Here is a 56493-nt window from a genome sequence, read left to right on the forward strand (position 1 = left end):
AGCACCAGGTGAAACACCCATTTTGAGCCCTTGAACGGCACCGGAAACGGGCCGAAATCGCGTTGTCCGCCGCATTGAATGTCAGGCATTCAGCAGCCCCAGTACTGGCAAGGCAACCGCCGTCGAGAAAGCCATTGCGGCGGTATTGCCGATCACCGGGTGGTACCCGGCCGGAAGCCGCGAGGAAATGGCCCGGGCGATCGGGGGCGCCAGGACAGCGCCCAATACGGCCCCGCCGATAATCCCCGTCCACGAACCTCCGGAGGCCAGAACGGCAGCGGGAGCCACGGACACTACGGATGCATACGTAGCGGCCCAGCCTTCGTCACGATACCAGCGCCGCCACAGGACGACGCCGACAGCTGAGGTCAGCGCCTGCGAGAACAGGATGTGGGGAAGCAGCGCCGAACCGTACGCAGGCAGTCCGGGGTTGATCACGAACGCCACAGATACCCCCAAAATCAGGCCCACAGCGGCCAGTTCATTGGCGAAGAAGTGCGTTTCCGTGAAGTCCTTGAGGACGCGGCGTGCAGCATTGACGGCGTCATTGAGGACTGATTGGTCAACGCCCGACGCCGGGTGGTTGCCTGCCGGTGCAGGCCTCGGTTTCCGTCCGACAAGCCAGGGCAGCTGCCGGGCAATCGAGAATGCGATAACGGAGCCAGTTGCCATTGCCAGGACGCTGCCGACGACCGGGGGCAAGCCCAGCGGGGCGGACAACGCGCCGATGAGGAACAACGCCAGGGGTGTCACGATGCCGGCTCCCAACACTGCCCCCGTGGCGCAGGTCCGCCACCCGGGACCATAAAGGAGGACCATGGCGGGCGCGACGCAAACGAAAGGCACGAACGTTGGCTGCCAGCCGCCGTCGAGCATCCATCCGAACGCGAGGTTGGACAGCAGCAGGCTCAGCGACGCCGACCCCAGCACCCAGGGCCACAGCCCGGTGTCATAGCTCAGGGAGCCGGCCCACCTCTTACCGGAACGGGCAAGCCGCCAAGCCAGCGCGGCGCCTGCGAGCAGGCCCAACGCTGCCATCTCCGACTTGTAGAACAGGGGTTCGGTCATGTCGCCGAGGAACCATCCCAGGCTGGACCACAGGGAGTCGTTGGCCGCAGCCGGCCCTGGCATTGGGAGGGTCCCGGATGAACGCTGCGCCAGAAGGTGGAGAGCCAAGGACAACAGGCCCACTGCTGCGGCCATGCCGAACGCCCCCAATGCCGTACCCGCTGCGCCGTAGCCAGGGATGTTTGCCGGAGCCTTAGCTGTTTCAGGGAGCTCGGCGGTGGCAGGCGTGTCGGCTGAAGAGTGCGTCATTGGGAACCCTTGGCGTGCGGAAGTGTGGTGACTTCGAGCAGCGTAGCGGAACTGTTGATGACGCCCGCAGTCGCCTTGCTATGGGGTATTTGTGACCGTAAAAAGCCCCCCCCGAAAGCAAGAAAAGGCCCTGGCTCCGCAGCGCAAACCGCGGAGCCAGGGCCTTCTGGGAAGCTAGGCCTTCTTGCGGGTCAGCAGTCCCCAGATGATGAGGACCAGCAGAGAACCGCCGATGGCGAGAAGCCACGTCGAGAGCGACCAGAACTCGTTGATGCCCACGTTGAAGAGCGCGCTGCCGATCCAACCGCCCAGGATGGCGCCGACGATGCCAAGCAGCAGCGTGGCGATCCAACCGCCCCCCTGCCGGCCGGGCTTAATGGCCTTGGCGATGGCTCCAGCAATCAAGCCCAGAATAATCCAACCGATGATGCCCATTTTTCGTTCTCTCTTTCCTAAGGAGGTCCCAGTTCGGCACAAGGACGCATGCCGCTGTTGACCTGATTGTTGGCTACCAGCTGAGTCGTCGGAACATTCCGACAACCTGGCTGGCAGACGGCCTGCCGGCAGGTTCGGGGTCGGTCATGGCATGAAGCACCATGGACCAGCGCCGCCGGACCGTGCCGGGAATTCGGGGTTCCCCGAGGGTCCTTGCAACCATGGACTCAAGGGGAGGGCCAGGAAATGCCTTCGTGCCGGTCAGGCACTCGAGGGCAACCAGGCCGAGCGAATAGATATCGCTGGCGGCCGTGGACGTTCCGCCACGGACCTCTTCCGGACTGAGGTAATGCGGGGTGCCGGAAGACGAGGAGGATGCGGAAGAAGCGCCGGCGATGGCAATTCCAAAGTCGGTCAACTGCGCGACGCCGGGTTCACCCGGATCGCTCGCGAAGTTGACCAGGATGTTGCCGGGCTTGACGTCATTGTGAACGATTCCCTTACGGTGGATGTAGGCGAGTGCCCGGGCTATCCCGCCCATCCACTCGGCTGTCTCACGCGGGGTTGCCGGCTGCTGGTGCAGGATGCTCCGCAGATCCTTTCCGGCCACCAGTTCCATCACCAGGAAGTTACGGCTCTCTCCGTACTCGTCCCCGGTAGCGCCGGAATCGAGGACCCGGACGATGTTCTTGTGCCGCAGCCGTCCGTGGATACCCACTTCCCTGTGGAAGGGGACATCGCTGACGGGATCCGGGTTCCTGAAGATCTTGATTGCCACGGCGTTGCCCGTGTGGAGGTCGAGCGCCTCTTTGACGTAGGCTTCCGAGCCGCCGCCCAAGGGATCGGTCAGTCGATACCGGCCGGCAATCACCACCTCCGGGTGCACAGCGCTTTCACTCGCGGCCCCGCGATCAGCGCGGACAGCCGCAACGTCGAGCGTTGTCATCCGAGGAGGGTTTCGATTTCGGCAGCAGGGACTCCTGCTACCTCTGCAAGGGCACGGGGGTTGACGCCGGCGTCAACGGCCTTCTTGAAGGCCAGTGCAAGGGTGTTCTGGGAGATGGCCAGCTCGTGCTGGAGGCTCTGCCTGCGAAGTGCCGCGATCCATACGGCGCTCACGGGATCCAGGGCGTCAATGTCCATCCGGAAACCGCATCCGCAGGCCCATTCCGGCCAGATGGGTTCCACGGAGACCCACTTCATGGCGTCGAAGGCGGGTCCGGCGGAGATGGCCATGTGGGAACCGCAGTGCACGGGCCCCATGGGAACTACTTGGTCCGTGAGAACTTCCACGGCGGTTTCAGCCACTGGTGCGGAGCTTGGTTCACGCAGCGAAACTGTCATCGTTCTTCCACACATTCACTAGTAAGTAGCTTGGCTATCTAGTTATATGTGTACTTATGAATAATGTCCAGTCCGGGCGCCCACTCAGGCCGGCTTCCCGTCATGCAGCAGCGATGCCGTCGATCGCCTTTCTCATACGCCGGAGGAACTCCACTACCACCGCAGCATCCTCGCCGCTCAAGGTTTCAGCGGCCTCCATCATCCGGGCATGCATTTCGCCCAACGTGCTGCGCACCTCCTGGTCCGAGCCGGGGGTGGGGCGCAAAATGAGGGCGCGCCGGTCGGTCGGATGGGGCTCCCTGACCACGTATCCCGACCTCACCAAACGATCGACAAGCGAAGTCATCGAAGCGGACGTTACGCCGAGCCGGACAGCCAGCTCCTTAGGCCCGACCTCGCGGCCGGCGCGCCGGGCTTCAAGAAGGTAGCGCAAAGCCAGCAGGTCGGTTTCACCCATTCCCATGGATGCGCGCGTCCGGCGCCTCATCTCCGCCTCTGCGGCCCGGTAGTCCCTGAGCGCATTCAGGACGTCCACAGCGCCCATCTGCTTGCGGCTCTCCAGCCCGTACCAATAGCCCTGACGTTCACTTATATCGGTCATCACCAGTCCTTTGGTAGACATGTATCTCGCTTGTCTAACCAATTAATACTAGACGATGTATTGGTTTATGGCTGGTCGAGTGACCAACGCAACTCGGTCAGGAGTCGGCGCGACGAATTCCTGCACGGCGCCAGAGGGCCGGAGCCACCACCACGGCCACACCGACGGCGGCACCAATGACGGTCTCGACAATCCGGTCGCGCAGCAACAGAGCGGGATCCACCGGAGCAGCCAGAAGCGTGGCGAACAACGCCAGCGGCGTAACGAACACCTGCGCCACGAGGTACTGGCGGGCGATGAACATTTCCGCACCAAACTGGCACACCGCAATCACCAGGACCATGGCCCACGGCGCGGGATTCAGCCACAGAATGCCGGCCAGCAGCACGAGCCCAAGCACTGTACCGGCAATTCTTTGGATGCCGCGGCTGACCCTGTGCCGGGTTGAGTGGCCCACCAGGGGAACCACCGCCGCAACCATCGCCCAATAGGTGTGACCGAAGCCGAGCCGCTCCCCCACCAGCGTGGCGATCGTTCCCGCCAAGCCGGCAGCCACCAGATAACCGCCGCCTTCCAACCAGATCGCCCGGCGCTCGGCAGGCGTATGCCGAATGGGTGGCGGACGTTTCCACGGAGTCCTGTGACTCTTGACTACGCGGGCCGACATGCCGATCGCAAGGCAAAGAACCGTGGTCCCTACAGCAACCAGGAGGGCTTCCCCAAGCGGGGGCTGGGCCGGGATCGAGGCAATGGCGGCAAAGGCGAAGATGTGAAAGAGGGAGCCGCCCGGCCGCAAGCGCCACGCAGCCACCACCACCGAACACACGCCAGCAACGACGGTCGTAGCGCCGGTCAGAAGCCATGAATACGCCGCACCTTCGATGCCCCATGCATGGGCAAAACGGGCAGTCAATGTGGCCAGGAAAATGATGAAAAGCATGAAACCGCCGGCCCGCAACTGGCTCCGGAACCGGACGCTATGGGGTTCGTTGCGCCCATAAATACCCGTAAAGGCACCAAACGAGGCAAACACCGCGAGGTCCAGACGGCCGATCAGCATCAGCGTGATCAGCGGGACGAACACACCTACTGCGCAGCGGAGGGCGGGATGGTGGTCCTTGTTTCCAGGACCCATCGTGAACATTTCCGCTACAGCCTTCAAGGGGCGGCTCGCCTTTCGTCGCAGGATCAAACGTACGACGGCGGCGCTGGCGTCCGCTCTCAAGGTTACGCCCGGGCTGCTGGGCTACTGCGGCTTGTGGGGCAGATAGTGCCCCACGTCACCTCAGAAGCTGGACGGTGTTCCCGGTACCTGACTGGTGCCGAGGAGGTTGCCCGCCAGGTCAGCCAAGCCTGCAGCTGGAGTGTAGGTCGCTGCGAACGGGTTGCGGTTGGCGTTGCTCGGAGTTCCCGTCACGGTTGATCCCAGGGTGATGGTCAGCGTCTTGTTCGTCGCATTCCACACCAGCTTGGAGTCGCCTGAGTACGTCAGGACCGTGTTGCCGTTGTTGTACGAGGCTCCAAGCGCCACGCTTCCAACCGCGGGAGCCGAACACCCGGGAGTATTGACGGTCAGCCTACTCGCCGTCGTAATGCCCACCGTGACCTGGCTGTCGCCACTGAGGGTTTGGTTACCGGTGCCGGTCCATGCGCTGCAGATGGTGCTGGCGTTCAGTACCTCAGAGAACGTGATGGTCACAGTATCGCCCTTGTCGATCTTGCCCGCTGTCCCGCCGGTGCCATTGCCAAGCTGAACGTTTGTCACAGTCGGGGGTGTCGCATCCTTGGACGACGTCGCCGTTCCGGCGACGCTGACGTTTCCGGCCGCGTCCGTGGCTTTGGCCGAGTAGTTGATGGTGCCGTCGGCAAAGGTCCTGACATCAACGGGCGAAGCCGTCCAGTTCCCTGAACCATTCACCGCCAACGTCTGCGATATCGGCTGGCCACCCGTACCTGAAACAGTAAGGGTGACCGACGAGTTCGCCTCGGCGGTGCCACTCACCGGAACCTTGTCCGCGAGGGCCGCATTGATCACGGCGACGGCGTTGATCACTGGGGCGTTGGGCGGCGTGGTGTCCGTGACAGGCGTTGTCCCGGCACTTCGGAGACTTTCGACGCCCTGCCACAGGGACAGCACAGGTGTCACCGTGTAGTACCAGGTCCCGGCCGGGACGTTGGACTCAGTGCAGGAAAGAGCAGAGATCGTACCCTGGCAGGTTCCGGTCGCAGCAACGCGCGTACCGCCGGTGGCCGAACTGTAGCGTCCGATGCTGTAGCCGGTCACTGACTTGCCTGCCGCCGTCGTACTGGCCGCCCAGTTGACCGTGACATTGGTGCCGGACACGCTGGTGGTCGGCTTGGCCCCTTGGGCCACGGAATCGGCCTTCACTGCCCCGGTGCCGCTGCTGACGGAGCCCCAGAATGCGCTGGCCGCAGGGCCGCCGAAGGAAACAAGGAGGATACCCAACGCAATGACCACGAGTCGGTTCCAACGTCCCATGGTGATGCGCGAAGGCTGACGGTCCTGGCTCACTTCCGTACCTCCAGCGTTACGGGGATGGCGAATTGGGCGCCTTGGCAGGCGGACATCGAGGTTGTGCTCATGCTGGCCGCACCCTGCAACGTCACCAGGACGGAGGTGTTCGCCGGGATGGTGATCGGCGGGTTCAGTGGCGCGGCGGGCGGCGTGAAACTTACCCCGGTAGTGGTGCAGCCGGCATGGGAAGCGTCGGCGACCGCAGCTCCATTGGCCGCGAATCCATAGATGGTGACAGCGTGGGGGTTGGGGTTCGACGTCCGGACCAGCACGTCCGCAACTCCGCCTGGGACCAGACTCGTTTGCAGGGTATCGCCCGTGACCAGCGCGTCCACCGTAACGTTCTGCATCGTGCCATTGGTAGAGGATCCGCTCCCGACGCCTGCAGCGGTCCAGTAAGCGTAGGCCGTTCCAACCCCACCAAGCACACACAGGGCAACAGTGGCTGCGGCGGTTCGTGCAAGGCGGCCTGGTGCGGCGATGCGGGGTGTCCGGACTGTGGTCTTCATGTCAGTTGCCTTGTCCCGTGCCGGAGTACGTGAGCTGGATGGTGGCGCCTTTGCAGCCATCCTGGAGTTTGGGAGTGTCGAGCATGGTGATCCGGGGCCAGCTTGGTTCCGGCACGCCGAGTGCCGAAAGCCCCCGATTGCCCGGTTCAACAGTCAACGGGTACGCGCCGGAGTACTGGGTGAGTTTGTAGTCAGCCGTGGTGCACGGAAGGTTGGCGGCTATTGCCGCTTGGGTGCGGACCACCTGGCTGATGGAGACAGAAAGATTGGTCACGGCGATGCTCTTTTTCTCCGGGTTGGAGATCTCCAGTTCGATGGACTGTGCGACACCCGGTGCGAGCAAGCCCTTCACTGTCCCCGTGACGCCGAAATTCCGCTTGACTTCCAGGACCTGCAATTGGCCGGCCGTGTTGGACACGACCGTTCCGCTGCTCGCCTTGACCGTGAAATCCGTCTTGGCGACCGGCGTCGTGGTGGCGGTGCCGACAGTCAGCGTCGTCTGGGCGGTGCTTCCGGAGGTGAGGTAAACCGACGCCGGCGCGAAACTGGCGGTGGCGCCGGCTGGCAGGCCGCTGACTGAAAACGCAACAGTCCCGACGAATCCACCCGTTGACGTGGCCGACACCGTGAATGTCGCAGCTTGTCCCTGGTCAACCGTTCGGCTCGACGGCGACAACGCCGCAGTGATCCCCGTCGGCGGTTTTGCAGCGCTTCCCTGGGCGCCTCCTTGGCCGTTGCTGGCAGCGAGAGCCGCAACCGGTGTGATGGCCACCAGCAAGGCCAGCAGCAACGCACGAAGGACTCCACCTCGGTGGAACGGTACGGTGCGCTCTGGGCGGTGGTCCATGGAAGCTCTTTTCGGACGTTGGCTTGGGTGCGGTGGAGAAGGTGCGTGGAAAAGAATGGTCCGGGGTCCGCCATCACAAGGCGGACCCCGGCGTCGAGGTTTTAGACGCTGCCGACGGTGACCGTCACGATGGCGGACTTGCAGGCATCCTGGTTGACGGTGGTGCTGTCGTTGAACTTCAGCGTTCCGGTGCCCACCTGTGTACCAGTGGTGTTTGCTGCCACGGAGCTGTTCGATGTGACGGCAGTGACCTCGAACCAGGCAGGGAGACAGCCGGCCACGTTGGTGGTCACACTGGCGTTCAAGGCTCCCACCACAGTGCCTGAGGTGGTGGAGTTGTCAGCGGTGTACGTCACCGGGACCGAGTTTCCCGGAGCGAGTCCGCCGGCGAAGTTGGCGTGGAGGGTGACGGTTCCGCCGCCGGCCGAATTGGTGGCAGCTCCGGTGCCTGAGCCTGTAGTGGTCCAGTAGGCGTAGGCGGCTCCGCCACCCACTGCTACCAGTGCGACGCCTGCGACCGCGGCGGTGATCCGGCTCTTCTTGGAAAGCTTGCGCATGATGTGACTCCTTGGTTGGTCTGGTCCGGGGAGCCGCTGTGCAACCCCCAGCATCCGTCCGTTGCTGGCGGATGAAGCGATGCACCCAATGGTTCAGGCATGGCAAGTCCGATGGCTACAAATCGGAATACCTCAATTTTTCGTTCGAACAACGTCCCTCAAATACCCACCTGCGGGATGCGAGTACTCGCTTTCTCGGGCAGGACTACTTAGTAAGGCTGCTGTCATCCCAGCCATGGCGGGTCAGGCGGTACTCGCCTTCTCGAACGGTGTCCAAGGAGTGGACGCGGCCTCAGCGAGGGACCCCGGCAGCAGTCCAGCGTTGCTGCGCCAACATTGTGCCCATCTTGAGCAAAAATTGCGCTGGTGTTCGATGGTTTCGCCACCACGTCTTAAACGACGACGGCGGTCGGTCACCTTCTCAAGGCGACCGACCGCCGTCGTAAAGAGCCAACCCACGCCGCAGAATCCCCTGCAGCGCTGGTTCAGTGGTGGGCGGCGAGGATGGTGGAGGCTTCCTGTCGGGTGGTGCCGGAGGACTCGATGTGGGCGAGGGCTTCGGGGATGTCCCAGCCCTTCTTCCGCATGGCGGTGGCCCAGAGCCGGCCGGCGCGGTAGGACGAACGCACCAGGGGCCCGGACATGACGCCGAGGAAGCCGATTTCTTCGGCTTCGTGCTGGAGGTCCACGAATTCCTGGGGCTTGACCCACCGGTCCACGGGCAGGTGCCGTTCGGACGGGCGCAGGTACTGGGTGATCGTGATCAGGTCACATCCGGCGGCGTGCAGGTCACGCAGGGCTTCGGAGATTTCCTCGCGGGTCTCGCCCATGCCCAGGATCAGGTTGGACTTGGTCACCATGCCCAGGTTCCGGCCCTGGGTGATGACATCCAGGGACCGTTCGTAGCGGAACGCCGGACGGATCCGCTTGAAAATGCGGGGCACGGTCTCGACGTTGTGGGCGAACACTTCGGGTTTGGAGTCGCAGATCGCGGCGATGTGTTCGGGTTTGCCGGAGAAGTCCGGGATCAGCAACTCCACCCCGGTGCCGGGGTTCAGTTCATGGATTTTCCGGACCGTTTCGGCGTACAGCCACACGCCCTCGTCTTCGAGGTCGTCACGGGCCACCCCGGTCACGGTCGCGTAGCGCAGCTGCATGGCCTGCACGGAGCGGGCGACCTTGGTCGGTTCGAAGCGGTCCAGCGGGGAGGGTTTGCCGGTATCGATCTGGCAGAAATCACAGCGCCGGGTGCATTCGGAACCGCCGATCAGGAACGTCGCTTCCTTGTCTTCCCAGCACTCGAAAATGTTCGGGCACCCGGCCTCCTCGCACACCGTGTGCAGGCCTTCCTTCTTCACCAGGTTCTTCAACCCGACGAACTCCGGACCCATCTGGACCTTGGCCTTGATCCACTCAGGCTTACGCTCAACAGGGGTTTGTGCGTTGCGGGCCTCAACGCGCAGCAACTTGCGGCCTTCAGGGGCGAGAGTCATGTGATGTGCTTCCTTGCCTAGCATTCGACGACGTTGACGGCGAGGCCGCCCATCGCTGTTTCCTTGTACTTATGGGACATGTCCTTGCCCGTTTCCCGCATGGTCACGATCACCTCGTCAAGGGACACCCGGTGCGTCCCATCACCCCACAACGCCATCTTCGCCGCGTTGATCGCCTTCGCCGCAGCAATCGCGTTCCGCTCAATACACGGAATCTGCACCAACCCACCGATCGGATCACACGTCAACCCCAGGTTATGTTCCACTGCGATCTCCGCCGCGTTCTCCACCTGCGCCGGAGAACCACCCATCACCTCAGCCAACCCCGCAGCAGCCATCGACGACGCCGAACCAACCTCACCCTGACACCCCACCTCAGCCCCCGAAATCGAAGCCTGCTCCTTATACAAAACCCCCACCGCACCCGCAGCGAGCAAGAACCGCACCACCACATCATCCCTATCAGCCTGGGTCGCCTGATCCATGCCCGGAGCGTAATTCAACGCATAGTACAGAACCGCCGGGATGATGCCCGCCGCACCATTGGTCGGAGCCGTCACCACCCGGCCACCGGACGCGTTCTCCTCATTGACCGCCAACGCGATCAGGTTCACCCACTCCTGCCAATACTTCGGATCGTTCCGGTCCTTGTCCTCCTTCAACAACCGCTCCAACCAATCAGGAGCACGACGACGGACCCGCAAGCCCCCGGGCAGCACACCCTCACGCTTCAGGGACGTTTCAACACAGGCCTCCATCACCGACCAAATATGCAGCAGACCCTCCCGGATCTCCTCCTCCGACCGGGACGCCCGCTCATTGATCAACATGATGTCGCTGATGCCCAAGCCTTTGGACGCGCACCGGCCCAGCAACTCCGCCGCCGTCCGGAACGGCAACGGCAACTCCGCCTTGGACTCCTCCAACTCCACCCGGGCCGTGTTCTCCTCACCCTCACGGACAATGAACCCGCCACCAACCGAGAAAAACGTCGCCTCCCTCAGCACGTTCCCCTCAGCATCAGAGACCACGAACTTCATCCCATTCGTATGCCGCGGCAACACCGTCAACGGATGCAACACCATATCCGCAACGCCGTACTCCAGCAGGACTTCACCGGCGAGATTCAGCTTGCCGGTTTCCTCGATCGACGCGAGGCGTTCCTCCACCTCATCAGGCAGGATCAACTCCGGTTCGTAGCCTTCCAGACCCAGCAGCGTGGCAGTGAACGTGCCATGACCTTTGCCCGTCGCGGCCAAGGAACCATACAGATCCACCCGCAACGACGCCACGGCAGGCAGAACGCCGGATTCACGCAGTTCCCGGGCAAACACCGCGCCGGCACGCATCGGCCCCACAGTGTGCGAGCTTGACGGGCCAATGCCCACAGAGAACAGATCGAAAACACCAACAGCCATGGCCGTGATCCCTTTCAGGGAGGAGTAAAGAACAAACAAAAAGGTGGGGGCTGGGCCAATCCCGAGCCAAGGCGGCCCAACCCCCGGAGGTCCCAGTGCGAACCTCCAACCCGGTATTGCTGTGAGGCATCCGTTCCCAGCAAATGCCCCACCCGGGTAGATCAAAGTGGGCCACCACGGTCCGCATCGCCAACGGCCTGTCGGGGCCCGCGTCCTCTGCGGCCTCGGTCGCAGTTGCACCCGCTGAGCGGATGCGATGCTCCCTTAGACGGCCGCTGCCGGACCCCGCCCCCAAATAGGCCGCTTCGAACCAGACCGTTTCGGGGTATAGGCCCTTAGCCCAGGTTTGCGACTCCCGGGTACAGCGGGTGTGCTTCGGCGAGGGTCTCGACGCGGTGACGCAGCCCGCTCAGGTCCGTGTCGGCGTCGGCGATCAATGCTTCGGCGATGATGTCCGCAACCTCGCGGAAGGCCGCTTCACCGAAGCCGCGCGTCGCAAGCGCGGGGGTGCCGATGCGCAGCCCGGAGGTGACCATGGGCGGGCGGGGGTCGAACGGGACGGCGTTGCGGTTGACGGTGATGTCGATCGCGGCGAGGCGGTCTTCGGCTTGCTGGCCGTCGAGTTCGCAGTCGCGCAGGTCCACGAGGACCAGGTGCACGTCGGTGCCGCCGGAGACCACGGAGATGCCCGCCGCTGCGACGTCGGGCTGGACCAACCGCTCGGCGAGGATCCGTGCGCCCGCCAGGACGCGCGACTGGCGCTCACGGAATTCCTCGGACGCGGCGATCTTGAACGCTACGGCCTTGCCCGCGATCACGTGCTCCAGGGGTCCGCCCTGCTGGCCCGGGAACACCGCGGAGTTAATCTTCTTGGCGATGTCGGCGTCGTTGGAGAGGATGATGCCGCCGCGCGGACCGGCGAGGGTCTTGTGCGTGGTGGACGTGGTGACGTGGGCGTGCGGGACGGGCGAGGGGTGCAGGCCCGCGGCCACGAGGCCCGCGAAGTGCGCCATGTCCACCATCAGGTACGCGCCAACTGAGTCGGCGATCCGGCGGAACTCGGCGAAGTCCAGCTGCCGCGCATAAGCGGACCAGCCGGCCACAATCAAAGCAGGCTTGTGCTGCTGCGCCAGCGCCTCCACCTCGGCCATGTCCACGGTGTGGGTGTCCTCGCGGACGCCGTACGGGACCACGTTGTACAGCTTGCCGGAGAAGTTGATCCGCATGCCGTGCGTGAGGTGGCCGCCGTGAGCCAGGTTCAGGCCCATGATGGTGTCGCCCGGCTTGATGAGCGCGTGCATCACGGAGGCGTTGGCCTGCGCACCGGAGTGCGGCTGGACGTTGGCGTAGTCGGCGCCGAACAGCGATTTGATGCGGTCGATCGCGAGCTGTTCGATCACGTCAACGTGCTCGCAGCCGCCGTAGTAGCGCTTGCCCGGGTAGCCCTCGGCGTACTTGTTGGTCAGCACCGAACCCTGGGCCTGCATTACGGCAACGGCGGTGTGGTTCTCGGAGGCGATCATCTCCAGGCCACCGCGCTGGCGGCCGAGTTCGTCGTCGATCTTTGCCGCGATCTCGGGGTCCAGGGAGGCGAGGTCGGCATCCAGCGACGCCGACGCAACCTGCTCGAACTCACTCACGGATACCGGGTTCACAGTTCGCCCCCGTTGGCTGCTGCGTATTCCTCGGCCGTCATGAGCGGGCCTTCTTCGGTGGCGGCGACTTTGAAGAGCCAGCCGGCGCCGTAGGGGTCGTTGTTGATGAGGGCGGGATCGTCGACGACGGCGTCGTTGATCTCGGTCACCTCACCGGTCACGGGCGAGTAGAGGTCGGAGACGGACTTGGTGGACTCCACCTCGCCGCAGGTCTCCCCCGCGGTCACCGTGGAACCGACCTCGGGCAGGTCCACGTAGACGATGTCGCCGAGGGCGTCGGCGGCGACGGCGGAGATGCCAATACCCACCGGTCCCCCGCCATCTGCAGCAACCCATTCATGTTCAGCCGAGTACTTCAGCTCGGCAACAACTTTGCTCATATCAATTCCTTCTCTCGTGACTACTTGGAACGCTTGTAGAAGGGCAGCGGCACAACTTCGAACGGTTCGGCCTTGCCGCGGAGGTCGACGTCCACCACAGTGCCAACCTCGGAATGCTCGACGTCGACATACGCCAACGCGACCGGGTAACCGAGCGTCGGGCTCGGCTGCCCCGAGGTCACCTCACCGATCAGCGAACCGTCCTTCAAAACCGAATAGTGGCCGCGGGCTGCACGACGGCCGGCTCCCTTGAGGCCCACCAGCTTCTGCCCGATCGTGGAGCCGACACCGGCGGCCTTGATCGCAGCCAGTGCTTCCTTGCCCACGAAGTCCCCCTCCTTGGACAACGCCACAACCGGGCCGAGTCCGGCTGCGTAGGCATTGACGTGGCGGGAAAGCTCGTTGCCGTAGAGAGGCATGCCGGCCTCGAGGCGAAGCGAGTCGCGGGCAGCCAGGCCGGCCGGGATAAGCCCGTGGCCTTCGCCGGCTTCAAGGAATGCTTCCCAGAGCGAAGGCGCGTCCGCGTTCGGGACGTAGATTTCGAATCCGTCTTCGCCCGTGTAGCCGGTGCGGGCCAGCAGCAGGTCCTGTCCGCTGATGGTCACCTCAACGGCCGCGTAGTACTTCAGTTCCGTGACCAGTGAGTGCTGCTCGGCCGGAACCAGGCGCAAGAGGATCGCTTCAGCAAGAGGGCCCTGTACTGCAATGAGGGAGGTCTCAGCGGACGCATCCTCGACAACAACGTCGAACCCGGCCGCACGCTCGGACAGGGCGGCCGCAACCACCTTGGCGTTGCCCGCGTTCGGCACCACGAGGAACTTCTCCGGGCCACGACGGTACGTGATCAGGTCGTCGATGATGCCGCCGTCGGCGTTGCAGATCAGCGAGTACTTGGCCTTGCCGTCGGCAATCGCGGACAGCTTGCCCACCAGGGCATAGTCCAGGAACGCGGCTGCTTCCGGACCGGTTACCCAGACTTCGCCCATGTGGGAGAGGTCGAACAAGCCGGCAGCCTGGCGTACCGCGTGGTGCTCAGCCAACTCGGACTCGTACTTGAGGGGCATCTGCCAGCCGCCGAAGTCCGTGAAGGACGCGCCGGCCTTTTTGTGTTGCTCGTAGAGAGCGGTGTAGTTCTCAGACATCACAGGGTCCTTTAGTTCTCAAAGTCTTCGATCGGAGGGCAGGAGCAGACAAGGTTGCGGTCGCCCGCAGCACCGTCAATCCGGCCGACCGGCGGGAAGTATTTGTCCTGCTTGAGGCTCGGCACCGGGAAGGCAGCCTGCTCGCGCGGGTAGTCGCGCTCCCAGGCGGAACTCACGACGGCGGACGCCGTGTGGGGCGCGTTGCGGAGCGGGGAGTTCTCCACGGAGAAGTCACCGGCAGCAACCTGCTCAATTTCGGCCCGGATGGTGATCATGGCCTCGATGAAGCGGTCGATCTCGGTGAGGTCCTCGGACTCCGTCGGCTCCACCATCAGGGTGCCGGCAACCGGGAAGGCCAGCGTCGGGGCGTGGAAGCCGAAGTCGATCAAACGCTTGGCAACATCCTCGGCCGTGACACCCGTACGCGCGGTCAGCTCACGGAGGTCAAGGATGCACTCGTGCGCCACGAGTCCACCTTCGCCCGTGTAGAGGACCGGGAAGTGCTCATCCAGGCGTGAAGCAACGTAGTTTGCAGCAAGCAGCGCCGACTTGGTGGCCTCGGTCAGCCCTTCACCGCCCATGAGCTTCACGTAGGCCCAGGAAATCGGGAGCACGCCGGCGGAACCGAAACGGGATGCGGAGATGGCGACGCCACCCTCCGAGGAGGAAGCGTTGTTCGCATCGCCCGGCATGAACGGAGCCAGGTGTGCCTTGGCTGCAACAGGACCAACACCGGGTCCGCCGCCGCCGTGCGGGATGCAGAAGGTCTTGTGCAGGTTCAAGTGCGAGACATCGCCGCCGAACTTGCCCGGCTGGGCCAAGCCGACCAGCGCGTTGAGGTTCGCACCATCCACGTACACCTGGCCACCGGCCTCGTGAACCGCGTCGCACACCTCGACGACGTCGGCGTCGTACACACCGTGCGTGGAGGGGTAGGTGATCATGATGGCCGAAAGCACGTCGCGGTTGGCCTCGATCTTTGCCGCCAGGTCAGCGTGGTCAATCGTGCCATCGGCAGCCGTAGCCACTACGACCACCTTCATGCCGGCCAGCACAGCCGAGGCAGCGTTGGTGCCGTGGGCCGAAGCGGGGATCAGGCAGACGTTGCGCTGCTCATCGCCGCGCGACAGGTGGTAGCCGCGGATCGCGAGGAGGCCCGCGAGCTCACCCTGCGAACCGGCGTTGGGCTGGATGGAGACCTGGTCGTAGCCCGTGATCTCGGTCAGATCGGCTTCCAAACCGGAGATCAGCTCACGCCAACCCTCAGTCTGGTGATCCGGCGCGAACGGGTGGATCGATGCGAACTCCGGCCAGGAGATCGCCTCCATTTCAGCCGTGGCGTTCAGCTTCATGGTGCACGAACCCAGCGGGATCATGGTGCGGTCCAGCGCGAGGTCCCGGTCGGACAGCTTGCGGATATAGCGCAACAGCTGCGCCTCGGAACGGTGCGTGTTGAACACCGGGTGCTGCAGGAAGTCCGAGGCACGGACCACGTCGGCGGGCAGTTCGAACCCGGCGGCGTCCCCTACCGGACCGGCACCGAAGGCGACGGCGACCGCGGAGAGGACCTCCGGCGTCGTGGTTTCATCGACGGAGACGCCGACGGTGTCCTCATCGATGTAGCGGAGGTTGATGCCGCGTGCCTCGGCGGCACCGATCACCTTCGAGGCCTTGCCCGGAACGCGGACGGTGAGGGTGTCGAAGAAGGAGTCGGCAACGAGTTCGCGGCCTGCCTTCTGCACTGCGGTAGCCAGCACACGGGCGTGGCCGTGGACGGTTTCGGCGATCGCCTTCAGCCCATCCGGGCCGTGGTACACGGCGTACATCGAGGCGACGATCGCGAGCAGGGCCTGAGCCGTGCAGATGTTGGACGTGGCCTTCTCGCGGCGGATGTGCTGCTCACGGGTCTGCAGCGCCAAGCGGTAGGCGGGAACGCCGGCGTTGTCCTTGGACACGCCAACGATGCGGCCGGGAAGCGTGCGCTCCATGCCGTTCCGGACGGCCATGTAAGCGGCATGCGGGCCGCCGAAGAACAGCGGCACACCGAAGCGCTGCGCGGTCCCGACGGCGATGTCCGCACCTTGTTCGCCCGGGGGCGTGATGAGGGTGAGCGCCAGCAGATCGGCCGCGACGGTGACCAGTGCACCGCGTTCCTTCGCCGCAGCGATCACGGGAGCGTGGTTGAAGACCCGGCCCGAAACGCCAGGCTGCTGCAGAACGACGCCGTTGATGTCGCCGTCGGGCAATCCAGCGGAGAGATCCGCAACCAAAACCTCGAAACCGAGTGCCTCGGCGCGGCCCTTCACGATGGCGATGGTCTGCGGGAGGAGGTCAGCGTCCAGGACGGTCTTGCCGTCCTTCACAGCTTTGTTCGCCCGGCGCATCAGCAACACGGCCTCGGCGACGGCGGTGGCTTCATCCAGCAGCGAAGCGTTGGCGATCGGGAGCCCCGTGAGGTCCTGCACCATGGTCTGGAAGTTCAGCAGGGCTTCGAGGCGGCCCTGGGAAATCTCGGGCTGGTACGGGGTGTAGGCCGTGTACCAGGCCGGGGATTCGAGGATGTTGCGGCGGATCACCGGAGGCGTGACGGTGTCGTAGTAGCCCTGGCCGATCATTTGCACGGCAGTCTTGTTCTTGGCGGCGAGCTTGCGGAGCTCGGCCAGGACCTGGGTCTCGCTCAACGCCTTTTGCAAGGTCAGGGGCGAGGACTGGCGGATGGAATCGGGGACGGCAACGTCCACCAGGCCATCGACCGAGTCGTAGCCGATCGCCTTGAGCATGGTGTCAATGTCGGCCTGGCGACGGGCGCCGATATGCCGGTCCGCGAAAGCGGTTGGGGAGGATTGAACAGTCAAGAGGAACTCCAGGATTCAGGCGCCCAGGGGACGCCACGATGAATAGGGGTTCCTCCCCGCTCTGTATTGGACCTGAGAGATTCCGTGGGCTTGGTTGCCCACTTGCACCGTCGGTGAGCCCGGTTGCCCGGACTGCTTTCCAGAGTTGCCTCGCCGCGGCGGTACATGGGCCTGAGAGATTCCTGGGGAGGATTTGCTCCTACGGCGCCTGACTGGATGTACCCGGCAGGACTCTCCCGCCGCAGATCAAAAGCGTGTGCGTCACGTCAGTGACACGCTTCACACCATAGCGGGTGGCTGCGAAAAAGTGCAAGGCGGTTGTTTCCAACACGGCTCAACCATGCATCGCCTCGTGGATCTGCAAGGCCAGCCAGAGCTGCGCCAAGGTGGACGTTTCACCCATGTCCAGCCCCGTCAGTTCGCCAATTTTCCGGATCCTGTAGATGATGGTTTGCCGGTGCGTGAACAGCGCGGACGCTGTCTTTTGCCAGCTCCGCTGTGAGTCCAAATAGGTCCTCAACGTGACCATCAGGTCCCCGTCCTGGCGCTGCTCGTACTCAAAAACCGGGCCCAGGAGCCGCTGCACCAAAGCGGTGCCTTCTTCGAAGCCGGTCAGCCCGAGCCAGCTGGGACCCTCGGCGTAGCGGGCCAGTCCCAGCTTGTTGGCACGCGCCGAACCCAGCGCCCACAACGATTCTTGAAGGGCCTGTTGGAGTCCCGCGACGGAGGCCGCTGAGCTGACGCCGATGACGCTTTCAGACCCGGCGCAGTGGACCAGGAGATCATCCGCGACGTCCGCAGCGACCACAACATGAAGCCGGTCGTTCCGCCGCAAGGAGGCCGCCGGAACGCCATGCCGCCAGAGCTCGACGTGCACGTTGGCCAGCCTGCCGCCGTCGTCCGCCGACATCGAGGCGACCACGAACTCCTGGGGAGGCACCTCGAAAGCCGTCAACCGCCGCTCGATCTCTCCCGTGCCGAGCCGCCCATCGAGGGCCTGCAGCAGGAACTCGCCGGCCAGCCGGTGCCGCCCTTCGAGCGAGAGGACGATGCGCGCCAGCTGCAGTCCCAGCACGGTTGCGGCGTGCAAAAGTACGACGGCGTCAGGGTGCGGTTCGCTGCCGGGCAGCACTACGAGGAGCGCATTCGCGTGGGTGGGAATGTCCATGGTGAGCACGTGCCGGCCGCGAATCTTGTGCCACTGGAAGTTCTTGCCCGCCACGGTCACGCGGCCCGGTTGCGGCGACCATTCCTCCACAAGGAACGCCGGCAGGGGATGGCCCTCCGGGTGCCACGGATGCAGGCAGCGGCGGTCCACCACGAACAGCTCCGAATCCAGTTCGGTAGCGAGCCGAAGGACCAGGCTTTGCCAGTGATCCTCGGACGCGCCGGCGGTGCGCAGGAGGTCGTAGACGCGGGCTGTCTGGCGGAGACGGCGGGATTCTTCGAGCAGCGACGACTCGGCCACGGACCTGGCGATCGCGATGAACGGGAGCGGGTAGGGGATGTTGATGAGGGGCAGGGCCAGCCGCTCACAAGCAGCCAGGAACTCAACTGTCAGCGGAGGCGCGTGCATTTTCTCGCCGATCGCCAACGCACTGGCACCGGCGTCCACCAGGGCCTCAGCAAGCTCCACCTGTCCGTCCGAATCCGCTGGAATGGAGAGGCCGTTGGTCATCATAAGTTCCCCGCCGGTGACCCACTCCCACAAACGCGGCAGGTCAGAGGTGTGGGCCCAGGTAATGCGGTTGCCAGTGCCCGCAGATCCGGCGAGGAGCGTCAGTCCGAGTTGCGGTTCAGCCACGAGTTCGGCGACGGTGATGGCCATTTCTGCGTCCTGTCTTGATCTTAGACATTTGTCTACGTGACTTCGTCAGATGTAAACAATGAATGAATATACCCGGTGACCTGTATCACCAAAACTGGAACTACTTACTTCACCGCTCAAAGACGAGCATTCACGAGAGAGGGTTGGCAATGAGCGCAACCAGCAACCTCATTGATGACGCCCCACTAACCCGGTTCCACAAGAAATTGACGTTCTTCGCGTCCGGCGGTCCGTTCATCGACGGCTACGCGCTGTCCATCATTGGCATCGCACTCATCACCATGGCCCCCGGACTGGAGATGACCCCCGCTGAAATTGGCCTGGTGGGTGCGGCAAGCCTGGTGGGCATCTTTTTCGGCGGTGCCATCTTTGGTTGGCTGACCGACAGGATCGGCCGCCACAAGATGTACATCGCGGACCTCATCGCGCTTGCGGTGTTTTCCGTCCTGAACGGCTTTGCCACCGACATGTGGCAAGTGGTCTTGTGCAGGCTCTTCCTGGGCATGGCCATCGGCGCCGACTACCCCATCGCTACCTCGCTCCTGGCCGAGTTCCTTCCCAAAAAACATCGCGGACGCCTGCTCGGTGCCACGTTCGTGGTGTGGGCCATAGGTGCCGCGGCGGCTTACGCCGTCGGCTACTTGTTGCGCGATGCGGGACCGGAGGCCTGGCGCTTCATGGTTGCCAGCCCGGCTGTCTTCGCCATCATCACGCTGCTCTGCCGGCTCGGCACGCCTGAGTCTCCACGGTGGTTGCTATCACGAGGGCGCCGCGATGAGGCCGATGCCGTCCTCAAGAAGGTTTACGGCCCTCAGTATGGACTGGCTGACATCTCTTCCGACAGCGAGGGACCCTTGAAGCAAGGCAGCTTCCTGGATATTTTCCGAGGTCAGTTCTGGAAGCGGACCCTGTTCGTCTCCATCTTTTGGACAGCACAGGTCATTCCGTTGTTTGCCGTCTACACTTTCGCCCCGGACCTGCTGACCTCGTTTGGCATGCATGGCGACGCCAACCTCTACGGTGGCTCATTCCTGATCTCCATGCTGTTTGTTGTCGGCGGCATTCCCGGACTCTGGCTTGTGGAGAAGATCGGGCGCCGAAAGCTGCTTTTGTGGACGTTCGGGATCATTGTTGTTGCCTTAGCCATTCCGGCTTTCATCCCCAATGTGGAAGCCGCACCGCTCTTTATTGCCCTGGCCGTCTTTGCCCTGGCGTCCGGAGCATCGAGTTTCCTTGAAGTCGTCTACCCCAACGAGCTCTTCCCCACGGAAGTCCGCGCCACGGCCGTCGGCTTCGGCACCGCCATCAGCAGGGTGGGATCGGCGGCAAGCACTTACCTGATGCCATTGGCGATCGTGTCGTTTGGCGCGGCCGGATCGCTTCTCATCGGCGCGGTCATTTCGCTGATCGGGCTCATCGCCACCTTCCTCCTGGCTCCCGAAACGGCAAACAAGTCCCTTTCGGAGCTCACCACCGAACACCAGACCAGCACGTCCAATGACAGCAAGATCAACGAAGGATCCCTCTCATGACCACGCACCAGCCCATCGGCCCCGTCGACGCAACCAAAGTTCCCCGTTACGCCGGCCTCGGCACCTTCGCCCGACTCCCCCAGATCGACCGTGTTCCGGACTACGACATTGCCATTGTGGGCGTGCCGTTCGACGGCGGAACCTCCTTCCGGCCGGGCGCGCGTTTTGGTCCTGCCGCTGTCCGCGAGGCATCACGGCTCCTGCGCCCGGGCTACCACCCGGAGCTCGACGTCGAGCCGGTGTACGAAGCCCAGGTTGTTGACGCCGGCGACATCGCCTGCACTCCCTACGACATCACCCGCGCCGTCCGCGAAATCGAGGAGCAGGCGCTGCCCCTCATCAGCGAATCGAAGCGCCTGGTCTCCATCGGCGGCGACCACACCATTGCACTCCCCATGTTGCGGGCGCTGAACAAAGTCCACGGGCCGGTTGCGCTCCTGCACTTCGACGCCCACCTGGACACGTGGGACACGTACTTCGACCAGCCGATCACGCACGGCACCATCTTCCGCCGCGCCTTCGAGGAGGGCCTTCTTGTTGAGGACAAGTCGATGCACGTTGGCATCCGCGGACCGGTCTATGACCGCAACGACTTCCTCCGGGACCACGAGTTCGGCTTCCAGATCATCCGTTGCTCGGACCTGGACGTGATCGGCGTGCCGGCCGCCATTGAGCGGGTCAAGGAGCGGCTGGGCGACACCCCTGTCTACGTCTCGATCGACATCGATGTCCTCGATCCTTCCTATGCACCCGGCACTGGAACTCCGGAGATGGGCGGCCTGCATTCACGCGAGCTTCTCGCCCTGCTCCGCGGCCTGGATGGTATCAACATCGTGGGAGCGGACGTAGTAGAGGTCGCCCCTGCCTACGATCACGCCGACATCACCAGCGTGGCCGCCGCCACCGTTGTTTTCGACCTGCTGGCACTCATGGTCAACCGCGGGAAGACGGCGGCGCCGGTCAGTCTCGATCTTGAGGCCGCTGCGCTCTGACGCTCCGGCGCAGAAGCGCGAACAACCTTCCCAAAAACCGCGACGTCGGCACCCACCCGGGTGCCGACGTCGTTGGCTCGCCTCAGCGGCCAAATTCGAACCCGTGGCGAGGGTCCCGAAAAAACGGGTGGGATGTGAGCGAGCGTCTGCTGATACCAATCCCTCTCTCACATCCCACCGGCCAGTCTCGATCCCTCGCTCACATCACACCAACGTCATCTTCCCGCCCCCCGCGCAAATCCATTTGAGTTAGGTTAGCCATACCTTCTAACTTTTTCCGGGTGAGTATTCAGCCCGATGTGGCCGGAGTAGCCTTTGCCGCGCGATTGGCATCGTTTGGAGACCGGCCCGCAGTACGCCTGGCAGCCGAAACAGTGACCTACGCGCAGTTGGCGGTTCGGATCGAGGAGATGGCCAGGTCCTTTGGCGATGGCCGGCGCCTTATCGCCCTCGAAGCAGAAAACACGTTGCCTTCCCTCACCGTGTACCTTGCGGCTCTGGCATCCGGACAACCGCTGCTGATCCTCCCCTCCGGTGGCGGGCAGGCTGCGGAAGCGCTGATCTCGGCCTATGAGCCGGATATCGTCGCACGGTCGGTGGATGGAGGCGTCTCGCTGGACGTGCGCCGGGAGCACAGCGGCCACGAACTCCATCCCGACCTCGCATTATTGCTCAGCACTTCCGGTTCAACGGGCGCCCCGAAGCTGGTGCGCATCTCGGCAGGGTCGATCCAGGCTAACGCGGCCGCCATCGCCCAGTACCTGCACCTCCGCCCGGAAGACAGGGCAGCAACGACGCTTCCGTTGTCCTACTGCTACGGCATGAGCGTCGTGAACAGCCATCTCCTGGTGGGGGCGTCGATAGCGCTTACCGATCTGTCCGTGGTGGATCCGTGCTTCTGGGATCTGATGCGGCGCGAATCCGTGACCTCGTTCGCCGCCGTTCCCTACACCTTCGATCTTCTGGAGCGTGTGGGCTTCGACCGCATGGACCTGCCCAGCCTGCGGTACATCACCCAGGCCGGAGGGCGTTTGGCGCCGGAACGGGTACGCTCGTACACCCAGCTCGGACAGGAACACGGCTGGGATCTCTTCGTCATGTACGGCCAGACCGAAGCGACGGCCCGGATGGCGTACCTCCCTCCGGATGAGGCCGAGGAGCATCCCCAGGCCATCGGCGTCCCCATTCCCGGGGGATCCTTCCGGCTGGAACCTGTCCCGGGGTTGGACGATTGCGAACTGGTCTACTCCGGGCCAAACGTCATGCTGGGCTACGCCGAACACCCGGCGGACCTCGCCCGGGGCCGGGAGATCACCGAGCTGCACACAGGCGACCTCGCCCGACTCGCGCCTGGTGGGCTCTACGAAATCATTGGCCGGCGCAGCCGCTTCGTCAAGATTGTGGGGCTGCGGATCGACCTGGGGCAGGTCGAGCGGATCCTCCAGGATCTCGGCGTGACAGCGGCCGTGGCCGGGACCGACGTCGGACTCGTCGCCGCCGTCGAAGGTAACCACGAGCTCCCGCTCCTGGCCAAAACGCTCGCGCACGATCTCGGCGTCCCGAGGTCGGCCCTGGAGCTGCGCCGCGTGGAAGCGATTCCCCGCCTGGCCAACGGAAAAACGGACTACCAGGCCATTCTCGCCCTCGCCACGGCGGATGCCGACGCGCCTCCGGGAGCGACCACCCCGACTGGGGAGAAGCACGACGGCGGCGGCGTACGTTCCGCCGCGGCTTCACCGGACGATGCGCGCAGGATCTTCATCGATGTCCTGGAACGGGCAGACGTGGCGGATACGGACACTTTCGTTTCCTTGGGCGGAGATTCGCTGTCTTACGTCGCGGCCTCGGTCAGGCTGGAGCGTTCCCTCGGCTACCTCCCCCACGGATGGCACCTGATGCCCGTCTGCGAACTGACGCCAACCGTCGAACGCGAACGCAGTGGTGCCGCCGGAACGAACGGCGTCCACCCTAAGAAAAAGCCCAATGCCGGGTCCAGCGTCAAGGAACCCCAGGCTTCAACCGGCCCTGGACGAAAACGGCGTCCCAAAAAGCTCACGGCCCGCATGGAAACCGGAATCGTCCTTCGCGCCGTTGCCATCATCTTCATCGTCTCCTCCCACGTTGGGTTGTTCCGTTGGGAAGGGACCGCGCATGTCCTGATTGCCGTGGCCGGCTACAACTTTGCCCGTTTCCAGTTGGCGGGAGCACGTCGTGAACGGTTAAGGCGCCACATCAAGACTGTCGCGCGCATCGCGTTACCCAGCATCGTGGTGATCAGCGTGGCCTTCACGGTGACTGACGATTACGGCTGGCACAACATTTTCCTGCTCAACACCTTGGTGGGTCCGCAGGGTTGGACCGACATGTCACGGTTCTGGTTCATCGAGATCCTGGTTCACATCCTCCTGGGCATGGCTGCCCTCCTGGCCATTCCGGCGTTGGACAGGGCCCAGCGACGGTGGCCCTGGCTGCTCCCCTTGGCGCTTGGGGGCGTGGACCTGCTGCAACGCTTCGACGTCGTTGAGCTGCCGTATCCCGGCCAAGGTCCGGTGCTGTGGCTCTTCACGCTCGGCTGGGTGGCCGCGTTGTCCCGGACGTGGCGGCAACGCGCGGCCACCACAGTGGCGGCCTTCCTGACCATCCCCGGGTTCTTCACCAGCGAGCCACGCAGCGCGACAGTCCTGGTTGGCTTCCTGGTGCTTCTATGGGTAGCCACGCTGCCTGTGCCACGGGGTTTGCGTCGGCTGACAGCACTCCTGGCCAGTTCCTCCCTGTACATCTACGTGACGCACTGGCTCGTCTATCCGCTGATCGTCGATGGCAATTCCGGCCCGGCACCTGAGGCCACCCTCGGCCTGGCCGTCGCGGCATCGCTTGCGGCGGGCATCGGCTATTGGGCGCTGGTCACCAAAGTCATGGGCGCCGCGGAAAGGTGGCTGGGCCGCCGTCGTCAGCTTCCCAGGCGATCGCAGCGGCAACCGGCGTGACATCCCGCTGATACGCGGGAATGGTAGTTTGAACTCTGCTCGAGCCATACGCCCCGTACCGACCAGAGGACACTCCATGTTTAAGGGTTTCAAGGACTTCATTCTCCGCGGCAACGTGATCGAACTGGCCATCGCGGTCGTCATCGGCAGTGCCTTCACGGCACTGGTAGCCGCTTTCACGAACAACATCATCAATCCGGTGATCGCCGCGGCCGGTGGCGTCAACGCGGACGGGCTGGGCTTCCGGATCTGGCCGGACAAAGAGGCTACGTTCGTCAACATCGGGGCAGTCCTTACGGCCTTGGTGACCTTCCTGATCACCGCCGCCGTTGTCTACTTCATCTTCGTGGCGCCCATGAACAAGATCAACTCCATGGTCAAGGACCGCCTGGCCACTGCGGAGCCCGAGGAAGAGCCTATTCCGGCCGACACCGCTCTCCTGGCCGAGATCCGCGACCTCCTCAAGGACGCCGCAGACGCCCGCGGCGCCAACCGCGACCTGGACGAGGACCCGATCCGCTAAGCAGCACCGCCGCGAGACCGTGACGCAGGAGCAACGCAGACGAAACACCCGGACGGCAGCATGGGTTCATGAAGCCCAATGCGAGCTCTCCCGTCACCGCCGACCTCTTGTGCGAGGTCTGCGGCCAGCTGCCTGAACCTCCCAAGGCCCGGCTCACCCTGGCCAACATCGCCGTCATGCTGCCCATCGAGCTGTTGGTGCACGCGGCAGTGGTGGAGACCCATCTGCCCTATGTGGCCAAGGTCCTGCTCCTGACCGTCACTGCGACTGTCCTGGTGATCTGGGTGGCCGAACCGTCTGCCGCCAAAGTGTTGCGGCGTTGGCTGCATGCCCCGGCGCTCAAACACCGCCGCAAGCTGCAGACAGCTCCCGCTCTCTGGCGTGCCCGGACCCTGCTGCGCGACCAACCGGGTTCCCTGCAAAAGATCACACAGTCCCTCGCGCGGCTGGAAACGAACATCCTCAGCATCCACGTCCACCCCATGGATGGCGCGGGACTCCCCGGCAGCGTGATGGATGAGTTCGTCCTGTCCGCGCCGGGGCAGCCCACCGAGCAGGAACTGCTTCAGGCAATGCACGACGGCGGCGGGCGTGAGTCCCATGTCTGGCCCACCACTGCGCTGGCCATGGCGGACGGACAGACCAAAGCCCTCAGCCTCGCGGCCCGGATCGCCGGCAATCCGCAGGAACTGCCTTTGGCCGTCGCCGAACTCCTGTCCGCCAAAGTGGTGCCTACAGGTACTGAACACCGGGCGCTCGAGGTGAGCACCGGCGTCGAGCGTTCTGCAGACATCCTGAAGATTCCTACCGCCTGGCATGGCCCACTCTTGTTTTCCCGTCCCGGCGAACCTTTCACGCCGGCAGAGTCGGCGCGGGCGCATAGATTGGCCGAACTGGCTGAGATTCTGGCATACAGCCCGGGGGTCGGAAAGTCCGCCACGGGCTAGCGGTATCCCAAGCGCCGAGTCACTTCCCGAAATCCTGAGCAAAGCCCCGCCTTCCCTTCGCGGGATGGCCGGGTTTTCCCATGTCAAGGCCCTGCCGAGAGGTCTCAAGTGCGCGGCAACAGGTTCTTAGGCCCGCCTCGGTCACATTCTGCTGAGACGATCTGTATACCAAACCCCTTGACAGTGCTTCCCGTCACATCTAACTTTGACTTTGGGATCCCAAAACGGGATCCCAAAAGATCCACTACCGGCTGCGGCCCGGCTCAATCATCGGGCAGGGACCGCAACAGTTGCCGCCGGCACGGGTCAGGCTGCAGCGGCATCCCGCCCGGCTCATCCCCCCAAAAGCCCCAAAAAGCCCTAAAGACATTCCCACCCGTTGACTCCTACTGAAGGAGAAGCTGTGTCTCTCGAAAACACCCAATTGGCAACCCAGGACAGCGAGCAACAACCCGGCAAGGACGGCGTGCAGCGCCGCACGAACGTCCGCTGGAAGCTCTTCATCCTGTTGTTGGTCCTGGTCGCGGTCAATTACATCGACCGGGGTTCCATCTCCGTGGCACTCCCCATCATCCAAAAAGAATTCAACCTGGCTCCCGAACTCGTCGGCCTGCTCCTCTCTGCCTTCTTTTGGACCTACGCCCTCATGCAGATCCCTGTCGGCTGGCTGATCGACAAGTTCGGCCCCCGCAAGGTGGTCACGGCGTCCTGCATCGGCTGGGGCGCGGCAACGGCCGCCTCCGGTTTCGCCGGAGGCTTCCTGAGCATGTTCATCGCCCGCTTGGGCATCGGCGTCACCGAAGCTGGCGTCATGCCCGCCGGCGGCAAACTCAACGCCATCTGGATGCACAAGAAGGAACGGGGCCGCGGCGCCACGATCCTTGACGCAGGCGCTCCCCTCGGCGCAGGCCTTGGCGGCATCCTCATCACCTGGCTGATCGCTTCCACCGGAAGCTGGCGCATGTCGTTCATCATCGCCGGCGCAGCCACCATCCTCATGGGCCTGGCCGTCTGGTGGTACATCCGCGACAATCCCCGCCAGCACAAGGGCGTCAACGACGCCGAAGCGGACTACATCGAGGCTTCCCACGCCGAGGAAGACGCAGAAGCCGCCCGCGAAGGCGCCCAGGGCAAGCGCGCACTCCTGCCTTACCTGAAGTTCCGCTCCTTCTGGGCCATGTGCTTCGGCTGGCTCGGCTTCAACGGCGTGTTCTACGGCCTGCTGACGTGGGGCCCGCTTTACCTGGCGCAGGCAAAGGGTTTCGACCTGAAGACCATCGGCTGGTCCACGTTCGTGATCTTCGGCGCCGGGTTCGTCGGTGAAATCCTCGGTGGAACCATTGCGGACAAGTGGCGTGCCGCCGGCGCTTCGGCCAACAAGGTCATGCGTACACTGCTGGGCATTTCCAGCGTCGTAGTGGTGGGCGGACTGGTTGGCGTCACCATCGTCGCAGACCCGATCACCGCCGTCGTGCTTCTTTCGGTAGTCCTGTTCTTCCTCCGCTGGGTCGGCCTGTTCTGGTCCATCCCGTCCATCCTGGGCGGCCGCACCAACGCCGGCGTCCTCGGTGGGGCAATGAACTTCAGCGGCAACATTGCCGGGTTCATCACTCCGATTGTGGTAGGCCTGATTGTCGGGGCAACCGGCTCCTACACCTGGGCATTGATCTACTTTGTTGGGTCCGCGGTAGTCATGGGCGTCTCCGTCCTGGCCCTGGATTACAACAAGCGGCTCCCGGTCTGACTCGCACTCACCGGGCCGGCCGAGGGTCCTGAACCACCCAACGCCGGACACCGCCGGGCCGGGCGCATCGCCTTACACATCACGGAAATGGAGCAGACATGCTGACCGCAGAAGACACGAACACCACGGACCGCCCCCTCCGGGAATCCGTGCGCGACACGCTCCGTACCCGGATCTTCGAAGGCCACTATGCGCCCGGCACCCGGCTGGTGGAGCGGGACCTCGCCGCAGAGTTCAACGTCTCCCGCCTCCCCATCCGCGAAGCCCTCCGGATGCTCCGGCAGGAAGGGCTCATCCGGGACCGCTCGGGGCGGGGCACCGAAGTGAGCGGCCTGAGCCCCAAGGATGTGGAGGACTTGTTCGATGTCCGCCAATCCCTGGAAGTCCTGGCCTGCCGGCTCGCCGCGAAGCGCGCCACGCCGGAGGACCTCCAACACCTTGCCGGGCTGCTCGATCAGGCCGAGCACTTCCTCGCCAAGGGGTCCATCCTGGAAGCCCACCGCGCCAACAGCGAATTCCACGATGCCATCACCGGCATCGCCAACAACGATTTTCTCCGCTCCGCGCTCGAACCCCTCCAAGGCCGCATGCACTGGCTGTTCCGCCACGTCAGCGACCTCCCGGAACTGATCCGCGAACACCGCGAACTCTACGCAGCGATCGCCAGCGGTGACGCCGACCGCGCTGCCGCCCAATCGGCGTCGCACGTTGGCAAGTACCGCGACCAGTTCCCCGAGGACTACAGCGCCACGGAGCCCCAGCTACGGAAGAAACCATGAAACTCCTGGTCATCAACCCCAACATCAGCGACGACGTCACGGCGCTCATCGAAGCCGAAGCCCTCCGTTCCGCCAGTGCGGACACCGAGCTGATCGTCCGGACCGCCGGGCACGGCGTCGAGTACATCGAGACGCGCTTCGAGTCACTCATCGCCGCGGGCGCGGTTGCGGAGTTGATCGCCGAATACGCGCACGACGGCGGCACATCAGCTGCGCACGCCGGCGCCGGTCCCGCCGTGGACGGCATAGTGGTGGCCGCCTTCGGCGACCCGGGCATGCCCGCGTTGAAGGAACTCGTGGACATCCCGGTCATCGGGATCACTGAGGCCGCCCTGTGCGCAGCCGCGTTGCAGGGCCAGCGTTTCTCCATCATTGCCATCTCGGACCGCATCCAGGCCTGGTACCGCGATTGCGTGGAGCGCTTCGGCTTCGGCGGCCGCCTCGCGTCCATCCGTTCCATCAATCAGTCCCTCAACTCGATCGGCTCGGTCCAGGCGGACTTCAAGGAAACGCTCCTGGCACTGAGCCGGCGGGCCGTCGCAGAGGACGGCGCCGACGTCGTGATCCTGGCCGGTGCGCCGCTCGCGGGGCTGGCCCGTGAGCTCGAAGGCCAGATCCCCGTGCCCGTGGTGGACGGTATCTCCGCCGGTGTGCGCATGGCCGAAGCCGTGGTGTCGCTGAATTCCGGCGTCCACCGTGGTGGTTCGTTCGCGGCCCCGCCGGTGAAGACACGACGCGGCCTCTCCGCCAACCTCGACGCCGCGCTGACGGCCGCGCAATCGGCCCAGCTCTCGCCCACCGCCTAAGACACTTCAGAAAAGGAGGACGATGATGTCCCAACTCCCAGACCTCGTGATCGCCAGCGGCACCGTGGTGAACAGTTTCGGGCGGCAGGCCGCCCATGTGATCGTCGACGCCGGCAAGGTCACCGCGCTGATTGATGCATCGGAACCCATACCTTTGGCTGCTCGGACCATTGACGCTGCCGGCATGCTGGTCATCCCCGGCGGCGTGGACGGACACTGCCATGTAGCCCAGGTAACCGGCCGTTTCCGAACCCTGGACGATTACAACATCTCCTCCACAGCTGCTTTGTGGGGCGGAACCACCACCATCATCGACTTCGGCATCCCCCGCGATGCCCAGGAAACCCCGCTGGATGCAGCCCTCAACAAGAAGCGCCTCGCCGCCGAATCCCGCTGCGATGTTGCCCTGCACGGCTCGGTGATCTCGTGGGACGAGACCGTGCCCTGGCAACTGGAACAGTTGGCTGCCGAGGGTATCCGGTCAGTAAAGATGTACACCACCAACCGCGGATCCACCATGGCGGACAACGACACCATCCTGAAGGTCATGCGCGAGATGGTGCGGCTGGACGGCCTGACCTACATCCACGCCGAGCACGACGCCATCATCAGCGACTGCACGGAAGAGCACGCCGCGGACGGACTGATCGGGATCGAGCATCTGCACCGCACGCGGCCCGAGCTCGCCGAGGAGATTTCCGTGAAGGAGACCCTGGCCATGGCCGAGTACACGGGAGCCCCTGTGTACTTCGTGCACCAGTCCACGCCCGGCGCGGTGGATCTGGTTTCTGAGGCCCGAACGCGCGGAATGGAGGCGTATTCCGAGACGTGCCCGCACTACCTCACCCTGGACGACACGGTCTACGGCTCAACTTTCCCTGAATGGTATGCCTGCTGCCCGCCCATGCGCAGCGCCGAAACTGTAGCTGCGTTGAAAGACCGCCTGGCTGCCGGTGCCATCCACACCGTGTCCTCGGACCACTCCTGCTACGACCTCTCCCAGAAACGCGAGCGCACCGATGACATCCGGTTCATGCCCCACGGCTTGCCCGGCGTCGAGACCCGCATGCCCGTTACATTCACTGCCCTGGTCACCGAGGCCGGAGGTTCGGTGGAGGACTTCGTTGAGGTCTTCTCGGCGGGTCCAGCCCGCATCAACGCGCTCCCTTCCAAGGGCGCAATCGTGGAGGGCTTCGACGCGGACCTGGTGATCTTCGATCCCGCCGCACAGCGAACCGTCGACGGCGGTGCGCTGCACATGGGGACTGATTTCTCACCTTTCGAAGGGAAGACGCTGAACGGTTGGCCCGCCGTCGTGGTTTCCTCCGGACGCGTGGTCCTCGATACCGAGGGCTTCCACGATCCCGGCCCCGTGGGCCGTTTCGTCTCGCGGAACGGTTTCACCGCGCACCGCGATGCCCTTTCCGCACCCATTTCCGCTTCTGTCTAAGGAGTCCCTCATGCCTACCCTTGAACGACCCACCCGCATCGGCATGATTGTGCCGTCCTCCAACACCTGCCTGGAACCGCAGACGTACCGGATCCTCGGCGAGCGCCGGGACGTCACCGTCCATTCCACGCGTATCCCTGTCACCCGTATTGCCCTGGATGATTCCTCGGACAAGCAATTCGATGCCACCGTGATGCGCGACGCGGCCGAACTCCTCGCCACCGCGAATGTGGATGTCATCGCCTGGAACGGGACGTCCGGCTCCTGGCTTGGAGCGGGTCACGACCACGCCATTGTCCGCGAAATCACCGAAGCCACTGGCATCCCCGCAACCACCTCGACGCTTGCCTATCTGGCAGCATTTGGGGCGTTCAGCACCGAGCGGATTGGGCTGTTCACCCCGTACACCTCCGACGTGAATGACGCCGTGATCGCTTCCTACGACCGCGAGGGCATCAAGACGATCGACCACAGGCACCTGGATCTCAGCGACAACGAGTCCTTCGCCCGGGTGACGGACCAGGAGATGCTGCCCGGTTCACTCGAACTGGCCGCATCGCATCCTGACGCCTTGGTGTACCTCTGCACCAATCTGTACGGCGCCAACATCACGGCGGAGGTGGAGGCCCGCACCGGAGTACCCGTTCTCGATTCCGTGGCGGTCACCCTCTGGCATGCCCTGAAGCTGGCCGGGGCACCGCTGCTGGACCCGAAGTGGGGCCGGCTGCTGGCTTGATGGAAGGGCGGGACGTCCTCGGGCTACCCGGTGTGGATCGGCTCAGTCCTTGTCGATAAGCTCAAGCAGCTTGCCCAGGGCGTCCCGGATGTCGTCGTAGTCGTTTTGACCGGCCCGGCTTTCCGCAGAGATGACTCCACAACGGTGGATCTTCTTGAAGTCGCCGATCGGGAACTTGTAGTGGCCCTTTTGGTCGTCGGGGTGTTCGTCGTCGACACCGAGGTACCACTTGCTGTAGTCAGCGAAATCGTGCTTGTCCAGGAAGGCGTTCTCCTCTTTGGTGGAGGGTGCGTGCTCGCTCCAGTCATCACGTTCGTCCTTGACAGCCTTGCCGTCGCGGATCAGGTGCTTTGCGTTCTCGAATGCCTTCTTGTTGAGTTTTACGGTCATTTTCTCAACCCTCGATTCGGAGTGCATTGGTAAAAGGACAGGATGCTTCTTAACTTTCACCATATGCCGATGGCCACCCCTCCGAAAGGTCGCCACCCGCAGGAAGCAATAGCCCAGCCCTATTTGAGGAGCCGCACCCTGATACCCGTGCCCCGCTCCTTCAGGACCATCCGGCGGCCGATGGGCCCTTTCTGCCGAAGCCACAGGACATTGCCATCAAAGGTCACTGCGTCCACGATGCCCTCGTCCACGATCTCCTTTCCCCGGAGGATCTGGACAGTTTGGCCCGCGAGCAACTTCCAGTCGGACACCCGTTTTCCGGCAGCCCGGTCAAAACGCGCCCCGAACAGCGAATTGTTCCCACCCTCTTGCAACGGATTACTCCTCGCGTCTACAAAACCCTTTACAGAAGGTGTGCCGCCAAGGCGGAAATTCTGACGCGATTCCCCCACTTATTTAATTTATGTCCACAACTTAATAGGCTTCACAGCGCCTTCACCGCACCAAGCACCTTGGTCAGGGAGTCCTTGGCATCGCCGAACAACAACGTCGTTTGGGGTTCGTACAGGAGATCGTTCTCGATGCCGGCGAAGCCGGGGCGCATGGAACGCTTGAGGAACACCACTTGCCGGGCATCGGCGACCTCCAGGATGGGCATCCCGTAGATGGGCGAGCCCGAAGTGGTCTTGGCCGCGGGATTCACGACGTCGTTGGCTCCCACCACCAGGGCGACATCGGCGGTCTTGAATTCGGAGTTGATGTCGCCCATCTCCTTCAGCGACTCGTATGGCACATTCGCCTCCGCCAGCAGCACGTTCATATGCCCCGGCATGCGTCCGGCCACAGGATGGATGGCGAAATCCACTTCAGTTCCGCGGGATTCCAGGGCCAAGGCAAGCTCTGCTGCCGTGTGCTGCCCCTGCGCCACGGCCAGTCCGTAGCCAGGCACGATGATCACCCGCTGCGCATAGCCCAGAAGCACCGCCACGTCCTCTGCGCTGGACGAGCGCACTGGACGCTCGCTCACCGCGGTGGATCCCGCCGTCGAACCTCCCTTGAAGGCGCCAAACAGGATGCCGGCGACGCTGCGGCCCATGGCCGCCGCCATGGCCCGGGTGAGGATGGTGCCCGAGGCGCCCACCAACGTTCCGGCGACCACAAGCAGCACATTCCCCAGCACCAAGCCCGAAGCGGCCACGGCCAGGCCGGTAAAAGCGTTGAGCAGCGAGATGACGATCGGCACATCGGCGCCGCCCACCGGAAGGACCAAAAGGACACCAGCCACGAGTCCCAGCAGCAGCAACACGAAAGCCCAGCCTGGCGCTCCGCTGGCAATAACCACCACACCGGCAGCAACAGCCGCCAGCAACACCACAGCCATCAGCACCGGAAGCCCCGGAAAGGTGACAGGCCGCGTGGTCATGATCCCCTGCAGCTTGGCAAAAGTGACCGCCGAGCCGGCGAACGACACCGCGCCAACCAGCAACGTGAACACAATGGCCAGGCGGACCCAAGAGTCCTCCGTGTGGGGTAACTCAAGCAGCGCCACCAATGCTGCGGCACCGCCACCCACCCCATTGAACAAAGCCACAAGCTGCGGCATCTGGGTCATTTGCACACGTCGCGCCACCGGCGCCGCAATCCCGGAGCCCACCACGATCGCCCCGAGGATCCACGGAATGTTGTCCAGTTTCACGGACAGGAAGACTGTCAGCACAGCCACCAGCGCCCCGAATGCGCCAATCAGGTTGCCGCTGCGCGCGGTTTTCGGCGAGCTGAGCCCCTTCAGCGCGAGGATGAAACACACCGCCGCGGCCAGATACAGCAGGGCGGTCCACGTCGGGTTCAGGAGCGTCACGGTCGGCGCCCCTCTGTTGCCCGGCCTGCCTTCCCCGCCGTGTTAACGTCCGACGGCGGTCGCTGCCTTCCGTGAAACATCTCCAGCATGCGGTCGGTCACCACGAAGCCACCCACGAGGTTGGCCGTCGCAAGGACGACAGCCAGGAGCGCCACCGCCAAAACCCACGGCCCGGAAGCCTGCCCCGCCACGATGATTGCGCCCACCAGGATGATTCCGTGGATGGCGTTGGCCCCGGACATCAGGGGCGTGTGCAGGGTGCTGGAGACCTTGGAGACCACCTCGAATCCCACGAACACCGCCAGCACTGTGATCGTCAGCAAGCTCAGGCCATCCATCAGTGTGCTCCTTCCGGTCCATGTACTTCCCCGGCCGTCTCCCCGGCGAGCGCCGCGAGAGCTTCCGCCGTGGGCGCGTGCCGGATGACGCCGTCGTGCGTTAAGCAGGTGCCTGACACCACTTCGTCGTCGAAATCAAGGGCGACCACCCCGTCCTTCGTGATGAGCGCAAGCAGGTTGGAGACGTTCTTGGCGAAGAGACGGGAGGCATCGGCGGGCATGGCGGACGCGGGATCCTTGAGGCCGACCAGAGTGATGGTGCCTTGGCCGTCGGCGGTGGGAATGTGCTGGTCCTGCCCAGGAATGACTCCCTCCACGTTGCCGCCGGACTCCGCAGCGAGGTCCACCACCACGGACCCGGCGCGCATGCCCTGCACCATTTCACGGCTCACCAGCAGGGGCGCCCGTCGGCCGGGGACTGCTGCGGTGGTGATGAGGACGTCGGCCTGGGCTACGTGCGGCGCGAGGAGTGCCCGTTGCAACGCACCCCGGTCGGCACTGAGTTCGCGGGCATACCCTCCGGAGGCTTCGGCGGTTTCGAGGTCGAGTTTGATGAAGGTGCCACCCATTGACGCGACCTCGTCGGCCGAGGCTGGTCTGATGTCGTTGGCGGAGACGCGGGCCCCGAGGCGCTTGGCAGTGCCGATCGCCTGCAGCCCGGCCACGCCCGCGCCCAAAACCAGCACGCGGGCCGGCGGGATGGTCCCCGCGGCGGTCATGTACAGGGGAAAGAACCGGGGCAGCCGCATCGCCGCTTCGAGAACGCATCGGTAGCCGGCAACGAGGGCCTGCGAGGTCAGCGCATCCATGGACTGTGCCCGGGAAATGCGGGGCACCAGCTCAAGCGCGAACGACGTGATGCCCCCTGCGGCGAGCGCGCGCACGGTAGGCAACTCCGACGACGGCGACCCCAACCCTACGGTGACGGCGCCCCGGCGGAGGGCTCCCGCCGTCGTCGGATCCATGGGACGGACGTGGCAGTAGATGTCGAGCGTGCCGAGGTCCAGGGAAGGAACGACGACGGCCCCGGCGTTTTGGTAGTCGGCGTCGCTGTGACCGGAGGCGACGCCGGCACCGGACTCGATCTCGACGTCGAGTCCCAGCCCGGTCAGCTGCTTGACCGTTTCCGGCGTGGCCGCCACCCGCCGCTCGCCGTCGAGCGCCTCGCGTGCAATGCCTGCTTTCAACGCCGCCCCTCTCCGGAACCGACCAGAACGTGGTTGCCACGAGTTTATGCACGCGGGCGGGGCGGCGATAGGGGCTGCGCTCCGCGCACATGTCCACTAGGGTCGGTTGGAGCGGGTCAACCCGCAACAACACCGTCGACGAGCCGGTTCCGGCCGTGCCGTCGGAAAGGAACGCCGCTATGGACACTTTCAAAATCGGTTATTTCGTTGGAAGCCTTGCCAGCAATTCGATCAATCGGACCCTCTCCAAAGCGCTGATCAGCGTGGCACCGCCTGAACTTGAGTTCCATGAGATCGAAATCAAGGACCTTCCGCTCTACAGCTCGGACTACGACGCCGACTTCCCGCCAGCAGGCAAGGCATTGAAGGATGCAATCGCAGCCTCGGACGGCATATTGTTCATCTCCCCGGAATACAACCGTTCCATCCCGGGCGCCCTGAAAAACGCGATCGACTGGGGGTCGCGGCCCTGGGGAACCAATTCTTTCGCCCGCAAACCTACCGGAATCATCGGCGCTTCGCCGGGCGGCATCGGCACGGCGGTGATGCAGTCCTCCATGCGCAGCGTCCTGAGCTTCCTTGACGCTCCGCAGCTGAACGCGCCGGAGGCCTACATCCGCTTCGTCGCAGACGCTTACGACGCCGACGGTTCCGTCCGCGATGAAGGCACCGCTGCGCTGTTGCGGCACTACATGGAGGAGTACAGCGCGTTCGTCCAGCGTGTCCTTGCGGCCAACGCACCTGGCCATATTGGCGACCAGGAGCCGGACGCGGACAAGCTGAACCGGTAGTCCGGGCACGGGTGCCGCCTTTTGCGATGGCGGCACCCCCGGAACATCCACAGCGCCAATTTAGTCAGTATGCTTACGAGTATGAGGATTCGCGAACACGCCCCCTACTCAGGAGATACCGATGCTTCGTAAATTAGCCACGACCACCCTTGCCTTGTCCCTCTTCACCGGGTTCATGGCATCCACCGCCGTCGCAGCCAACGCCACGACCCCAACGGCCGTCCAGGCGCAGGGCCACGTCGGTGCCACCACGGCGACCCCGACGCCGGAGCCCAGCAACCCCTCCGGCCCGTCAACGCAGAAGCCCACCAACCCCGCCCCCTCCTCGGGAGCCCCAAGCACGCCCAACCCGGCCGGCAGCGGACCCGCCAACCCGGGAACCGGAGAATCCGATCCCCAGGAGCAGAACCGCACCAGCGCCGTGCCGTGGGTCCTGGCGGGTGTCGCGGCCGTAATCATCCTCGCGCTGATCATCTGGACCCTGCGGAACCGCCGGGGCCGCGACAAGGGGATCAGCGACGAACGCTAGGTCAGCTTTCCAAGAAGGCTGCCTTCGAGGTTTTCCAGCAGGTGCCGCGGATTGTCATAGACCTCCGCGGCACCCGCATCGCGCAACTCTGCCGCACTGATTCCGCCGCAGGTCAGGGCAATCACGGGTATTCCGATGGCGGCACCGGCTTTGACATCCCAGACCGCGTCGCCAACAAACACCACGTCCTTCGGCGTCAGCCTGAGCTTCTCAAGGCACGCCTCCAGGATGTCGGGAGCAGGCTTGCTCTCCTTGGCATCGTTGGAACTGGTCCACGCATCAATGGAGGAACCGGCGTCGAGCAGCTTTCGACTGACCTCCAAGTCGCGGTCCTGCGCCGAGGACGCCAGCCCGACGGCCAAGCCGGCTTCCGAGCATGCAGCCAAAAGGTCCCGGGCGGCGTCGAAAGTCCGCAAGGCAGGCCAGAACGTCGAGAAGACCGCACTGTGCGAGGATTTCAAGGCTTCCTGAAGCTCCTCCGTGGAGTCAGGAACCAGGCTCTGGATGAGCCGGTCGCCGCCCATGCCTACGCAGCGGTGGATTGCCGACATTTCGACGTCGAACCCCTCGCGCCGGAAGGCCTGCCACCACGCCATGGCATGGAAATAACTCGAATCAATCAGCGTGCCGTCCACGTCGAACAGAACGCCGCGCGTCTTTGCCGATTCACTGCTCACAGCTGACCACCTTCGATTGCTTCCGTGTACCCTGGTCCGCCAGCGCGGAATCGATTGCGGGCTCCTCCAACATCAACACGGCGTACCGTTCAGCGGAGCCGGTCTGAAGGAGGCCAGTGCCTGCTACTTCGCGAATGGCAGCCACCCCTCCCACAGCCTCATCCACTGAGGAAAACCGCCTGGACAGACCCATCAAGGTATCTGCGCCGTCCACCATCAAAACCCGGTATCCCCCATCAGGCGTTTCCACCAGTTCCAAGCGCCCGGCCATCACTACCTCCTCGTGTTCGATGAAAAACAGCTTAGTAAGACTACTTAGTATAAGCCCCTGGAAATAATCCGTAACGCGGGAAATAGGCGCCTGCAACTTCTTGTTGGCGTGGATATGACAACAATCGGAATTATCGGCGCAGGACACATTGGCAGCCAGGTTGCACGCAAGGCAGTGGAACTTGGCTACGACGTCGTGATCAGCAACTCACGAGGTCCCGAAACTCTCGACGGGCTGGTAGCGGAACTGGGGCCGCGGGCCCGCGCCGCGACGGCAGCCGAGACAGCAGCGGCAGGCGATTTCGCCGTCGTCACCGTACCCCTCAAGAACTACCGCGACATCCCGGCAGAACCACTTGAGGGCAAAGTGGTCATCGACACGAACAACTATTACTGGGAGCGCGACGGCCGCATCCCGGAGCTCGACAACGGCGAAGCCACCACGTCCGGGCTGCTCCAGAAGCACCTCCCCACCTCCAAGGTGGCCAAGGGCTTCAACCACATCTACGCAAAGGACATCACCACGGACGGCACCCCCGCCGGAACCGACAACCGACGCGCCCTGGCCACCGCGAGCGACTTCCCGGAGGCCGCCGAACTCGTCACCAGGCTTTACGACGAATTCGGCTTCGACACCGTCAACATCGGCCCCCTGGCGGAGAGCTGGCGCGTAGAGCGCGACCGTCCGGCCTACGTCATCCGGCAGAACGCCGACGAACTCCGGGAGAACCTCGCCAAAGCGACACGCACCATCCAGTAACGCACGACGGCGGGCAGGCGGCTTACGCTTGCCCGCCGCCTTTTCCTCGCGAGCCCAAGTGTTTCTTACGTCAAAAACCAGTTTCAATAAGCAGTGGCAATGCATGGCTACCCTCATGCCATGGAAAAAACACAGTTTGATGTCGTCATTGTCGGCGGTGGCCACAACGGCCTGACAGCCGCGGCCTACCTCGCGCGCGCCGGCAAGAGCGTCGCCGTCCTGGAGCGGGAAGACCACTTCGGCGGGGCCGCTGTTTCCGCGGCCGCCTTCAAAGGCGTGGATGCCCGCCTGTCCCGCTACTCCTATCTGGTCAGCCTGTTTCCGCAGCGGATCGTCCGCGAACTGGGACTCCAGATCGATCTCGCCCGCAGGCGCTACTCGTCCTACACACCCAACCCGGCAAACCCCGGAACCGGGCTGCTCATCGATGGGGCCGATCCCGTGGCAAGCCGGGCCTCCTTTGCCCGCGTCTCCGATGACGCTGCCGCGGACTTTGATGCACTCGAGGGTCTTTATGCCGAGACCGGAAAACTGGCCCAAGCCCTCTTCCCCACGGTCTGCGATCCCCTTCCTACCCGCTCGGAAGCCCGGGAACTTGTTGGCGACGACGAACTGTGGAACGCCTACATCGAAAACCCCCTGGGCCAGGCCATCTCGGAACGATTGAACCACCCGCTGGTCAAAGGCCTGGTGGCAACCGATGCGCTCATCGGAACCTTCACGTCACTGGATGACCCATCGCTCGATGCCAACCGCTGCTTCCTCTACCACGTCATCGGGAACGGAACCGGTGACTGGGATATCCCCCTGGGAGGCATGGGCTCGGTCTCCAAGGAGCTTGAGCGGGTGGCCCGGGAGGCCGGTGCCACCTTGATTTCCGGCGCGACAGTCACCGCCATATCCGACGACGGCGAAGTCCAGTTCCAGCGTGGTGGCGAATCGCATGCTTTCGGCGGTGAGCGCGTGCTGTCCAATGTGTCACCGTGGGTGCTGCAGGGCCTGTTGGGTGGCTCCCCCGCTGCAGGCAGCGCCCCGGAAGGCGCGCAAATCAAGGTCAACCTGCTCCTGCGCCGCCTGCCGAAGCTCCGGGATGAGTCGGTGGCCCCGGAAGCGGCTTTCGGCGGCACGTTCCATATCAACGAGGACTATGGACAGTTGGAGGATGCCTACCAGGCAGCGTTGGAGGGTGCCATCCCGGACCCGTTGCCCTGCGAAATCTACTGCCACTCCCTGACCGATCCCAGCATCCTCTCCGACGAGCTCGTCCAGGCCGGAGCACAGACCCTGACCATTTTTGGGCTGCACACTCCCCACCGGCTGGTCACCGAGGAGAACAACGGGCAGTTGCGGGCTGAACTGCTCGCCGCAGTGCTGGCTTCCCTCAACTCCGTCCTGGCCGAACCCATTGAGGATTTGCTGCTGACAGACGCTGATGGAAATCCCTGCGTCGAGGCAAAGACCACCCTGGACCTGGAACACGCACTGAACATGTCCGGAGGAAACATCTTCCACGGGAGCCTGCAGTGGCCCTTCCTGGAAGACGATGAACCGCGCAGTTCGCCGGCCGAACGGTGGGGAGTGGCCACGGGACACCCCCGGGTCTTCCTGTGCGGCGCAGGGGCGCGGCGGGGCGGGGGCGTCAGTGGGCTCGGTGGACACAACGCTGCGATGGCCGTCCTTGAAGATCCAACCGCCTGAACCGTGTCACGAATTGGGTAGCTGACGCACTTTATGAGTGGCTGCCTCCCCGGAAGCCCAGCGCATGGGGCAACCGGGGAGGCAGCTGCGCCCATCAGCCCTATCCAAGGAGTCCCATGTCCACCAAGATCTCGAGCTGGCCCGAAGGCACCCCCATGTGGGTGGACCTGGGAGTGGAAGATCCCGAAGCCGCCAAGGCCTTTTATTCGGGACTTTTCGGCTGGGAGTACCTCTCCGGGGGTGAGGATTCAGGCGGCTATCTCCTGGCCCAGGTGGGGGGACGCGCCGTGGCCGGAATCGGACCCAAGCAAGACCCCGATGCTCCCAACGTTTGGACCACCTATTTCGCCTCGGACGACGTTGATGTCACGGCGAAGAAAGTGACTGCTTCCGGCGGCCAAGTGGTCGCGCCGCCCTTCGACGTCATGGATTCGGGCCGGATGGCGCTGGCCATGGACAGCATCGGTGCCGTGTTCGTCATCTGGCAAGCCGGAAACCACATCGGCGCTGAACGCGTCAACGAGCACGGCGCCCTGTGCTGGAACGAGCTCCACACCAGCGACTACGAGGCCGCACGGACCTTCTATTCGGACGTCTTCGATGTCAGCTTCCAGGACATCGATCAGGACGGGGAGGCATACGCCACCATCCGCAGACCACTGGACGGCAGGGAAGTGGGCGGAGTTCTCCCAGACACCGAGGCAGCAACGGGCTATTGGATGACGTGGTTTGCCAGCGACAACGTCCACCGCACTGCGTTGAGGGCTGTCGAACTTGGCGCCACCCTAATCCAGCCTGTCGCCGAAAGCCCCTTAGGCCGCACGGCCATCGTGCAGGCTCCCCAGGGTGAAACCTTCGGAATCATCGACGCGCCCCGCACCATCGACTAGGCGGCTGGGCGACCGGACCAGTGGACGACGCGGTGAAACTCGACACCTGGATGAACGCATTTGCAGACGGGTTCTCCGACACCTCGTCTCGCTCCCTCGGAAACGTATGCTATCGGGCGGTAAGACCACTTGCCCCCGACGTGCTTGTTCTCCTCTACGAAGACTGGGAGAAGCATCTCAGCGCGAGAGCTTACCGCGTCGCCGACCTCGACAAGTTTTCCGGGCTTCCACGCGAAGTCGTCCGAAGCATTGTAGTAAGTGAACTCATCGAGCCAACGGTCCACGGAAGAACCGTGGATTCGGAACTGCTGAGGGGCCTTAACGCGGAGTTTCCTGGCCTGGAATGGATTGGTGAGATACCAGCTTAAGCAACCCGGCTAAAGGGCTCAGGATTCAGGCGACGCCCTAGGCGACCGCCGGATCCAGCGCCTCGGCAATGACCTCGTGCGCATGCGCCGCGGCCAGGGGTGCCGCCAAGCGGTGAACGGCCTGGAAGGTCCGGCGAACCGCGGGTCCATGCCACTCCGGTGGCAGGTAATCCGTTGGAAGGTTCGGGTCCCGGTACGGAAACTTGCGCCACATGGTGAGCATGGGGATGTAGTAGCGGAAAGCGTCACGCCTCAGCTCCTCCGTGGACTCAGCCAAGGCAACGTTGGGGTCATCACCCACGCGTTCGATCCACTGCTGCTCCGCGTTTGAATACAGCTCAAGGAACTCGGTGAACTGCTCATCGAGTTCCTTGAGGTCCCACCATTCGGAGATCTTGGGGCGCATGGGACCGTCAAAGACGTAGTCGCTCCTGAACAGGTCGACGAATTCGATCAAGCCGTCCGCAGTGAGGCGCTCCCGGGCTTGTTCCAGCTTGTGGGCGGGTGCGATCCACACACCGTTGGCCACGGAGCCAAACCCCAGACCGGACAATGCGGACCGCAACTGGTGCCGGCGGTTGCGCAGGGATTCCGGCACGGAGAACACTGCCAGCACCCAGGTGTCCACCGGGGCGGGCTGTTCGGGAGCGAAGATCCGCCGGTCTCCTTCGCGGAACACGTCGCTGATTGACTCCGAAATTTTGTACTTGGCGATGCCGCCCTCACGGACGCTTTTCAGCACGCCTTTGGCCTTGAGCCGTGAAACTGACGACCGCACACCCGGAGCGTCGTACCCCAGGGAACCCAGCATGGAGATCAGTGCTGAGACCGGCAATGCATCGCCCGCGTTCCGGCCGTAGAGGCCGAAGATCGTGACGAGGAGTTGCTGGTGGCGCACCGGGGGTGCCGGGACGGCGAACATCGAAAACATCCTCATTTCCGCGCCGCTGTTCAGGCGCCAGTCCACTTCATCATAGGTGTGGGCACTGGGCTGTTCCCTCAACGGAGTGGCAACGCCATACTAAGGATGCTTACTATGGAGGCACGCTTGAACTCCGCGTCAAGGATCAAGAAGCCACACCCAGTACTTTCCGCATCGACGATAGGAAGCACATCATGGCAGGAAATCTTGTAGCCCGTTCCATTCACGACCTTACCGCCGCAGCATGGTTTGGCGGCTCTCTGATGGGGGCCATTGGGCTCAACGGCGCCGCGGCAGAAGCCAAGGACCCCACCGAGCGCACCCGCCTGTCCAGCAAGGGCTGGGGTAAGTGGGCCCCGATCCAGACCGCAGCGTTCGCTGGCCACCTCGCCTCCGATCTCGCCATTGCTTGGGAGAACAAGGGCCGTATCGCCAAGCAGGACAGCGTCGCCGCCAACACCGTCTACAAGACGGTGGTCACCTTGGCCGGAGCAGCCGTGACTCTGTACGCGGGCATTGTGGGCAAGAAGGTGGACCAGCTCTCCGGTGAAGGCGCGGAGGGAGCCACGGAACCACGCCCGGGCGCCTCCGATGAACTGAAGTCGGCCCAAAACCAGCTGAAAGCCCTGCAGTGGGCCATCCCGGCCTTCGCTGCCTGGGTCATCATCCTCGGGGCGAAGCACGGTGAAATGCAGCGCCCCAAGAACGTCCTGAAGGGCCTGCGCTAAGCAAAAACCCTCCGCCGAGTTGGCACTTAATGACAATCGCCGAGGCCCGCATTGTCATTAAGTGCCAACTCGCGGGAGCGAGACAGCCCTGATCAAATGTTCGGGCCAGGGCTGTGCTGTGCTGGCCCCCTGGGGGACGTGCGCTGTGGTGACCGTCCCGTATGCGGCGACCTCACCGGCGTCGGACGTTATCTCGAAAGCCAAGGTCAGCGAGGTCCGGCCGAGCGCGTGCACCTTCACGGTCGCAGTAATGCGCTGGCCGAACCAGAGCTTGGCTTTGTAGTTAATCACCTGCTGCACCCGCGGTGCGCTGGGGAAGTAATCCGGCAGTTCGAGGCGGCGGAAGAGTTCAGCCTCCGCCGCCTCCACCCAGCGCATGATCGCCGAGTTGTGCTGATGCCCGGAGGCGTCCGTGTCCACCCATTCGACGGTTCGCTCGACGCACGCCTCCGGAAACATGGCTCTCCTACCGCGCGCCGACAGCGGCGTCGTCAGGATCAACGTCGACGGCGGCCACCGGCACCTCTGGTTGCGGTTTCGGAATAAGTGCGACGGCGACAGCGGCCAGGACCGCGATACCGGCGAAGATCCCGAAGTTCGCCTCGAACGGGAGCTTCGAACCGGCGATCCACCCACCGATCAACGGGCCCGAGATGGCACCGAGCCGGGCGAAACTGAGCGCCCAACCCGTCGCCGTGCCGCGCACCTTCGCCGGGTAGTAGTCGGCGATGTAGCCCGTGAGGACCAGTGAAGTGGAGATGGATCCGACGCCCGCGAAGGCCACGAACAGCAGGTTGACCACCATCGTGTTCGGGAAGACCAGGAGCATGATGCCCAGGCCCCCCAGGATGTAGAAGACCACAAGGATCAGCTTCTTGCCGTACTTGTCGGCCGCGCGGCCCAGGAGCAGGCCGCCGATGGCCGAGGCGAGGCTGAAAACCAGGAGGAAGGTCAGCGAGGAGCCGAGGTCGTAGCCGGCCTTCTTCATGATGCTCGGCAGCCAAGTGTTCAGTCCGTAGACCAGGAGCAGGCCGCAGAACAGCGAGATCCAGAAGAACACCGTTGAGCGTAGGTACTGCAGGGAGAACATGGTGGTGATGGTCTTCCACCACGGATCCACTGGGCCACCAGCCGCCGGCTTCGCGACAACCACCGGCCGGTAATCCGTGATTCCCAGCTTTGCCGCGAGCGACCTCGCTTCGGAACCCCGGCCCTTGGACTCCAAGTACTCAAGCGACTCCGGCAGGAACTTCCAGATCACCGGCAGCAGGACCACGGGTGCGGCGCCGATCGCGATCACCGCACGCCACCCACCCAGCGGCAGGACGAACAGGGCAGCAAGCGCGGCGGCCACGATGCCCAACGAGTAGCCGGAATACATGAGCCCGTAGTTATATGAGCGCTTGTTGGGGGCGGAATATTCAATGGTCAGGGCCGCCGCCACCGGGATCACGCCGCCCATGCCGAGTCCACCGATCAGGCGGAAGAAGCCGAAAAGCTCCGGCGTCGGCGCCCAGGCGGCACCTGCCTGGGTGAGCGTGAAGATGATCATGGAGGCCAAGAGCATCTTCTTGCGCCCCACGAGGTCGCTCAGGGTGCCTATGAACAGGGCGCCAATAAGCATGCCGATCAGGGCATATGAGCCAAGGCCACCCAGCGCGAGCGGCGAGAGGTTCCATTCCTTGTACTCGGCCAGTGCGGGAAGGACGGCTCCCAGTACGCCGACGTCGTAACCTTCGGCGAGGATCGCCAGCCAGCAGCAGAGGAGCACCACACCTGTGGTGCGCTTGGGCACGTTCCAGGTGTTGACGGGTGCGGCGGCCACGGCTACTTCACCAGGACCGATGCTGAACGGGCTGATGCGGCCGGGGTCCAGCGCAGGTGGTTGGTGGCTTCTTCGGCATCGGGCTCCTTCAAGAGGGACAAGCGCGGGCGGATTGCGTCGGTGCGTGAGCTTGGTGGCTTGCGGCGTCCGGCGCGGAACTGCGGAATCCACTGCGCCCCCGGGCCTTGGTATTCCTGCTCGGCTGCTGCGTGGAGGGTCCACTGGGGATCGTACAGGTGGGTGCGGCCCAAGGCGATCAAGTCGGCACGTCCAGCAAGGAGGATCGAGTTCACGTCGTCGTAGCTTGAGATGGCGCCGACGGCGATGACGGCCACGCCTGCCGGAGCGGCGACTTCCTGGCGGATGCGGTCGGCAAACGGGGTCTGGTAGCTGCGTCCGAAGGCGGGCTTTTCTTCCTTGGCGACTTGGCCGGTGGAGATGTCCAGGCCAGCTGCGCCGTGCTCCACGAACGCCTTCGCGATCCGGACCGAATCATCGGAGGTGTTGCCGCCGTCGATCCAGTCTGTCGCGGAGATGCGTACCGTCACCGGCTTGTTGGCAGGCCAGGCGGCGCGGACGGCGTCGAACACTTCCAGCGGGAACCGCAGCCGGTTCTCCAGGCTGCCACCGTATTCGTCCGTGCGCCGGTTGGAAACGGGCGACAGGAAGGACGAGAGCAGGTAGCCGTGGGCAGCGTGGATCTCGAGGAGGTCGAAGCCCGCTTCATCGGCGCGCTTGGTCGCTGCGACAAACTCGGCCTTGATGGCATCCATGCCCGCCCGGTCCAGTTCCACAGGGGTCTGGTTTTCGGCGCTGTACGGCAGGGCGGAGGGCCCGACGGCGGTCCAGTTGCCGGAGTCGAGGGGCTGGTCGATGCCTTCCCACATGAGCTTGGTGGAGCCCTTGCGGCCGGAGTGGCCCAGCTGGGCACCGATCTTGGCGGTGGAGCGGGAGTGGACGAAGTCGACGATTTCCTTCCAGCTGTCCCGCTGCTCGTCGGTGTAGAGGCCGCTGCAACCGGGGGTGATGCGGCCGGTTTCGGAGACGCACACCATCTCCGTCATGACCAGCCCGGCACCGCCAAGTGCCTTGGAACCGAGGTGGACCTTGTGGAAGTCGCCGGGGATGCCGTCCGTGGCGGAGTACATGTCCATCGGAGAGACGATGATGCGGTTCTTGAGCTCCAACTCACCGATGGAGTACGGCTGGAACATGGCCGGCGCAACCTCGCTGAGACCCTGGGATTCCGCGAAGTTCCTGTCCACGGCGTCGGCGAATTCGGGATCGCGCAGGCGCAGGTTCTCCTGGGTGATCCGGCGGCTGCGGGTGAGCAGGTTGAAGGCGAACTGAGTGGGGTCCTGGTCCTTGTACTGGCCGATCCGTTCGAACCACTCCAGCGAGGCCTGGGCGGCGCGCTGGGTTGACGCGACCACAGGGCGCCGCTCGGTTTCGTAGGCTTCCAGAGCTTCCTGGAGATCGGCGTGCTCGTGCAGGCAGGCGGCCAGCGCCAGGGAATCTTCCATGGCCAGCTTGGTGCCGGAGCCGATCGAGAAGTGCGCGGTGTGGGCGGCGTCGCCCAGCAGGACCACGTTGCCCTTGCGCCAGCTCTGGTTGCGGACGGTGGTGAAGTTGATCCACTTGGAGTTGTTGGTGAGGACCTCGTAGCCGTCCAGTTCCTCGGCGAAAATCTCACGGATCTTGGCGATCGACTTCTCGTCGGAGACGCCCGGAGGGAAGACTTCATTCGCGGTCTCGTCGAAGCCTGCAGCGTGCCAAACGTCCTGGTGCATTTCCACGATAAACGTGGATCCCTCGTCCGAGTACGGGTAGCCGTGGATCTGCATGACGCCCCACTCGGTTTCCTTCACGAAGAACTTGAAGGCTTCAAAGACCTGGTTGGTGCCGAGCCACATGAACTTGTTGGTCCGTGGGTCCAAGTTGGGCTTGAAGGAGTCTGCGTACTTGGCGCGGATCTGCGAGTTGATGCCATCTGCGGCAAGTACCAGATCGTAGTTGGCCTCCAGTTCCTCGATGGCAGGGGCCAGGGTGCTGAACCGTACATCCACATTCAGCTCGATGCAGCGGCGCTGCAGCAGTTCCAGCAATTCCTTGCGGCTCATGGCAGCGAAGCCCTGGCCACCCACGGTGATGGTTTCCCCGCGGAAGTGGATGTCGATGTCGGACCAGCGGGCGAAGCGGCGGCTCATGTACTCGGCCACCACCGGGTCCGCGTTGCCGATGCCGCCGAGCGTCTCATCGGAAAACACGACACCGAAACCGAAGGTGTCGCTGGCAGCGTTGCGTTCCCAGAGGGTGATGTCGTGGGACGGATCGAGCTGCTTCATCAGTGCTGCGAAGTACAGGCCGCCCGGGCCGCCTCCGACGATTGCGATCTTCATGGTGTTGCTCCTTCTACGCCTGGCTCTGGCCTGCGGCGGTAAGTTCGTTGGTGCTGGAAATGTCCTCCGCGAGGACGCGGTCGCGCAGCTTGAAGTGCTGCAGTTTGCCGCTGGGATTGCGTGGAAGTTCGGCGACGAAGCGGACATCGCGGGGGTACTTGTACGGGGCGATGGTTTGCTTCACGAAGTCCTGGATCTCCTTGCGCTTGGCAGCATCTCCGGTGACGCCCTCGCGGAGGACCACGAACGCGCACACGATGCTGCCGCGCTCCTCGTCCGGGATGCCGATGACCGCGTTTTCCACCACGTCCGGGTGCTGGTCGATGGCCGCTTCAACCTCGGGCCCGCCGATGTTGTACCCGGAGGAGACGATCATGTTGTCCGAGCGTGCCTGGTAAGTGAAGTAGCCGTCCTCGTCCATGGAGAACGTGTCCCCCGTGACGTTCCAGCCGTTCACTACGTAGTTCGCCTGGCGGGGATCGTCCAGGTACCGGCAGCCCGTGGGTCCGATGATCGCCAGACGTCCGGTTTGTCCTGCCGCAAGTTCGTTTCCCTGCGCGTCAAGAATCGTTGCGCGGTAGCCTGGCACGGCCTTGCCCGTGGTACCCGGACGGATGTCGTCCCCGGCCGCCGAGATGAACACGTGCAGCATTTCCGTGGCACCGATGCCGTTGACCAATCGCTGGCCGGTAGCTTCGTGGACGGCTTCCCACGTTTCCTTGGACAGGTGTTCGCCCGCGGAGACGGCAACCCGGAGGCCGCTGAGCAGGTCTCCGCGCTTCTCCTTGAGGATGGCCCGGTAGGCGGTGGGTGCAGTGAAGAGCACCGTGGCTCCGGCCTCTGCTGCCCGCTCAGCCAGTTCCACAGGACCGGCCTTTTCCGTCAGCAAAGCCGATGCACCGAACCGCAACGGGAAGACCACCAGTCCGCCAAGGCCGAAGGTGAAGGCCAGCGGAGGAGATCCCGCGAAGACGTCGTCAGCCGTGGGCTCCAGGATGTACCGGGCAAAGGTGTCCGCGTTGGCCAGGATGTCCCGGTGGAAATGCATGGTCACCTTCGGCACGCCCGTGGTTCCGGACGTCGGCCCCAGCAGGGCAACGTCGTCCGAGGACGTGTCCACTGGCGTGAACTCCCCGCTCTTGCGCGAGCAGCGGGCGGTGAGGTCGCCGTCGTCGTTCTTTCCGTACGTCAGGACCGTCACGTCCTCCCCCGCCGCGACCGCGAGCTCGTCCACGAAGCGGTGGTCCGAAATGGCGACCACCGGCTTGGTGAGCTGGATGATCGTGGAGACTTCGGTGGAGCGCAGCATGGGCATGGTGGTGACCACGACGGCGCCGGCTTTCAGGACGCCCAGCCATGCCGCGACGATCCACGGGTTGTTCGGGCCGCGAAGCAGGACGCGGTTGCCCGGGACGACGCCAAGGTCCTCGGTGAGTACCTGGGCAACCTGGTTGGAGCGGGTCTGGAGCTCGCCGTACGTCCAGACAACGCCGTCTGGGGTGCGGAGGGCGGGGCGGTCGGCGCCGTGCCGGGCGACAGCGTCGTCGATCAGCACGGCGGCGGCGTTGAGCCGGTCCGGGTAGTTCAGTTCGGGGAGGGTGAATTCGAACGCCGGCCAGGTATCGGTGGACGGCAGGTGGTCTCGGGTGAACGTGTCCACGTGGGCCGATGGCAACATGCTCATGGCCGTTCCTTTCAGTGGTGCGTCGTTGGGGCTGGGGATGGGGGTGTCAGGCGCGGATCATGCCCTCTTGGGCCACGGTCGCGAGGAGTCTTCCCTGACGGTCGAAGAAGCGGCCCATGGCGAGGCCGCGGTTGCTTTGGCCGGAGATGGCTTCCTGGGCGTAGAGCACCCAGTCGTCCACCCGGCCGTCGCGGTGGAACCACATCGAGTGGTCAAGGCTGGCGGTGGAGAGGCCGGGGCTGGACCAGTTGAGGCCGTTGACCCGGAGCAGCGGTTCAAGGATGGTGTAGTCGCACACGTAGGCCAGTGCCGTGCGCTGGAGGCTGGCGTCATCAGGCAGGGTGTCGAAGGCCTTGACCCAGATTGCCTGCTGGGGGGCCGTTCCACCCTCCAGCTCCACATATACCGGCCCGGAAATATGCCGCATGTCGAAGCTTCGGCCGGTTCCCCAATACTCGGCGGCAGGCCCTTCGCTTCCGGTGAGCGCCTCTGCTGCGGAGCGCAGCGATTCAGGCTCGACGGCGGCAGGCGCCTCGGGCTGGAAGTCCGGCCCGTCTTCGGGAACCTGGAAGGAACCCATCGCGGCATATACGGGCTTGCCGTTCTGGAAACCACGGACCGTGCGGGTAGAGTAACCGCGGCCATCCCGCAGTCGCTCGATTTCGTAGCGGACCGTAGAACCGATATCCACGGGGCGCATGAAATAGCTGTGCATCGAGTGGAGTTGCCGGTCGGCATCCACTGAGCGCATCATCGCCGCTGCGGCCTGAGCCACCATGTCTCCACCGTAAGCCTTGGGCCACGGAACGTACTGGGTAGTGGCCTCATAGGCTTCGTCGAAGACCTGGGCTTCCGTCTTCGTCAACTCAACGGCCCGGAGGAAGGTCTCCGACGTCAGGGTTCCCGCGATCATGGCTAGGCCCGTCGGTAGTCGGCGAGGGTCTCGTCCGGGACGTCCTCGAGGTTGACCACGAGGTTCTCCGGCGTACGGGCGGTCAGCCAGACAAGTTCCTCGGTGACAGACATGTTCGCCTCGACGTGCGGCATGAACGGAGGCACGAACACCCAGTCGCCAGCCTTCATATCAATGAACTCTGAGTAGTTCTCACCGAAGTAGATGCGTCCGTGGCCGCGGAGAACATAGCCGCCGGTTTCTGCTTCGCCGTGGTGGTGCGGCAGCGAGCGGTAGCCGGGAGTGTTCGAGACCTGGCCGAACCAAATCTTGGTTGCCGGGGTGTGCTGGATGCTGACGCCGGAGACGCGGATGCAGTCGCCGGACTGGGCCGTGTTGGTGTCCTCTTCGCCGGCACGGGTGACGACAGGGACTACCTTGCCGTCCGGCTGGGCGTAGATGGAGTTGTCGCCTTCGAGGCGGTATTCGGTGGTGGCCTGGCTCATGGGGTTTCTCCTCTTGTTAAGGCTGTGTTCTTAGGCGTGGACGGGTGCGTGGATCGCGAAGCGGTTTTCCAACCGGCCGATCCCTTCGATTTCGGTGACCAGCATGTCGCCGTCCTGCAGGAAGCGCGGCGGGGTCATACCCATGCCCACTCCCCCGGGCGTCCCCGTGAGGACGAGGTCGCCAGGACGCAAGATGGTGAACTGCGAAATGTAGGACAGCAACTGCGCCGGTCCGAAGACGAGCGTGCGGGTGTTGCCGTCCTGGACGAGCTCGCCGTTGACGTAGCCCTTGACCTGGAAGTGCTCCCCGGCCTCGTCCGCGGTGACCAGCACCGGGCCTACCGGAGTGGTCCGGTCCCAGGCCTTGCCCTGGAACCACTGCAGCGTCCGGTTTTGCCAGTCGCGCATGGAGACGTCGTTGGCAACGGTGTAGCCGGCTATTGCCTCGCGCGCCTGGTCCTCGTCCGCTTGGTACAGCTCGGAACCCACGACGACGGCCAGCTCGGCTTCCCAGTCGACGCGCCCACTCCCGTGGACTTCTACAGGATCGTTCGCGCCGACCAAGGTGTCCGCGTACTTGGCGAACAGTGTTGGGTATTCGGGGAGGTCCCGGCCCATCTCCTGGATGTGGTCGCCATAGTTCAGGCCACAGCAGATTACCTTTCCGGCATTGGGGAGCAAGGGAGCGAAGTCAGGGTTGCTGATCTCCTCACCCTCGGCTGCCAGGGCGATGAGTCGCCAATTCTTCCGGTTCAGGAAAGCGCCCACATCAGTGGCCGGAAGCGCGACATAAGTACCGTCGCCCGTGGCGAGTGCCGCCGTCGTACGTCCGCCCGAGATGCGCAGGGTGGCTAGTTTCATCGCTGGGTTCCCTTCGAGATATTCGATGTGTCGACTTTTTTACGATCGTCACATATGCTCAACGTAGCAGGGCGGGAATGATCTGCATAGGGGCTTTTCAAAAGTTTTCGCAACTGCCACAACCGAGGAGGACCACCATGAGCCACAAGACCATCAACCCGGAATCGCTGCCCAAGCCGTCCGGATTTGCCCACGGCATGCTCGCCGGAAACACCGTTTTCCTGGGCGGGCAGACAGCGCTGGACAAGGACATGAACATCGTTCCCGGCGGGATAGTGGAGCAGTTCACGCAGGCGTTTTCGAACGTCCTCACCACGCTGCGCGAAGCCGGCGGACAACCCGAGGACCTGGTCAACGTGACCATCTACCTCACGGACGTGGACGATTACATGGCCAATGGCCGCGAGATCGGGCGTATCTGGCGTGAGATGGCCGGCTCCCAGTACCCGGCCATGGCGGGCATCGGCGTCACGCGCCTCTGGCAGAAGGAAGCGATGATCGAAATCCAGGGCATCGCGGTGATTCCGGAGCGCTGAGTTAGTGGCCTCCCGGACGGGCGTGCGGCAGCATTGGCCCATGGGAACCGTCACGGAGTACTTGGAGAATGTCAGCGCCACGAGCCGACCCGTCCTGGAGCGGATCGTGGAGATTGCCCGGGAACTGGCGCCTGACGCCGAAGAAGGCACCAGTTACGGGATGCCTGCGTTGCTGGTCGAGGGCAAGGGCCTGGTGAGCGTGCTCGAAACCAAGAAGCACCTTGCCCTGTACCCGTTCAGCGGCCAGATCCTGCCCGAAATGTCCGAAGAGCTGGGCGGATACTCGTGGTCGCCGGGGACCCTGCGGTTCTCCGTGGACAACCCCGTGCCCGACTCCATGGTGCGCCGGATCCTGGAGACGCGGCTGGCGGCGATCCGCAAGTAGTTTTTGTACTCAGTGCTTGGCGGAGACGTCTTGGGAGATCGCGTCCGCGGTTGCCACGACGGCCTCCCGCACTGAGTCCACATACCCCTCCGGCTGCGCAGCGACTGCCTGTGCCTGCAGCGACACGTTGATCGCCGCCACGGTATCGCCGTTGTTGCGGTTGTGGACCGGCGCCGCAATGGACATCAGGCCAAGTTCCAGTTCCTGGTCCAGCAGGCACCAACCCTGTTTCCGGACACGCTCGACGGCGGTCCTCAAGTCGGACACGCTGGCGACGGTTCGCGGGGTAAGCGGCTTGAGTTCGACCCGTTCAAGGTAAGAATCCAGCTTTGCCGGCGGCAGGCCCGCGAGCAATACGCGGCCCATCGAGGTGGCGTAGGCAGGAAAACGGGTGCCCACCGTGATGCCGACATTCATGATGCGTTTGGTGGCCACCCGGGCAACGTAGAAGATATCCTGCCCGTCCAACACCGCAGCCGACGTCGACTCCCCCAGCTTCAGGGACAGCTCCTCAAGGTGCGGCTGAGCCAACTGCGGCAAAGACAGCGCCGAAAGGTATGAGTAGCCCAGCTGCAGCACCTTGGCCGTGAGCGCAAAGGTCTTGCCGTCGGTACGGACGTAGCCGAGCTCCACCAGCGTGTGCAGGAATCGCCTGGCCGTGGCCCGCGTCAGATCCGTGCGGGCAGCGACTTCACTGAGGGTCATGACCGGGTTGTTGGCATCGAATGCCCGGATCACAGCAAGACCCCGGGCCAACGACTGCACGTACTGGTCGCTGGCCTGCGGGGTCGTTGCGGAGTCGCTCATGGTTACCAATCGTAGTTTGCGTTGTGGGGCCCGCTCTGCGCCCCCGCCGCCTTCCTAACCTCGCAAGCTCGGCGAGGGGACCCCGGGCGGCGTGGGCCCCGGCTAAGGGATGCCATGCAGAGCGGGCCTCACAACGGGGGAACCATGCGTTGCGAGGCCTACTCTGCGGTCTCTCGCGGAGAAATAACGCGCAGAGCGGGCCTCACAACGGAGTGGGCCAAACTTGTGAGGCCTACTCTGCCTTTTTGAGGGGCAGCGGTACGAGTTCCTGGATTTCCTCGAAGGTGCAGCCGAACGTTTCGCGGACGGTGACACCTTCCGGTCCGGTGAGGAACACGGCTTTGTCGGTGTACACGCGGGTGACACAGCCGACGCCGGTCAACGGGTAGGTGCAGTGTTCCACCAGCTTCGAGGCGCCGTCACGGGTCAGCAGGGTCATCATCACGAACACGTCCTTCGCACCAGTGGCCAGGTCCATGGCGCCCCCGACGGCGGGAATCGCGTCCGGTGCGCCGGTGTGCCAGTTCGCGAGGTCACCGGTCGCGGAGACCTGGAACGCACCGAGGACGCAGATGTCCAAGTGCCCGCCGCGCATGATCGCGAACGAATCGGCATGGTGGAAGTAGGAGGCGCCGGGAAGCTCAGTGACGGGGATCTTTCCGGCGTTGATCAGGTCGCCATCAACGGCATCCCCCTCGGCGACAGGGCCCATGCCGAGCATCCCGTTTTCCGTGTGGAGGGTGATGTTCTGGTCCTCGGTGAGGTAGTTCGAAACCAGCGTAGGCTGCCCGATGCCCAGGTTTACGAACGAGCCCGGGGCGATGTCACGGGCCACCAACTGGGCCAGTTCATCGCGGCCCAGCGGCTTCTCGGAGGTCTGGATGCTTGTCTGCGTGCCCATGCTCAGGCCACCTTTCCGTTCGAAGAACCAGCAGCTGCTGCAACTCGGACCACCGAATTCACGTAGATCCCCGGTGTCACCACGTTCTCCGGGTCCAGCGAACCCGTGGGCACGATCTCGGAGACCTGCACAATGGTGTGCTTCGCCGCGGCGGCCATGATGGGCCCGAAGTTCCGGGCGGTCTTGCGATACACGAGGTTGCCCTTGCCATCGGCCTTGAGCGCCTTGATCAGGGCGACGTCGGCGTGGATTGGAGTCTCGAAGACCTGCCATTTCCCATCGAGGAACCGGGTTTCCTTGCCCTCGGCCAGCGTGGTGCCATAGCCCGTGGGAGTGAAGAAGCCACCGATACCGGCCCCGGCAGCACGGATGCGTTCGGCCAGGTTGCCCTGCGGAACCAGCTCCAGCTCGATCTCCCCGGCGTGATACTTCGCGTCGAAGTGCCAGGAATCGGACTGCCGCGGGAAGGAACAAATCATCTTCCGCACGCGGCCTTCCTTGATCAGCAATGCCAAGCCCTGGTCGCCCTGGCCGGCGTTGTTGTTCACCACGGTCAGGTCCTTCGCGCCGCAATCCATCAGCGCATCGATGAGCTCGAACGGCTGCCCGGCATTGCCGAAACCGCCGATCATCACCGTGGAACCGTCCTTGATCCCGGCCACGGCCTCGTCAACAGTGTCAATGAAATTCAACATCGCCCTTAAGCTCCTTCAACGCCAGAGGTTACGTTTTCCAGCACTACTGCCAGTCCCTGCCCCACGCCGATGCAGATCGCGGCCACGCCCCAGCGCTGCCCGGAGGCCTGCAGCGAACGGGCCAGCGTGCCAAGGATGCGGGTCCCGGAGGCACCGAGCGGGTGGCCCATTGCGATCGCACCGCCGTGGCGGTTCACGATCGAGGGGTCGATCCCCCACGCGTCAATGCATGCCAGCGACTGCGCGGCGAACGCTTCATTAAGTTCGACGGCGCCCACCTGGTCCCAGCCGATGCCCGCCTTCGCGAGGGCCTTGTTCGCGGCCTCCACCGGGGCAAACCCGAAGAACTGGGGATCGTTGCCATGGGCACCTCGTCCGGCGATGCGGGCCAACGGCTCCAACCCCAGAATCCCAGCAGCAGCCTCCGACCCGATCCACGCCGCAGAGGCACCGTCAGACAACGGCGAGGCGTTCCCGGCGGTGACCGTACCGCCGTCGGGCCCTGAACCCTCGGGACGGAAGACCGTCTTCAACCCGGCAAGCTTCTCAGCCGAAGAGCCGGCACGGATTCCCTCATCACGGACCAGGTCCGTCCCCGGAACCGCCGTAACCAAAGAATCGTAGAAGCCTTCGTTCCACGCAGCGTCGGCCAGGTTGTGCGAATCCGCCGCAAAAGCATCCTGACGCTCACGGGTGATCCCGTACTTCTCGCGTAACCGCTCCGTGGCCTCCCCCAGGGAAATGGTCCAGTCCTTGTTCATGGCCGGGTTCACCAAGCGCCAACCGAGCGTGGTCGAGGCCAAGGTCATGTCACCGGCCGGGTAGGGCTTGGACGTCTTGGGCAGCACCCACGGCGCACGGGACATCGACTCCGCGCCACCCACCAGCACCACATCGGCGTCGCCGGCGTTGATCTGGCGGGAAGCGATGATCGCCGCATCCAAGGACGAACCGCACAAGCGGTTCACCGTGGTGCCCGGGATCGAGACCGGCAGGCCAGCCAGCAGCGTCGCCATGCGGGCAACGTTGCGGTTTTCCTCGCCGGCACCGTTCGCGTTGCCGAACACCACCTCATCGATCCGCTCAACGTCCAAGCCGGGAGCCCGGCGAACGGACTCGCGCACAACATGGGCCGCGAGGTCATCGGGTCGGACAGCAGCAAGCCCGGAGCCGAACTTGCCAAACGGCGTGCGCACGGCGTCGTACACAAATGCCTGGTTCATAAGATTTCCTTCGTTTCTTTGGTGCCCAACCAGGGGACAGCAAACGTTGCTATGAGCCCCCATTGGGACAGGTGCTGTCCCCTAGTTGGGTGAGCGGGGGTTAGTTGGGTGAGTTGGCGTCGATTTCCGCGAAGACCTTTTGGGCCGTCTTGAACGCCGAGTTGGCCGACGGGACGCTGCAATAGATGGCGGTCTGGAGCAGGATTTCCTTGATCTCGTCCCTGCTCAGGCCGTTGTTGAGGGCAGCCCGGACATGCATGGCCAGCTCCTCCCAGTGACCGTGCGCCACCAGTGCAGTCAGCGTCACTGCAGAACGCATCTGCCGGCTCAGCCCCGGCCGCGTCCAAATTCCACCCCAGGCGATCCTGGTGATCATGTCCTGGTAGTCCTCGGTGAAGGAATCCTTCGCGGCGTTAGCGCGGTCCACATGTGCGTCGCCGAGCACTTCGCGGCGGACCACCATGCCGGCGTCGTAGATTTCCTGCGCGGTAGCCTCGGGCTGGACAGCCCCGTTCCGCTCGGATGAGTTCCGCTCTGAAGAGATGCTCACTGTCCGTTCTCCTTCATGAAGTTCCGCATCAAACCAGCCACGACGGCGGGCGCCTCGGCAGGCGCGAGGTGGCCCACGCCGTCGAGCGCTTCCGCCACGGCGTAGGTTCCGCCCGCCCGGACACCCGAGACAGTTTCCTCAGCAACCGACGGCGGCGCAACAGTATCCTCGACGCCGGCAACCGCCTGCGTGGGGACAGTGATGCTGCCGAGCTGCTCGCGGACATCGAACGCGGCAAGGGCTTCGCAGCAGAACGAGTAGCTGAAGCGGTCTGCGTCGCGGAGGGCGTGCAGGAGCCGACTGCTGATTTCGGGCTGGCGGTCCATGAAGCCCTTGGCGAACCAGCGCTCAGCCGAGCCTTGGATCATCACCGGCGTGCCCAGCTTCCGCACGGTTTCCGCCCGCTCCAG

The 56493-nt window shown here is 64.1% G+C and carries 57 protein-coding genes and 1 riboswitch (1 of these 58 only partly in view); of the genes, 19 read left to right on the forward strand and 38 right to left on the reverse strand.

What is annotated here, in order from left to right:
• Positions 1-81: 81 nt before the first annotated feature.
• The 17 genes from PQ627_RS03325 to PQ627_RS03405 form a co-directional block, all read right to left on the reverse strand.
• Positions 82-1317, reverse strand: a complete 1236-nt coding sequence (locus PQ627_RS03325; protein WP_274258368.1) for a hypothetical protein — start codon at positions 1315-1317, stop codon at positions 82-84.
• A 174-nt stretch (positions 1318-1491) separates the two neighbouring features.
• Positions 1492-1752, reverse strand: a complete 261-nt coding sequence (locus tag PQ627_RS03330) for a GlsB/YeaQ/YmgE family stress response membrane protein (protein ID WP_144660734.1) — start codon at positions 1750-1752, stop codon at positions 1492-1494.
• A gap of 73 nt (positions 1753-1825) precedes the next feature.
• Entirely contained in the window at positions 1826-2698 is an 873-nt protein-coding gene (locus PQ627_RS03335) for a serine/threonine-protein kinase (RefSeq protein ID WP_274258372.1), read from the reverse strand.
• Positions 2695-3096: a hypothetical protein gene (locus PQ627_RS03340; protein ID WP_274258375.1), complete on the reverse strand. Its 402-nt coding sequence runs from the start codon at positions 3094-3096 to the stop codon at positions 2695-2697. The genes PQ627_RS03335 and PQ627_RS03340 overlap by 4 nt, the downstream gene beginning before the upstream one ends.
• Positions 3097-3196: 100 nt before the next feature.
• The gene (locus PQ627_RS03345) at positions 3197-3697 is read right to left on the reverse strand and encodes a MarR family winged helix-turn-helix transcriptional regulator (RefSeq protein WP_274258377.1); all 501 of its coding nucleotides are present in this window, start codon (positions 3695-3697) and stop codon (positions 3197-3199) included.
• Between the two features lie 97 nt (positions 3698-3794).
• On the reverse strand, positions 3795-4859 hold the full coding sequence (locus PQ627_RS03350; RefSeq protein WP_274258379.1) for an FUSC family protein: 1065 nt from the start codon (positions 4857-4859) through the stop codon (positions 3795-3797).
• A gap of 123 nt (positions 4860-4982) precedes the next feature.
• A complete protein-coding gene (locus PQ627_RS03355) occupies positions 4983-6230 on the reverse strand; it encodes an Ig-like domain-containing protein (RefSeq protein WP_274258381.1) in 1248 nt (415 codons plus the stop codon).
• Complete coding sequence (locus PQ627_RS03360) at positions 6227-6742, reverse strand: hypothetical protein (protein WP_274258383.1); 516 nt, start codon at positions 6740-6742, stop codon at positions 6227-6229. Before PQ627_RS03360 ends, PQ627_RS03355 begins: the two co-directional genes overlap by 4 nt.
• Position 6743: 1 nt before the next feature.
• The gene (locus tag PQ627_RS03365) at positions 6744-7589 is read right to left on the reverse strand and encodes a COG1470 family protein (protein WP_274258385.1); all 846 of its coding nucleotides are present in this window, start codon (positions 7587-7589) and stop codon (positions 6744-6746) included.
• A 101-nt stretch (positions 7590-7690) separates the two neighbouring features.
• Positions 7691-8146 carry a hypothetical protein gene (locus PQ627_RS03370; protein ID WP_274258387.1) on the reverse strand — a complete coding sequence of 152 codons (456 nt, stop codon included), beginning with the start codon at positions 8144-8146 and terminating at the stop codon, positions 7691-7693.
• 485 nt (positions 8147-8631) lie between these two features.
• The gene (gene lipA, locus PQ627_RS03375) at positions 8632-9639 is read right to left on the reverse strand and encodes a lipoyl synthase (protein WP_144660716.1); all 1008 of its coding nucleotides are present in this window, start codon (positions 9637-9639) and stop codon (positions 8632-8634) included.
• A 17-nt stretch (positions 9640-9656) separates the two neighbouring features.
• On the reverse strand, positions 9657-11057 hold the full coding sequence (locus PQ627_RS03380; protein ID WP_274258391.1) for an L-serine ammonia-lyase: 1401 nt from the start codon (positions 11055-11057) through the stop codon (positions 9657-9659).
• 335 nt (positions 11058-11392) lie between these two features.
• A complete protein-coding gene (glyA, locus tag PQ627_RS03385; protein ID WP_274258393.1) occupies positions 11393-12712 on the reverse strand; it encodes a serine hydroxymethyltransferase in 1320 nt (439 codons plus the stop codon).
• The gene (gcvH, locus tag PQ627_RS03390; RefSeq protein WP_144660709.1) at positions 12709-13092 is read right to left on the reverse strand and encodes a glycine cleavage system protein GcvH; all 384 of its coding nucleotides are present in this window, start codon (positions 13090-13092) and stop codon (positions 12709-12711) included. The genes glyA and gcvH overlap by 4 nt, the downstream gene beginning before the upstream one ends.
• Positions 13093-13112: 20 nt before the next feature.
• A complete protein-coding gene (gene gcvT / locus PQ627_RS03395; protein ID WP_274258396.1) occupies positions 13113-14234 on the reverse strand; it encodes a glycine cleavage system aminomethyltransferase GcvT in 1122 nt (373 codons plus the stop codon).
• Positions 14235-14245: 11 nt separating this feature from the next.
• Positions 14246-17089, reverse strand: a complete 2844-nt coding sequence (gene gcvP, locus PQ627_RS03400) for an aminomethyl-transferring glycine dehydrogenase (RefSeq protein ID WP_274258398.1) — start codon at positions 17087-17089, stop codon at positions 14246-14248.
• A 149-nt stretch (positions 17090-17238) separates the two neighbouring features.
• A riboswitch (glycine riboswitch) is annotated at positions 17239-17338 on the reverse strand.
• 85 nt (positions 17339-17423) lie between these two features.
• Complete coding sequence (locus PQ627_RS03405; RefSeq protein WP_274258400.1) at positions 17424-18917, reverse strand: PucR family transcriptional regulator; 1494 nt, start codon at positions 18915-18917, stop codon at positions 17424-17426.
• 149 nt (positions 18918-19066) lie between these two features.
• Between PQ627_RS03405 and PQ627_RS03410 the strand changes: the two genes are divergently transcribed.
• From PQ627_RS03410 to PQ627_RS03455, 10 genes are all read left to right on the forward strand, one after another.
• Complete coding sequence (locus PQ627_RS03410) at positions 19067-20449, forward strand: MFS transporter (protein ID WP_274258402.1); 1383 nt, start codon at positions 19067-19069, stop codon at positions 20447-20449.
• Positions 20446-21441 (forward strand): agmatinase, encoded by a 996-nt coding sequence (speB, locus tag PQ627_RS03415; RefSeq protein ID WP_274258403.1) that lies wholly within the window; start codon positions 20446-20448, stop codon positions 21439-21441. Before PQ627_RS03410 ends, speB begins: the two co-directional genes overlap by 4 nt.
• A 281-nt stretch (positions 21442-21722) precedes the next feature.
• Entirely contained in the window at positions 21723-24428 is a 2706-nt protein-coding gene (locus tag PQ627_RS03420) for an AMP-binding protein (RefSeq protein ID WP_274258404.1), read from the forward strand.
• 76 nt (positions 24429-24504) lie between these two features.
• Entirely contained in the window at positions 24505-24951 is a 447-nt protein-coding gene (mscL, locus tag PQ627_RS03425; protein WP_274258405.1) for a large conductance mechanosensitive channel protein MscL, read from the forward strand.
• A gap of 68 nt (positions 24952-25019) precedes the next feature.
• The gene (locus PQ627_RS03430; protein WP_274258407.1) at positions 25020-25898 is read left to right on the forward strand and encodes an amino acid-binding protein; all 879 of its coding nucleotides are present in this window, start codon (positions 25020-25022) and stop codon (positions 25896-25898) included.
• 403 nt (positions 25899-26301) lie between these two features.
• A complete protein-coding gene (locus tag PQ627_RS03435) occupies positions 26302-27642 on the forward strand; it encodes an MFS transporter (RefSeq protein WP_274258409.1) in 1341 nt (446 codons plus the stop codon).
• A 98-nt stretch (positions 27643-27740) separates the two neighbouring features.
• A complete protein-coding gene (locus tag PQ627_RS03440) occupies positions 27741-28421 on the forward strand; it encodes a GntR family transcriptional regulator (protein WP_274258410.1) in 681 nt (226 codons plus the stop codon).
• On the forward strand, positions 28418-29227 hold the full coding sequence (locus PQ627_RS03445; protein WP_274258411.1) for an aspartate/glutamate racemase family protein: 810 nt from the start codon (positions 28418-28420) through the stop codon (positions 29225-29227). Before PQ627_RS03440 ends, PQ627_RS03445 begins: the two co-directional genes overlap by 4 nt.
• Before the next feature lie 25 nt (positions 29228-29252).
• Entirely contained in the window at positions 29253-30677 is a 1425-nt protein-coding gene (locus tag PQ627_RS03450) for an amidohydrolase family protein (protein ID WP_274258412.1), read from the forward strand.
• 10 nt (positions 30678-30687) lie between these two features.
• Positions 30688-31413: a maleate cis-trans isomerase family protein gene (locus PQ627_RS03455; RefSeq protein WP_274258413.1), complete on the forward strand. Its 726-nt coding sequence runs from the start codon at positions 30688-30690 to the stop codon at positions 31411-31413.
• A 42-nt stretch (positions 31414-31455) separates the two neighbouring features.
• Here the strand turns inward: PQ627_RS03455 and PQ627_RS03460 are convergent, their stop codons facing one another.
• The 5 genes from PQ627_RS03460 to PQ627_RS03480 all read right to left on the reverse strand — a co-directional run bounded on the left by PQ627_RS03460 (position 31456) and on the right by PQ627_RS03480 (position 35186).
• Positions 31456-31803 carry a hypothetical protein gene (locus PQ627_RS03460; protein ID WP_274258414.1) on the reverse strand — a complete coding sequence of 116 codons (348 nt, stop codon included), beginning with the start codon at positions 31801-31803 and terminating at the stop codon, positions 31456-31458.
• Positions 31804-31922: 119 nt separating this feature from the next.
• On the reverse strand, positions 31923-32177 hold the full coding sequence (locus PQ627_RS03465) for a hypothetical protein (RefSeq protein ID WP_260842400.1): 255 nt from the start codon (positions 32175-32177) through the stop codon (positions 31923-31925).
• Between the two features lie 110 nt (positions 32178-32287).
• A complete protein-coding gene (locus tag PQ627_RS03470) occupies positions 32288-33661 on the reverse strand; it encodes an NAD(P)(+) transhydrogenase (Re/Si-specific) subunit beta (RefSeq protein WP_274258417.1) in 1374 nt (457 codons plus the stop codon).
• A complete protein-coding gene (locus PQ627_RS03475) occupies positions 33658-33999 on the reverse strand; it encodes an NAD(P) transhydrogenase subunit alpha (protein ID WP_274258419.1) in 342 nt (113 codons plus the stop codon). Before PQ627_RS03475 ends, PQ627_RS03470 begins: the two co-directional genes overlap by 4 nt.
• A complete protein-coding gene (locus PQ627_RS03480) occupies positions 33999-35186 on the reverse strand; it encodes a Re/Si-specific NAD(P)(+) transhydrogenase subunit alpha (RefSeq protein WP_274258421.1) in 1188 nt (395 codons plus the stop codon). Before PQ627_RS03480 ends, PQ627_RS03475 begins: the two co-directional genes overlap by 1 nt.
• Before the next feature lie 179 nt (positions 35187-35365).
• Here PQ627_RS03480 and PQ627_RS03485 point away from each other — a divergent pair, with 179 nt between their 5' ends.
• A complete protein-coding gene (locus PQ627_RS03485; RefSeq protein ID WP_144660664.1) occupies positions 35366-35977 on the forward strand; it encodes an NADPH-dependent FMN reductase in 612 nt (203 codons plus the stop codon).
• A 121-nt stretch (positions 35978-36098) separates the two neighbouring features.
• Complete coding sequence (locus PQ627_RS03490; RefSeq protein ID WP_274258424.1) at positions 36099-36506, forward strand: hypothetical protein; 408 nt, start codon at positions 36099-36101, stop codon at positions 36504-36506.
• Here the strand turns inward: PQ627_RS03490 and PQ627_RS03495 are convergent.
• The gene (locus PQ627_RS03495; RefSeq protein ID WP_274258426.1) at positions 36503-37183 is read right to left on the reverse strand and encodes an HAD family hydrolase; all 681 of its coding nucleotides are present in this window, start codon (positions 37181-37183) and stop codon (positions 36503-36505) included. The two genes, PQ627_RS03490 and PQ627_RS03495, sit on opposite strands and share 4 nt — an antisense overlap.
• A complete protein-coding gene (locus tag PQ627_RS03500; protein WP_274258429.1) occupies positions 37173-37454 on the reverse strand; it encodes a hypothetical protein in 282 nt (93 codons plus the stop codon). The genes PQ627_RS03495 and PQ627_RS03500 overlap by 11 nt, the downstream gene beginning before the upstream one ends.
• A gap of 114 nt (positions 37455-37568) precedes the next feature.
• Here PQ627_RS03500 and PQ627_RS03505 point away from each other — a divergent pair, with 114 nt between their 5' ends.
• The 4 genes from PQ627_RS03505 (at position 37569) to PQ627_RS03520 (ending at position 41169) form a co-directional block, all read left to right on the forward strand.
• Positions 37569-38213 carry an NADPH-dependent F420 reductase gene (locus tag PQ627_RS03505; RefSeq protein WP_274258430.1) on the forward strand — a complete coding sequence of 215 codons (645 nt, stop codon included), beginning with the start codon at positions 37569-37571 and terminating at the stop codon, positions 38211-38213.
• Positions 38214-38333: 120 nt separating this feature from the next.
• A complete protein-coding gene (locus PQ627_RS03510) occupies positions 38334-39911 on the forward strand; it encodes a phytoene desaturase family protein (protein WP_274258433.1) in 1578 nt (525 codons plus the stop codon).
• Positions 39912-40027: 116 nt separating this feature from the next.
• Positions 40028-40801, forward strand: coding sequence for a VOC family protein (locus tag PQ627_RS03515; protein WP_274258435.1), 774 nt, complete (start codon positions 40028-40030; stop codon positions 40799-40801).
• Positions 40802-40833: 32 nt separating this feature from the next.
• Complete coding sequence (locus tag PQ627_RS03520; protein ID WP_274258437.1) at positions 40834-41169, forward strand: hypothetical protein; 336 nt, start codon at positions 40834-40836, stop codon at positions 41167-41169.
• A 37-nt stretch (positions 41170-41206) separates the two neighbouring features.
• Here PQ627_RS03520 and PQ627_RS03525 read toward each other — a convergent pair whose 3' ends face one another.
• Positions 41207-42106 carry a PaaX family transcriptional regulator gene (locus tag PQ627_RS03525; RefSeq protein WP_274258439.1) on the reverse strand — a complete coding sequence of 300 codons (900 nt, stop codon included), beginning with the start codon at positions 42104-42106 and terminating at the stop codon, positions 41207-41209.
• Between the two features lie 179 nt (positions 42107-42285).
• Between PQ627_RS03525 and PQ627_RS03530 the strand changes: the two genes are divergently transcribed.
• A complete protein-coding gene (locus PQ627_RS03530) occupies positions 42286-42819 on the forward strand; it encodes a hypothetical protein (RefSeq protein ID WP_144660653.1) in 534 nt (177 codons plus the stop codon).
• A gap of 57 nt (positions 42820-42876) precedes the next feature.
• Here the strand turns inward: PQ627_RS03530 and PQ627_RS03535 are convergent, their stop codons facing one another.
• From PQ627_RS03535 to PQ627_RS03565, 7 genes are read right to left on the reverse strand one after another with little or no spacing between them, the layout of a single operon-like run.
• On the reverse strand, positions 42877-43278 hold the full coding sequence (locus tag PQ627_RS03535) for an acyl-CoA thioesterase (protein ID WP_274258443.1): 402 nt from the start codon (positions 43276-43278) through the stop codon (positions 42877-42879).
• A 7-nt stretch (positions 43279-43285) separates the two neighbouring features.
• Positions 43286-44644 carry an MFS transporter gene (locus PQ627_RS03540; RefSeq protein ID WP_274258445.1) on the reverse strand — a complete coding sequence of 453 codons (1359 nt, stop codon included), beginning with the start codon at positions 44642-44644 and terminating at the stop codon, positions 43286-43288.
• Positions 44645-44646: 2 nt separating this feature from the next.
• Positions 44647-47043 carry a bifunctional salicylyl-CoA 5-hydroxylase/oxidoreductase gene (locus PQ627_RS03545; protein ID WP_274258447.1) on the reverse strand — a complete coding sequence of 799 codons (2397 nt, stop codon included), beginning with the start codon at positions 47041-47043 and terminating at the stop codon, positions 44647-44649.
• A 13-nt stretch (positions 47044-47056) separates the two neighbouring features.
• Positions 47057-48727 carry an AMP-binding protein gene (locus tag PQ627_RS03550; RefSeq protein ID WP_274258449.1) on the reverse strand — a complete coding sequence of 557 codons (1671 nt, stop codon included), beginning with the start codon at positions 48725-48727 and terminating at the stop codon, positions 47057-47059.
• A 46-nt stretch (positions 48728-48773) separates the two neighbouring features.
• Entirely contained in the window at positions 48774-49640 is an 867-nt protein-coding gene (locus PQ627_RS03555; protein ID WP_274258451.1) for an acyl-CoA thioesterase, read from the reverse strand.
• A gap of 2 nt (positions 49641-49642) precedes the next feature.
• A complete protein-coding gene (locus PQ627_RS03560; RefSeq protein ID WP_274258453.1) occupies positions 49643-50125 on the reverse strand; it encodes a cupin domain-containing protein in 483 nt (160 codons plus the stop codon).
• Between the two features lie 30 nt (positions 50126-50155).
• Positions 50156-50986, reverse strand: a complete 831-nt coding sequence (locus tag PQ627_RS03565; RefSeq protein WP_274258455.1) for a fumarylacetoacetate hydrolase family protein — start codon at positions 50984-50986, stop codon at positions 50156-50158.
• Between the two features lie 137 nt (positions 50987-51123).
• Here PQ627_RS03565 and PQ627_RS03570 point away from each other — a divergent pair, with 137 nt between their 5' ends.
• Together PQ627_RS03570 and PQ627_RS03575 are read left to right on the forward strand one after the other, a co-directional pair.
• On the forward strand, positions 51124-51522 hold the full coding sequence (locus PQ627_RS03570) for a RidA family protein (protein WP_144660636.1): 399 nt from the start codon (positions 51124-51126) through the stop codon (positions 51520-51522).
• A 40-nt stretch (positions 51523-51562) separates the two neighbouring features.
• Positions 51563-51907 (forward strand): iron chaperone, encoded by a 345-nt coding sequence (locus PQ627_RS03575; RefSeq protein WP_274258458.1) that lies wholly within the window; start codon positions 51563-51565, stop codon positions 51905-51907.
• Positions 51908-51916: 9 nt separating this feature from the next.
• On the opposite strand, the gene PQ627_RS03580 is transcribed toward PQ627_RS03575, so the two are convergent.
• The 6 genes from PQ627_RS03580 to PQ627_RS03605 all read right to left on the reverse strand — a co-directional run.
• Positions 51917-52714 carry an IclR family transcriptional regulator domain-containing protein gene (locus PQ627_RS03580; protein WP_274258460.1) on the reverse strand — a complete coding sequence of 266 codons (798 nt, stop codon included), beginning with the start codon at positions 52712-52714 and terminating at the stop codon, positions 51917-51919.
• A gap of 232 nt (positions 52715-52946) precedes the next feature.
• On the reverse strand, positions 52947-53615 hold the full coding sequence (locus PQ627_RS03585) for a 3-oxoacid CoA-transferase subunit B (protein ID WP_274258462.1): 669 nt from the start codon (positions 53613-53615) through the stop codon (positions 52947-52949).
• A 2-nt stretch (positions 53616-53617) separates the two neighbouring features.
• On the reverse strand, positions 53618-54310 hold the full coding sequence (locus PQ627_RS03590) for a 3-oxoacid CoA-transferase subunit A (protein WP_274258464.1): 693 nt from the start codon (positions 54308-54310) through the stop codon (positions 53618-53620).
• Between the two features lie 5 nt (positions 54311-54315).
• A complete protein-coding gene (locus tag PQ627_RS03595; protein WP_274258466.1) occupies positions 54316-55533 on the reverse strand; it encodes a thiolase family protein in 1218 nt (405 codons plus the stop codon).
• Between the two features lie 100 nt (positions 55534-55633).
• Complete coding sequence (gene pcaC / locus PQ627_RS03600; protein ID WP_274258467.1) at positions 55634-56083, reverse strand: 4-carboxymuconolactone decarboxylase; 450 nt, start codon at positions 56081-56083, stop codon at positions 55634-55636.
• A protein-coding gene (locus PQ627_RS03605) for an alpha/beta fold hydrolase (RefSeq protein ID WP_274258469.1) crosses the window boundary here: on the reverse strand, positions 56080-56493 show its 3' portion. Its footprint extends 390 nt past the window's final position; the window shows 414 of its 804 coding nt (coding positions 391-804); its start codon lies beyond the right edge, outside the window; the stop codon is at positions 56080-56082. Before PQ627_RS03605 ends, pcaC begins: the two co-directional genes overlap by 4 nt.

This window comes from Paenarthrobacter sp. AB444 (genome assembly GCF_028736865.1).
Taxonomy (GTDB): Bacteria; Actinomycetota; Actinomycetes; order Actinomycetales; family Micrococcaceae; genus Arthrobacter; species Arthrobacter nicotinovorans_B.

Excerpts from the sequence above, each read along its gene's own strand:
- PQ627_RS03595 (WP_274258466.1), bottom strand. The coding sequence starts at position 55,533 with ATGAACCAGGCATTTGTGTACGACGCCGTGCGCACGCCGTTTGGCAAG.
- gcvH (WP_144660709.1), bottom strand. The coding sequence starts at position 13,092 with ATGAGCAAAGTTGTTGCCGAGCTGAAGTACTCGGCTGAACATGAATGG.
- PQ627_RS03440 (WP_274258410.1), top strand. The coding sequence starts at position 27,741 with ATGCTGACCGCAGAAGACACGAACACCACGGACCGCCCCCTCCGGGAA.
- PQ627_RS03550 (WP_274258449.1), bottom strand. The coding sequence starts at position 48,727 with ATGAGCATGTTGCCATCGGCCCACGTGGACACGTTCACCCGAGACCAC.
- PQ627_RS03335 (WP_274258372.1), bottom strand. The coding sequence starts at position 2,698 with ATGACAACGCTCGACGTTGCGGCTGTCCGCGCTGATCGCGGGGCCGCG.
- PQ627_RS03525 (WP_274258439.1), bottom strand. The coding sequence starts at position 42,106 with ATGAGGATGTTTTCGATGTTCGCCGTCCCGGCACCCCCGGTGCGCCAC.
- PQ627_RS03430 (WP_274258407.1), top strand. The coding sequence starts at position 25,020 with ATGAAGCCCAATGCGAGCTCTCCCGTCACCGCCGACCTCTTGTGCGAG.
- PQ627_RS03460 (WP_274258414.1), bottom strand. The coding sequence starts at position 31,803 with ATGACCGTAAAACTCAACAAGAAGGCATTCGAGAACGCAAAGCACCTG.
- PQ627_RS03330 (WP_144660734.1), bottom strand. The coding sequence starts at position 1,752 with ATGGGCATCATCGGTTGGATTATTCTGGGCTTGATTGCTGGAGCCATC.
- PQ627_RS03565 (WP_274258455.1), bottom strand. The coding sequence starts at position 50,986 with ATGAAACTAGCCACCCTGCGCATCTCGGGCGGACGTACGACGGCGGCA.
- PQ627_RS03575 (WP_274258458.1), top strand. The coding sequence starts at position 51,563 with ATGGGAACCGTCACGGAGTACTTGGAGAATGTCAGCGCCACGAGCCGA.
- PQ627_RS03570 (WP_144660636.1), top strand. The coding sequence starts at position 51,124 with ATGAGCCACAAGACCATCAACCCGGAATCGCTGCCCAAGCCGTCCGGA.
- gcvT (WP_274258396.1), bottom strand. The coding sequence starts at position 14,234 with ATGTCTGAGAACTACACCGCTCTCTACGAGCAACACAAAAAGGCCGGC.
- lipA (WP_144660716.1), bottom strand. The coding sequence starts at position 9,639 with ATGACTCTCGCCCCTGAAGGCCGCAAGTTGCTGCGCGTTGAGGCCCGC.
- PQ627_RS03365 (WP_274258385.1), bottom strand. The coding sequence starts at position 7,589 with ATGGACCACCGCCCAGAGCGCACCGTACCGTTCCACCGAGGTGGAGTC.
- PQ627_RS03370 (WP_274258387.1), bottom strand. The coding sequence starts at position 8,146 with ATGCGCAAGCTTTCCAAGAAGAGCCGGATCACCGCCGCGGTCGCAGGC.
- PQ627_RS03555 (WP_274258451.1), bottom strand. The coding sequence starts at position 49,640 with ATGATCGCGGGAACCCTGACGTCGGAGACCTTCCTCCGGGCCGTTGAG.
- PQ627_RS03535 (WP_274258443.1), bottom strand. The coding sequence starts at position 43,278 with ATGTTTCCGGAGGCGTGCGTCGAGCGAACCGTCGAATGGGTGGACACG.
- PQ627_RS03410 (WP_274258402.1), top strand. The coding sequence starts at position 19,067 with ATGAGCGCAACCAGCAACCTCATTGATGACGCCCCACTAACCCGGTTC.
- mscL (WP_274258405.1), top strand. The coding sequence starts at position 24,505 with ATGTTTAAGGGTTTCAAGGACTTCATTCTCCGCGGCAACGTGATCGAA.
- PQ627_RS03445 (WP_274258411.1), top strand. The coding sequence starts at position 28,418 with ATGAAACTCCTGGTCATCAACCCCAACATCAGCGACGACGTCACGGCG.
- PQ627_RS03560 (WP_274258453.1), bottom strand. The coding sequence starts at position 50,125 with ATGAGCCAGGCCACCACCGAATACCGCCTCGAAGGCGACAACTCCATC.
- PQ627_RS03530 (WP_144660653.1), top strand. The coding sequence starts at position 42,286 with ATGGCAGGAAATCTTGTAGCCCGTTCCATTCACGACCTTACCGCCGCA.
- PQ627_RS03360 (WP_274258383.1), bottom strand. The coding sequence starts at position 6,742 with ATGAAGACCACAGTCCGGACACCCCGCATCGCCGCACCAGGCCGCCTT.
- PQ627_RS03585 (WP_274258462.1), bottom strand. The coding sequence starts at position 53,615 with ATGGGCACGCAGACAAGCATCCAGACCTCCGAGAAGCCGCTGGGCCGC.
- PQ627_RS03490 (WP_274258424.1), top strand. The coding sequence starts at position 36,099 with ATGCTTCGTAAATTAGCCACGACCACCCTTGCCTTGTCCCTCTTCACC.
- PQ627_RS03345 (WP_274258377.1), bottom strand. The coding sequence starts at position 3,697 with ATGACCGATATAAGTGAACGTCAGGGCTATTGGTACGGGCTGGAGAGC.
- PQ627_RS03450 (WP_274258412.1), top strand. The coding sequence starts at position 29,253 with ATGTCCCAACTCCCAGACCTCGTGATCGCCAGCGGCACCGTGGTGAAC.
- PQ627_RS03500 (WP_274258429.1), bottom strand. The coding sequence starts at position 37,454 with ATGGCCGGGCGCTTGGAACTGGTGGAAACGCCTGATGGGGGATACCGG.
- PQ627_RS03380 (WP_274258391.1), bottom strand. The coding sequence starts at position 11,057 with ATGGCTGTTGGTGTTTTCGATCTGTTCTCTGTGGGCATTGGCCCGTCA.
- PQ627_RS03475 (WP_274258419.1), bottom strand. The coding sequence starts at position 33,999 with ATGGATGGCCTGAGCTTGCTGACGATCACAGTGCTGGCGGTGTTCGTG.
- PQ627_RS03510 (WP_274258433.1), top strand. The coding sequence starts at position 38,334 with ATGGAAAAAACACAGTTTGATGTCGTCATTGTCGGCGGTGGCCACAAC.
- PQ627_RS03325 (WP_274258368.1), bottom strand. The coding sequence starts at position 1,317 with ATGACGCACTCTTCAGCCGACACGCCTGCCACCGCCGAGCTCCCTGAA.
- speB (WP_274258403.1), top strand. The coding sequence starts at position 20,446 with ATGACCACGCACCAGCCCATCGGCCCCGTCGACGCAACCAAAGTTCCC.
- PQ627_RS03580 (WP_274258460.1), bottom strand. The coding sequence starts at position 52,714 with ATGAGCGACTCCGCAACGACCCCGCAGGCCAGCGACCAGTACGTGCAG.
- PQ627_RS03590 (WP_274258464.1), bottom strand. The coding sequence starts at position 54,310 with ATGTTGAATTTCATTGACACTGTTGACGAGGCCGTGGCCGGGATCAAG.
- PQ627_RS03515 (WP_274258435.1), top strand. The coding sequence starts at position 40,028 with ATGTCCACCAAGATCTCGAGCTGGCCCGAAGGCACCCCCATGTGGGTG.
- PQ627_RS03485 (WP_144660664.1), top strand. The coding sequence starts at position 35,366 with ATGGACACTTTCAAAATCGGTTATTTCGTTGGAAGCCTTGCCAGCAAT.
- PQ627_RS03545 (WP_274258447.1), bottom strand. The coding sequence starts at position 47,043 with ATGAAGATCGCAATCGTCGGAGGCGGCCCGGGCGGCCTGTACTTCGCA.
- PQ627_RS03405 (WP_274258400.1), bottom strand. The coding sequence starts at position 18,917 with ATGGCCATCACCGTCGCCGAACTCGTGGCTGAACCGCAACTCGGACTG.
- PQ627_RS03455 (WP_274258413.1), top strand. The coding sequence starts at position 30,688 with ATGCCTACCCTTGAACGACCCACCCGCATCGGCATGATTGTGCCGTCC.
- PQ627_RS03340 (WP_274258375.1), bottom strand. The coding sequence starts at position 3,096 with ATGACAGTTTCGCTGCGTGAACCAAGCTCCGCACCAGTGGCTGAAACC.
- PQ627_RS03505 (WP_274258430.1), top strand. The coding sequence starts at position 37,569 with ATGACAACAATCGGAATTATCGGCGCAGGACACATTGGCAGCCAGGTT.